At 65.9% G+C, this 56,940-nt stretch carries 53 protein-coding genes (1 of these 53 only partly in view); 26 read left to right on the plus strand and 27 right to left on the minus strand.

Annotation, left to right across the window (positions count from 1 at the left end):
• Positions 1-148: 148 nt before the first annotated feature.
• Positions 149-1,048: an alpha/beta fold hydrolase gene (locus VGQ44_11145; protein HEV8447373.1), complete on the plus strand. Its 900-nt coding sequence runs from the start codon at positions 149-151 to the stop codon at positions 1,046-1,048.
• 13 nt (positions 1,049-1,061) lie between these two features.
• Here the strand turns inward: VGQ44_11145 and VGQ44_11150 are convergent, their stop codons facing one another.
• Positions 1,062-1,454: a hypothetical protein gene (locus tag VGQ44_11150; protein HEV8447374.1), complete on the minus strand. Its 393-nt coding sequence runs from the start codon at positions 1,452-1,454 to the stop codon at positions 1,062-1,064.
• Positions 1,455-1,671: 217 nt separating this feature from the next.
• Here VGQ44_11150 and rpsF point away from each other — a divergent pair, with 217 nt between their 5' ends.
• The 12 genes from rpsF (at position 1,672) to lolA (ending at position 15,975) form a co-directional block, all read left to right on the plus strand.
• The gene (rpsF, locus tag VGQ44_11155; protein ID HEV8447375.1) at positions 1,672-2,040 is read left to right on the plus strand and encodes a 30S ribosomal protein S6; all 369 of its coding nucleotides are present in this window, start codon (positions 1,672-1,674) and stop codon (positions 2,038-2,040) included.
• Between the two features lie 3 nt (positions 2,041-2,043).
• Positions 2,044-2,265, plus strand: coding sequence for a 30S ribosomal protein S18 (gene rpsR, locus VGQ44_11160; protein HEV8447376.1), 222 nt, complete (start codon positions 2,044-2,046; stop codon positions 2,263-2,265).
• A gap of 3 nt (positions 2,266-2,268) precedes the next feature.
• Complete coding sequence (locus VGQ44_11165) at positions 2,269-3,378, plus strand: DUF2232 domain-containing protein (protein HEV8447377.1); 1,110 nt, start codon at positions 2,269-2,271, stop codon at positions 3,376-3,378.
• 39 nt (positions 3,379-3,417) lie between these two features.
• On the plus strand, positions 3,418-3,861 hold the full coding sequence (rplI, locus tag VGQ44_11170; protein ID HEV8447378.1) for a 50S ribosomal protein L9: 444 nt from the start codon (positions 3,418-3,420) through the stop codon (positions 3,859-3,861).
• A gap of 168 nt (positions 3,862-4,029) precedes the next feature.
• A complete protein-coding gene (gene rsfS, locus VGQ44_11175; protein ID HEV8447379.1) occupies positions 4,030-4,401 on the plus strand; it encodes a ribosome silencing factor in 372 nt (123 codons plus the stop codon).
• A 23-nt stretch (positions 4,402-4,424) separates the two neighbouring features.
• The gene (locus VGQ44_11180; protein HEV8447380.1) at positions 4,425-7,529 is read left to right on the plus strand and encodes a BamA/TamA family outer membrane protein; all 3,105 of its coding nucleotides are present in this window, start codon (positions 4,425-4,427) and stop codon (positions 7,527-7,529) included.
• 43 nt (positions 7,530-7,572) lie between these two features.
• A complete protein-coding gene (locus VGQ44_11185; protein ID HEV8447381.1) occupies positions 7,573-8,889 on the plus strand; it encodes an SPOR domain-containing protein in 1,317 nt (438 codons plus the stop codon).
• Positions 8,889-12,419: a chromosome segregation protein SMC gene (smc, locus tag VGQ44_11190; protein ID HEV8447382.1), complete on the plus strand. Its 3,531-nt coding sequence runs from the start codon at positions 8,889-8,891 to the stop codon at positions 12,417-12,419. Before VGQ44_11185 ends, smc begins: the two co-directional genes overlap by 1 nt.
• Before the next feature lie 27 nt (positions 12,420-12,446).
• Positions 12,447-13,481, plus strand: coding sequence for a hypothetical protein (locus tag VGQ44_11195; protein HEV8447383.1), 1,035 nt, complete (start codon positions 12,447-12,449; stop codon positions 13,479-13,481).
• Between the two features lies 1 nt (position 13,482).
• Entirely contained in the window at positions 13,483-14,250 is a 768-nt protein-coding gene (locus tag VGQ44_11200; GenBank protein HEV8447384.1) for a ribonuclease Z, read from the plus strand.
• The gene (gene aroF, locus VGQ44_11205) at positions 14,250-15,299 is read left to right on the plus strand and encodes a 3-deoxy-7-phosphoheptulonate synthase (GenBank protein HEV8447385.1); all 1,050 of its coding nucleotides are present in this window, start codon (positions 14,250-14,252) and stop codon (positions 15,297-15,299) included. The genes VGQ44_11200 and aroF overlap by 1 nt, the downstream gene beginning before the upstream one ends.
• Positions 15,300-15,306: 7 nt before the next feature.
• Positions 15,307-15,975, plus strand: a complete 669-nt coding sequence (lolA, locus tag VGQ44_11210; GenBank protein HEV8447386.1) for an outer membrane lipoprotein chaperone LolA — start codon at positions 15,307-15,309, stop codon at positions 15,973-15,975.
• Between the two features lie 27 nt (positions 15,976-16,002).
• On the opposite strand, the gene tmk is transcribed toward lolA, so the two are convergent.
• From tmk to rpmE, 5 genes are read right to left on the minus strand one after another with little or no spacing between them, the layout of a single operon-like run.
• Positions 16,003-16,665, minus strand: a complete 663-nt coding sequence (tmk, locus tag VGQ44_11215) for a dTMP kinase (GenBank protein ID HEV8447387.1) — start codon at positions 16,663-16,665, stop codon at positions 16,003-16,005.
• Between the two features lie 5 nt (positions 16,666-16,670).
• Positions 16,671-17,024 (minus strand): YlbF family regulator, encoded by a 354-nt coding sequence (locus VGQ44_11220; protein HEV8447388.1) that lies wholly within the window; start codon positions 17,022-17,024, stop codon positions 16,671-16,673.
• 21 nt (positions 17,025-17,045) lie between these two features.
• Positions 17,046-17,936, minus strand: coding sequence for a peptide chain release factor N(5)-glutamine methyltransferase (prmC, locus tag VGQ44_11225; GenBank protein ID HEV8447389.1), 891 nt, complete (start codon positions 17,934-17,936; stop codon positions 17,046-17,048).
• Positions 17,933-18,997, minus strand: coding sequence for a peptide chain release factor 1 (gene prfA, locus VGQ44_11230; protein HEV8447390.1), 1,065 nt, complete (start codon positions 18,995-18,997; stop codon positions 17,933-17,935). Before prfA ends, prmC begins: the two co-directional genes overlap by 4 nt.
• 30 nt (positions 18,998-19,027) lie before the next feature.
• Positions 19,028-19,234 carry a 50S ribosomal protein L31 gene (gene rpmE, locus VGQ44_11235; GenBank protein HEV8447391.1) on the minus strand — a complete coding sequence of 69 codons (207 nt, stop codon included), beginning with the start codon at positions 19,232-19,234 and terminating at the stop codon, positions 19,028-19,030.
• Between the two features lie 416 nt (positions 19,235-19,650).
• Between rpmE and VGQ44_11240 the strand changes: the two genes are divergently transcribed.
• From VGQ44_11240 to VGQ44_11260, 5 genes are read left to right on the plus strand one after another with little or no spacing between them, the layout of a single operon-like run.
• Positions 19,651-20,331, plus strand: a complete 681-nt coding sequence (locus VGQ44_11240) for a Crp/Fnr family transcriptional regulator (protein ID HEV8447392.1) — start codon at positions 19,651-19,653, stop codon at positions 20,329-20,331.
• A gap of 33 nt (positions 20,332-20,364) precedes the next feature.
• Positions 20,365-21,237: an MBL fold metallo-hydrolase gene (locus VGQ44_11245; GenBank protein ID HEV8447393.1), complete on the plus strand. Its 873-nt coding sequence runs from the start codon at positions 20,365-20,367 to the stop codon at positions 21,235-21,237.
• 1 nt (position 21,238) lies between these two features.
• A complete protein-coding gene (gene pxpB / locus VGQ44_11250; protein ID HEV8447394.1) occupies positions 21,239-21,931 on the plus strand; it encodes a 5-oxoprolinase subunit PxpB in 693 nt (230 codons plus the stop codon).
• Positions 21,928-22,944 (plus strand): biotin-dependent carboxyltransferase family protein, encoded by a 1,017-nt coding sequence (locus VGQ44_11255; protein ID HEV8447395.1) that lies wholly within the window; start codon positions 21,928-21,930, stop codon positions 22,942-22,944. Before pxpB ends, VGQ44_11255 begins: the two co-directional genes overlap by 4 nt.
• Positions 22,941-23,714, plus strand: a complete 774-nt coding sequence (locus VGQ44_11260; protein ID HEV8447396.1) for a 5-oxoprolinase subunit PxpA — start codon at positions 22,941-22,943, stop codon at positions 23,712-23,714. Before VGQ44_11255 ends, VGQ44_11260 begins: the two co-directional genes overlap by 4 nt.
• Here VGQ44_11260 and VGQ44_11265 read toward each other — a convergent pair.
• The 5 genes from VGQ44_11265 to rimO are packed head-to-tail and all read right to left on the minus strand — an operon-like array spanning position 23,711 to position 29,298.
• Positions 23,711-24,715, minus strand: a complete 1,005-nt coding sequence (locus VGQ44_11265) for a Gfo/Idh/MocA family oxidoreductase (protein HEV8447397.1) — start codon at positions 24,713-24,715, stop codon at positions 23,711-23,713. The two genes, VGQ44_11260 and VGQ44_11265, sit on opposite strands and share 4 nt — an antisense overlap.
• 18 nt (positions 24,716-24,733) lie before the next feature.
• The gene (locus VGQ44_11270; protein HEV8447398.1) at positions 24,734-25,360 is read right to left on the minus strand and encodes a hypothetical protein; all 627 of its coding nucleotides are present in this window, start codon (positions 25,358-25,360) and stop codon (positions 24,734-24,736) included.
• A 22-nt stretch (positions 25,361-25,382) separates the two neighbouring features.
• Entirely contained in the window at positions 25,383-26,630 is a 1,248-nt protein-coding gene (locus VGQ44_11275; protein ID HEV8447399.1) for a SpoIID/LytB domain-containing protein, read from the minus strand.
• Positions 26,627-27,877 (minus strand): glutamate-1-semialdehyde 2,1-aminomutase, encoded by a 1,251-nt coding sequence (gene hemL / locus VGQ44_11280; protein ID HEV8447400.1) that lies wholly within the window; start codon positions 27,875-27,877, stop codon positions 26,627-26,629. Before hemL ends, VGQ44_11275 begins: the two co-directional genes overlap by 4 nt.
• A 32-nt stretch (positions 27,878-27,909) precedes the next feature.
• Positions 27,910-29,298 carry a 30S ribosomal protein S12 methylthiotransferase RimO gene (gene rimO, locus VGQ44_11285; GenBank protein HEV8447401.1) on the minus strand — a complete coding sequence of 463 codons (1,389 nt, stop codon included), beginning with the start codon at positions 29,296-29,298 and terminating at the stop codon, positions 27,910-27,912.
• A 173-nt stretch (positions 29,299-29,471) separates the two neighbouring features.
• Here rimO and VGQ44_11290 point away from each other — a divergent pair, with 173 nt between their 5' ends.
• Entirely contained in the window at positions 29,472-31,106 is a 1,635-nt protein-coding gene (locus VGQ44_11290; protein HEV8447402.1) for a DUF4173 domain-containing protein, read from the plus strand.
• Here VGQ44_11290 and VGQ44_11295 read toward each other — a convergent pair.
• The 11 genes from VGQ44_11295 to VGQ44_11345 all read right to left on the minus strand — a co-directional run bounded on the left by VGQ44_11295 (position 31,103) and on the right by VGQ44_11345 (position 41,002).
• Positions 31,103-31,603, minus strand: coding sequence for a YajQ family cyclic di-GMP-binding protein (locus VGQ44_11295; GenBank protein HEV8447403.1), 501 nt, complete (start codon positions 31,601-31,603; stop codon positions 31,103-31,105). The genes VGQ44_11290 and VGQ44_11295 overlap by 4 nt on opposite strands.
• A 9-nt stretch (positions 31,604-31,612) precedes the next feature.
• A complete protein-coding gene (locus VGQ44_11300) occupies positions 31,613-33,037 on the minus strand; it encodes an Ig-like domain-containing protein (protein HEV8447404.1) in 1,425 nt (474 codons plus the stop codon).
• A gap of 16 nt (positions 33,038-33,053) precedes the next feature.
• Positions 33,054-33,911, minus strand: a complete 858-nt coding sequence (locus VGQ44_11305) for an RNA polymerase sigma factor RpoD/SigA (protein HEV8447405.1) — start codon at positions 33,909-33,911, stop codon at positions 33,054-33,056.
• A 16-nt stretch (positions 33,912-33,927) separates the two neighbouring features.
• On the minus strand, positions 33,928-34,767 hold the full coding sequence (gene lepB, locus VGQ44_11310) for a signal peptidase I (protein HEV8447406.1): 840 nt from the start codon (positions 34,765-34,767) through the stop codon (positions 33,928-33,930).
• A gap of 81 nt (positions 34,768-34,848) precedes the next feature.
• On the minus strand, positions 34,849-36,348 hold the full coding sequence (locus VGQ44_11315) for an aldehyde dehydrogenase family protein (GenBank protein ID HEV8447407.1): 1,500 nt from the start codon (positions 36,346-36,348) through the stop codon (positions 34,849-34,851).
• The gene (locus VGQ44_11320) at positions 36,345-36,920 is read right to left on the minus strand and encodes a hypothetical protein (protein ID HEV8447408.1); all 576 of its coding nucleotides are present in this window, start codon (positions 36,918-36,920) and stop codon (positions 36,345-36,347) included. The genes VGQ44_11315 and VGQ44_11320 overlap by 4 nt, the downstream gene beginning before the upstream one ends.
• Positions 36,920-38,296, minus strand: coding sequence for a sigma-54 dependent transcriptional regulator (locus VGQ44_11325; GenBank protein HEV8447409.1), 1,377 nt, complete (start codon positions 38,294-38,296; stop codon positions 36,920-36,922). The genes VGQ44_11320 and VGQ44_11325 overlap by 1 nt, the downstream gene beginning before the upstream one ends.
• On the minus strand, positions 38,293-38,946 hold the full coding sequence (locus VGQ44_11330; GenBank protein ID HEV8447410.1) for a hypothetical protein: 654 nt from the start codon (positions 38,944-38,946) through the stop codon (positions 38,293-38,295). The genes VGQ44_11325 and VGQ44_11330 overlap by 4 nt, the downstream gene beginning before the upstream one ends.
• A gap of 1 nt (position 38,947) precedes the next feature.
• Entirely contained in the window at positions 38,948-39,517 is a 570-nt protein-coding gene (gene thpR, locus VGQ44_11335) for an RNA 2',3'-cyclic phosphodiesterase (protein HEV8447411.1), read from the minus strand.
• On the minus strand, positions 39,495-40,364 hold the full coding sequence (gene larE, locus VGQ44_11340; GenBank protein HEV8447412.1) for an ATP-dependent sacrificial sulfur transferase LarE: 870 nt from the start codon (positions 40,362-40,364) through the stop codon (positions 39,495-39,497). The genes thpR and larE overlap by 23 nt, the downstream gene beginning before the upstream one ends.
• 104 nt (positions 40,365-40,468) lie before the next feature.
• A complete protein-coding gene (locus VGQ44_11345; GenBank protein ID HEV8447413.1) occupies positions 40,469-41,002 on the minus strand; it encodes a hypothetical protein in 534 nt (177 codons plus the stop codon).
• A 554-nt stretch (positions 41,003-41,556) separates the two neighbouring features.
• Between VGQ44_11345 and VGQ44_11350 the strand changes: the two genes are divergently transcribed.
• The 6 genes from VGQ44_11350 to VGQ44_11375 all read left to right on the plus strand — a co-directional run bounded on the left by VGQ44_11350 (position 41,557) and on the right by VGQ44_11375 (position 44,392).
• Positions 41,557-42,573 carry a fatty acid desaturase gene (locus tag VGQ44_11350; GenBank protein HEV8447414.1) on the plus strand — a complete coding sequence of 339 codons (1,017 nt, stop codon included), beginning with the start codon at positions 41,557-41,559 and terminating at the stop codon, positions 42,571-42,573.
• A complete protein-coding gene (gene infA, locus VGQ44_11355; GenBank protein ID HEV8447415.1) occupies positions 42,570-42,788 on the plus strand; it encodes a translation initiation factor IF-1 in 219 nt (72 codons plus the stop codon). Before VGQ44_11350 ends, infA begins: the two co-directional genes overlap by 4 nt.
• Before the next feature lie 8 nt (positions 42,789-42,796).
• Positions 42,797-43,039: a hypothetical protein gene (locus tag VGQ44_11360; protein HEV8447416.1), complete on the plus strand. Its 243-nt coding sequence runs from the start codon at positions 42,797-42,799 to the stop codon at positions 43,037-43,039.
• 26 nt (positions 43,040-43,065) lie between these two features.
• Positions 43,066-43,263, plus strand: a complete 198-nt coding sequence (locus VGQ44_11365; GenBank protein HEV8447417.1) for a hypothetical protein — start codon at positions 43,066-43,068, stop codon at positions 43,261-43,263.
• Positions 43,264-43,442: 179 nt separating this feature from the next.
• Positions 43,443-43,871, plus strand: coding sequence for a response regulator (locus tag VGQ44_11370; GenBank protein HEV8447418.1), 429 nt, complete (start codon positions 43,443-43,445; stop codon positions 43,869-43,871).
• Complete coding sequence (locus VGQ44_11375; protein HEV8447419.1) at positions 43,868-44,392, plus strand: hypothetical protein; 525 nt, start codon at positions 43,868-43,870, stop codon at positions 44,390-44,392. Before VGQ44_11370 ends, VGQ44_11375 begins: the two co-directional genes overlap by 4 nt.
• 19 nt (positions 44,393-44,411) lie before the next feature.
• Here the strand turns inward: VGQ44_11375 and VGQ44_11380 are convergent, their stop codons facing one another.
• The 3 genes from VGQ44_11380 to VGQ44_11390 form a co-directional block, all read right to left on the minus strand.
• The gene (locus VGQ44_11380; GenBank protein HEV8447420.1) at positions 44,412-44,933 is read right to left on the minus strand and encodes an ATP-binding protein; all 522 of its coding nucleotides are present in this window, start codon (positions 44,931-44,933) and stop codon (positions 44,412-44,414) included.
• A 1,086-nt stretch (positions 44,934-46,019) separates the two neighbouring features.
• Positions 46,020-47,807 (minus strand): hypothetical protein, encoded by a 1,788-nt coding sequence (locus tag VGQ44_11385; protein HEV8447421.1) that lies wholly within the window; start codon positions 47,805-47,807, stop codon positions 46,020-46,022.
• Positions 47,808-50,325: 2,518 nt separating this feature from the next.
• Positions 50,326-51,840, minus strand: coding sequence for a carboxypeptidase-like regulatory domain-containing protein (locus VGQ44_11390; protein HEV8447422.1), 1,515 nt, complete (start codon positions 51,838-51,840; stop codon positions 50,326-50,328).
• 1,529 nt (positions 51,841-53,369) lie between these two features.
• Here VGQ44_11390 and VGQ44_11395 point away from each other — a divergent pair.
• Positions 53,370-53,702: a hypothetical protein gene (locus VGQ44_11395; GenBank protein ID HEV8447423.1), complete on the plus strand. Its 333-nt coding sequence runs from the start codon at positions 53,370-53,372 to the stop codon at positions 53,700-53,702.
• Between the two features lie 1,005 nt (positions 53,703-54,707).
• Here the strand turns inward: VGQ44_11395 and VGQ44_11400 are convergent.
• Both VGQ44_11400 and VGQ44_11405 read right to left on the minus strand, forming a co-directional pair.
• Positions 54,708-55,181, minus strand: coding sequence for an ATP-binding protein (locus VGQ44_11400; GenBank protein ID HEV8447424.1), 474 nt, complete (start codon positions 55,179-55,181; stop codon positions 54,708-54,710).
• Positions 55,182-55,443: 262 nt separating this feature from the next.
• Positions 55,444-56,940: the 3' portion of a YifB family Mg chelatase-like AAA ATPase gene (locus tag VGQ44_11405; GenBank protein ID HEV8447425.1), read on the minus strand. Its footprint extends 12 nt past the window's final position; only the last 1,497 of its 1,509 coding nucleotides appear in the window; its start codon lies off the right edge, out of view; its stop codon occupies positions 55,444-55,446.

Genomic DNA, 56,940 nt, shown 5'->3' on the forward strand with positions numbered 1-56,940 from the left:
GCCGCAAGCGTAGTATCCCTTAGCGGCGATCTCGACCGCCGCCCTACCTCAGGGAATGCTCGTGATCCTTCCGGGTCTTGGTGTTGTTTGGCGCAGCGCCATGGTGGTCCTCGGCATCGCGGCCGTCGTGCCGGCCGGAGCTGGGGACATGCGCTCGCATCCCAGCCCGACGAAGGACTACGACGCAGCCGTCGAGCGCGCCAGGCAAATCATCGCCGCCGATTCGGCCGTCGCGGCACCGGGCGGAGAGTCGATCTTGCTCGTCCATGGGTCGAAGACGCCGCGGGCGGTCGTGCTTCTCCACGGGTTCACCGACTCGCCGCGTCAATTCGCGGCGCTCGCCGACTCGCTGTATGCGCGCGGCGACAACGTGTTCGTCCCGCGTCTGCCCCACCACGCTGAACGGGGCCGCGACGCGCGTCAGTTGTCGCGGCTCTCCGCGGCGGATTTATGCCGTACGGGAGACGCCGCCGTCGACATCGCCGCGGGGTTGGGCGACTCAGTGATCGTCGAGGGGCTGAGCGTCGGCGGTACGATCGCCGCGTGGGCCGCCGAACATCGTCCAGAGGTCCGGCGCGCGGTCGTGATCGCGCCGCCGTTCGAGGTGAGCCACGTCCCCTCGATGCTCGAAAAGCCGCTCGTGAACCTGAGCTCGCACGTCCCGAACGTCACTCGTCGGGCGGCGCCCGACACCGCGCGTCCGGATCGCGATCCGGGTTACACCACGCACGCGCTGGCGCAGGTGCTCAAGCTGGGCATGGCCGTTCGGCGGGACGCGCCGCGCGAGATTCCGGCGCGCGCCGAAGTGTTGTTCCTCGTGAACGCCGACGACGGTACGGTCAAGACGCCGGCCGTTCTGGATCTGGCGCGCGTATGGAACGACCGCGGTGTGGCGGTCTCGGTGTACGAGTTTCCTGATTCGCTCGGACTGCCGCACAACATTCTCGATCCGATGTCGCGGCGGTCGGACGCGACCGCGGTGTATCCCACGCTCGAAGCCCTCGCCCACGGACAGAGTCCGCCGGCGTGGCTCCGCGCGCGTCGCTAGCGCCGCCTAAGCGCTAGCGAATCACGGCCGTGCTGTTCTGCAACACTGCGCCGACCGTGAACACGATCGTTTGACCGGCCCCGACGGCGAGACTGCCGCTCGACGCGCGGCCTGAACCGCCGATCGGCACGGCAATCAGATGGAAATCGCGCGCTCCGATTGACGGGTCCAGCAGAAAGTGGCGGCTGGAATTGCCGGTCACCGTGCCCAACCGGGTCGACAGTCCGTCGACGATCGTAAAGACGTCGACGTCGAGGAAGTTCTGGTTCTTTACATCCAAACCAACCGCGCTGGCGGGCACGACTTCACCACCGGCCTCGTTCGTTCGGCCGCAAGCGGTCAACCCCGCCCCGGCCGCGATCGGCGCGATGGCGAGCACAACGGCGATGATGCGCAGGTTCTTCATGGCTCCTCCGTAAAACCATTGCCTAGGCCAAGCATATTGGCCCTTGGGGACGTTAGGGGCAGGTCGGGTGCCAAAGGACTCTTTGCCTTGAGATAATCCGTTGCCGCGGCTATGATTAGCGAGCTGTGCGCATGTCCGCGCACCGCGTACAACTTCCCCTCCTCTCGCTCCGGCAACCAGCGAGGGGCGGCCCAGACCAAAGGGAGATTGCCAGCGCATGACGCGCCAATACGAGGCGGTGTACGTCTTCGACTCGACCCTCGAAGACGCCGCGATCAACGAGAAGCTCGGTCGGCTGCATGGACTCCTCGGAAATCCGGGAGACCTGCAGGTGAATCACTGGGGTCGGCGACAGCTCGCCTACCCGATCGGCCGGCGCGAGTCCGGCTATTACGCCGTGGCGAAGTTCACGGCCGATGCGACCGCGCTTCCCGAGTACGAGCGCGCGATCAAGCTGGATGACGGCGTCGTCCGTCACTTGATCACGCTCTACGAGAACGAGCTCGGTGCCCCGCCGATGTCGGAAGAGGAGATCGCGGCCGCCAACCGTCGTCGTGACCAGGACGACGACGACGACGAGGAGTAGACCATGCGACGACCACAAAAAGCTTGTCCGTTCTGCGAGACGCGCGTTCGCTACGTCGACTACAAGGACGATCGCACGCTCGGCCGTTTCATCACGGATCACGGGAAGATTCTCCCGAGCCGGTTGAGCGGCACTTGCTCTCGGCACCAGCGTCAGCTGTCGACGGCCATCAAGCGCGCTCGATACTTGGCGATCATTCCGTACACGCGGGGCCTTCAGCCCTAGTTGATGACCGACCCAGCACCGAACCAGCTGGCTACCGATCCGCGCCCGGCCGGCGACGCATCCGCGCCGCCGCCGGCGCCGTCGGAGCGCGGTTGGGGAAAGCTCTTTCTCGCTCTCGCGGCGTTCGTGCTGCTCCCGATCACGCCGTACGTGCGCGCCCTCCTGCCGATGGAGCAGACGATGATGCTCTTCGTGCCGGCGGTCGCGGCGTGCGCGCTCGTGGGATGGTGGGCCGGCGGCCGGGCATTCTTCGCGATCGCGTGGGTGGCGATCGCGGTGGTGCTCACGGTGCAGCCGCCCGGAACGGTTGGGCCGTTCAGCAACCTGGCACGCGGTTGGAGTCTGCTGTTGGCCGGCGCGTTCGGCATCGTCTGCCTGTTGTCCACCGATCGTCCGTTCTTCACGCGGGCGATGGCCGCGCTGGTCATGACGTTGGGCCTCGCCACGGTGATGGCTTTCCTCGGCCCGGTTTCGGCGTCGCGCACGGCGACGATCATGTCGGACGAGTTCTCGCGGCGGAACGGCGAGACGATGGCCGCTGTCACGCAACTGGTCCAGTCGCACCCGAAGGAGTGGCAGCAGCTCGTCGACAAGATTCCCGCACTGTCGGACGCGCCGAATCAGACCGAGGATGGACTCGCGTCCATCTCGGGCTTCGCGCGAACGATTTTCCCTTCTCTACTCGCGCTCGAATCGCTCGCCGCGCTCGCGCTCGCCTGGGCCACGTACCACCGGCTCGGACGCACGCGACTCGGCGCGCCGCTCAAGCCGCTGCGCGAGTTTCGTTTCAACGACCAGTTGGTCTGGGGACTGATCGTCGGACTGACGACGGTTCTCGTTCCGACTCTTTCCACGCTGCGCGGCCTCGGACAGAACCTGTTGGTCTTTTTCGGAACGCTCTACGCGGTGCGCGGCCTCGGCGTTCTCTCGTGGTTCATGGCGCCCGGCAGTCTGGGCGTCGCGATCACCGTGGGCGTCGTGCTGCTGTTCGCTCCCGTGCTACAGGCATTCGCCCTCGCCGCGTTTCTTCTCCTCGCCGTGGCGGCGCTCGCGCTCGGCCTCGGCGACACCTGGGCTGACTGGCGCGGACGCGCCGCTCGCCCCGCGCCGTAACATCGTCATCTCAATCGGCACCTCGATCGGAGCTCAGTCATGGAAATCATTCTTCGCCAAGCTGTCGAGAATCTCGGCACGACGGGCGACGTCGTGAACGTGAAACCCGGCTACGCCCGCAACTACCTTCTGCCACACGGCCTCGCGTATGAGGCGACGCCCGGCAACCTCAAGCGCATCCAACAGGAGCGCGACCGACTCGACGCCGCCGAAAACGACCGCCGTGCGTCCGCGCAGGGCGTCGCGGAGAAGCTCGAGCAAGTGTCGCTGACCTTCTCGGCCCGAGTCGGCGAAGAGGGCAAGCTTTTCGGATCGGTCACCGCCACCGACATCGCGGCTCAACTCGAGGCCCAGGGCTATCACGTCGAGAAGCGCCAGATCGACCTGCACGAACCGATCAAGGCACTCGGCGTCTACCGAGTACCGGTTCGCCTGCACGCCGACGTCAAACCGGAAGTCCGCGTTTGGGTGATCAAGCAGTAGCCGTCACGCCGGGTAAAGGGACGAAATGACGCCGAACGGCGTGGCGTGTGCCACGCCGTTCGCGTTAAAGGCTTCGTCCCATTCTACCCTTCCTCGGAACCAACGTTATCCTACCAGTACTTGGTGGACACCCGTCCGCCTATCCATCGGAGCGTCGACCTGAACTTCATGCCGGTAACTTCGTCAACCCTGAGCGCGCTCGAAGCGGCTCAACGCGCGGCGCAGATCGCCATCGACAACAAAGCGCAGGATGTAGTTCTCTTGGATTTGCGGGGCATCACCGACATGACGGATTTCTTCCTGATCGCGAGCGGAACGTCGGATACGCACGTGCGCTCGGTCGGTGAGCACCTGATGGCGGCGATGAAGAAGGAGGGCTGGCCGGCCCATCACGTCGAGGGACTGGAGAAGGGTCGGTGGGTGCTGCTGGATTTCGTCGATATCGTGGCGCACGTGTTTCACCCGACGTTGCGAAACTTCTATCAACTCGAGCGCTTGTGGGCCGACGCCGAGCAGATTCCGCTGGAGACCGGCGCCTAGCGCGCGACGTCGCGAATCGAGCGATGGCGCGCCGATTCGTGGCGGGCCTGGCGCTCGCGCTGAGCGCCACGGCGGGGATCGGCCGCGCGGCGCGCGCGCAGAACTACTTCGGTCAAAACCAAGTCCAGTACGACAACTTCAAGTGGCAGATTCTGGATACCGAGCATTTCCAGATCTACTACTATCCCGAAGAAAAGGCCGCGACGTGGGACGCGGCCCGCATGGCCGAGCGCGCCTACGCCCGCCTCTCGCGCGTGCTGGACCATCAGTTCCGCGAGAAAAAGCCGATCATGCTGTTCTCGTCGCGCACCGACTTCGGACAGAACAACGTCACCGGTGACCTCGGCGAAGGAACGGGCGGCGTCACCGAAGCGACGCGCCATCGCATGTTGGTGAACTTCACCGGCGACTACCGCAGCTTCGAGCACGTGCTCACGCACGAGATGGTGCACGCGTTCCAGTACGACATCTTCGCCCGCGGCAAGGCCGGCAACGGACTCGAGTCGCTCGCGCAGGTATCGCCGCCGGCGTGGTTCATGGAGGGAATGGCCGAGTATCTGTCGCTGGGACCGAGCAGCACGATCACCAACGTCTGGATGCGCGACGCGTCGCTGTTCGGAAAGCTCCCCACGATCGAGCAGATGAGCGACGACCCGGACAAGTACTTCCCGTATCGCTACGGGCAGTCGGTGTGGGCCTTCGTGGGCCAGAACTGGGGCGACGAGACGATTGGGCAGATCATGAACTCGGTGCCCACCGTCGGCATCGAGCGCGCGTTCATCCGCGAGCTCGGCGTCACGCTCGACGAACTGGGCGACCAGTGGCGCGAGAACGTGCAAACGCGGTTGCTCCCGGCGATCGGCGTGATGGACCGGCCGCGGAAATTCGCCCAGGCGATGCTCAACAGGAAGCAGTCGGACGGCGACATCTTCCTCGCGCCGTCCCTGTCGCCCGACGGACACACGGTCGCTTTTCTCTCGAACGGGAAAGTGCGCCGCGGCGAAGTATTCATCGACCTCTGGCTCGGCGACGCCGAGACGGGCAAGCGAACCGCCCGGCTCATCCCGAGCCAGTACGATCCGAACTTCGAGGAGCTGCGCTTCCTCTACTCGCAGAGCGCATTCTCGCCCGACGGACAGCAGCTCGCGTTCACGGCGCAGCGGCGCGGCAAGGACGTCTTGTACATCGTCGACGTTCGCTCGCACAAAATCACGAAACAGTTCAACCTCACGCTGGAGTCGGTCACCAGCCCAACGTGGTCGCCCGACGGAACCAAGCTCGCGTTCAGCGGAGGGGCCGGGGGGATCACCGATCTCTTCGTCATCAACGTCGACGGCACCGGTTTCCGGCGTCTCACCGACGACAAGTTCGGCGACTTCCAGCCGCAGTGGGCGCCCGACGGGCGGACGATCGCGTTCGCGACCGACCGCGACTCCGCCAGCTTTGCTCTCCTGCAATTCAAGCCGTGGCGCATCGCGCTGCTCGATTTGGAGTCGGGCGCCATCAGCGTTCTTCCCGGACAGGCGGGGCTCAACCTGAATCCGCAGTGGGCTCCCGACGGAAGAACGATCGCGTACGTCTCCGACCGGACGGGCACGCCGAACGTCTTTCTCTACGATCTCGACGATCACCAGCACTACCAACTCACTCGCGTCGCCGGTGCGGTGCAAGCGGTCACGGAGCTGAGCCCGGCGATCACGTGGGCGCGCGCCGCCGATCGCCTGGCGTTCACGTACTTCGAGAACGGCGAGTACACGGTATGGTCGGTGAACAACCCGCGCTCGTTGCGAAAAAACCCGTTCCGCGACTTGCCCCAGATCGCGGATCTGACACAGGCCGGGTCACCGGCGCCGCAGACGCCGGAGGACAGCCTCACACGCACCGTGTCGCTGGTCGCCCTGCTCGATTCGGCGGAGCTCGGGCTGCCGGACACGAATCGTTTCCGAGTCTCGCCCTACCATGTCCGGCTCACGCCGGATTTCTCGGCGCGTCCGACGATCGCGTATTCGCCCGACGCCATCGGCGGGCGTACCGTGTTCGGCGGCACGACGCTGGTGATGAGCGACATGCTCGGCAACAACCACCTGTCGCTCTCGGGCGAGATCAACGGACGCATTCGCGAGGCGGCGGCGCTCATCGGGTACACGAACCTCGCGCATCGTTGGCAGTTCACGACGGCGCTGTCGCAGCAGCCGTACTACTTCCTCTCCGCCGACTCGATCGCCAACACGCTTGACCCCGACGTCGCGCACGAGAACCAGCAGATCACGACGTACGTGGCCCGGCAGGCGTTCGCGGTCACGGCGTATCCGCTGGACCGATTCACGAGAATCGAGTTTGGCGCGGGGTTCAACAACATCGACCGGACGCGCGACTTCATCACCCGTCAGGTGACCGACGGAACCGTCGCCGGCGGCTACTCGGTCGACAGCACGCACCGCGACCCGTCGCTCAATTACGTGGACGGTCAGGTCGCGCTGGTCTCCGACAACACCGTGTTCGGCTACACGGGGCCGGTGATGGGACGCCGCTTCCGCGTCCAGGTGAGCCCCGTGACGGGGACGTATCACTGGGTCGAATATCTCGCCGACTATCGCCGCTACGACCCGATCCTCTTCAACTACCTGACGCTGGCGACGCGCGCGTACACCGACCTTTCGATCGGCAAGGACGAGACCGCGTTCCAGAAGTACATCGCGCGCCCGGATTTCGTCAGAGGCTACGACCGTAACAGTACGTTCTATCTCTCTTGCCCGGTCGTCGGCGCGAATCCAACCAACTGCAGCGCCGTGCAGCTTCTCGGCAGCCGCGTGGCCGTCGCGAACGCCGAGCTGCGATTCCCGCTGATTCGCCGCCTCGAGTTGGGCTTCCTCCCTGGCGCGTTGCCGCCGCTCGACGGACTTTTCTTCTACGACGCGGGACTGGCCTGGTCGCACGGGCAATCAGTTTCGCTTTCGCGGCCGGCAGGCTACGATGTCACGAAGGACCGCATTCCTCTCCGCAGCTACGGTTTCGGTTTGCGCCTCAACCTGTTCAACTACGCCATCCTGCGGTGGGACTACGCCATTCCAGTAAACCAGGAAGGACACAAGGGACTCTGGACGTGGTCGTTGTGGCCCAGCTTCTAGCGACGACGCGACCGCGGCCGTCGTCTCCGCCTCGACGGCGGACATGACGACGCCCGCGACGGAGCGGGGATTCGACTGGGAAGCCGCCGGGCAGGGTCTCGGCGAATCGCTGAATCTCCACCACGCAATCGTGGTCGTCGGTCACAATCCCGAACAAACAGGCCAAGTCGCTCTCGGCATCGCGCGAGCCCAATCGGCGCATCGGCGCGTCACGCTCGGCGATCTGTTCGCCGATTCGCCGCCGATTCAGCACCTCGTGCACGATGACGACGCGCACGGTCTCGTCGAGGCGATCTCGTACGGCATCTCGCTCACGCGCGTGACCCGTCCGGTGAGCGGCTCGACGCGCCTGTTCGTGATCCCGAGCGGATCCGAACCGCCGGATTACGAGGAGCTGCTCTCGAATCCACGGTGGGCCAGCGTCGCCGCCGAGGCTCGCGCGACGACGTCGCTCTTGCTGCTCGCCGCGCCGGCCGGAGCGACAGGGATCGCGGCGCTCGTCGCGGCGACCGACGGTGTGGTCGTAGTCGGCGACGCGACGCCGGCGGGCATCGAAGCGTCGTCGGTGGTCGCGATGCTGAGAGAGTCGAGGCCGGCGGCCGCTCGGGAGCATCGGGCGTCGCGCGCCGTCGCCGTCAAGCGGCGGCAATTCAAGGTGACGTCGATGCCCGGGATCGCGCTTCTCTCGCTGATCGTGATCCTCGTCGGCTGGCTGGCGTACCGGCCACTCGCCGGCGGGCCGGCGCGACTGGGGCCGAAGCCGGACACGGTGACTCACCGCGTCATCCCCTCGCCGATCGCCGTGCAGCCGGCCAATCCGAGCGACCGCGTGGACACGGCCGCGATCGACGCGCCGTACATGGTCGCGAATCCCGGCGACTCCATTTCCACCGCCGCATTCGCCGTCGAATTGGTTGCCGCAAACACGTTGTCAGGCGCTATTTTGAAGCTGCAACAGGACGGCAACAACGTTCCGACGGAAACTTTCTCGCCGGCGCAGGTGCAGGGTGCGACGTGGTACAAGGTGGTCAGCGGCGCGTACACCACGCGAGCGCAAGCCGACTCGCTGCTTCGCGCGCTGAGGCAACACAAGCTCCTTGACCGCTCCAGCGGCACCGTGGTGCGATTGCCGTTCGCGTTCTTGATCGATTCAGGATTGCCACCATCGGCGGTTCCCGGAGTCGTTTCGATGTGGGGCTACCGGGGGCAGCCGGCGTACGCGCTCCAGCAAACCAACGGCTCGGCGTGGCTGCTCGTCGGTGCGTTCGAGTCGGTCGGTCAATCGGCGTTGGCAGTTCCCTCGCTCCGCGCGGCGGGTATCAAGCCGCAGCTCGTCTACCGTAAAGGGAGGTCCTTCTAGTGCGACTGACCAAGCTCGAGTTGCAGGGCTTCAAGTCGTTCGCCGACGCGACGCACTTGCAGTTCGATGCGGGCGTTACGGCGATCGTCGGCCCCAACGGGTGCGGCAAGTCGAACGTGTCGGATGCGGTGCGGTGGGTGCTTGGCGAGCAGCGCGCACGCCTGCTGCGCGGCGCGAAGATGGAAGAAGTCATCTTCCAGGGCTCCTCGGCGCGGCGCGCGGTCAATGTCGCGGAAGTCTCTCTTCACTTCTCGAATGAAGACGGCACCTTGCCCGTCGCGTTCCAGGAGGTCGTCATCACGCGACGGCTTTCTCGGTCGGGCGAGAGCGATTACTTCCTGAATCGCGCGCCCTGCCGTCTTCGCGACATCTCCGATCTGTTGCGCGGCACGGGCCTCGGCGCCGACACAGGCGTCGTCATCGAGAGCAAGATGATCGACGCGCTGCTGTCGGACCGGCCCGACGACCGGCGCGAGCTGTTTGAGGAAGCCGCCGGCGTCGGTCTCTATCGCGATCGCCGGCGAACCGCCGAGCGGCGCCTCGAGGAAACGACGGTCGACCTGCAGCGCCTCGACGACTTGATCAGCGAAGTCCAGAGCCAGGTCCGTTCGCTCGCGCGCCAGCGTCGCCGCGCCGAGAAGCACGCGGAGCTCAATGCCCGGCGGTTCACCGTCGAGCTCGCGCTCGCCAAGCGCGAGATGGAGGCGTGGCACGACGAGTTGGGACGATTGACCGAGCGCGTTCACGCGCTTCGCGAGGGCGCGCCCGGTGCCGACGCCGGCGTCGGCGCCGCCGAACAGGCGCGCGACACCGCGCACGGCAATCGCGCCGCGGCCGAGGCGCAACGCACCGAGCTGCTTCGCCTCGTCTCGAGCCAGCGCGAGCAGTCGCTCCAGATCCGCTCGGAGATGAAGGTGGCGGAGGAACGCCAACGCAATTCGTTGGCGCGCCGCCAGCGGGCCGAGATGGAAGCCACGGAAGGCGTGGCCTACGGCAGCCGCCTCACCTCGGACATTCAAACAGCGGTCGACGACCGCGCGCGGCACGAAGAGGTGTTGAACGCGGCGCGAGGGTCCCTCACCGAGCGCCAGCAGCGCGAGGACGAGGCCCGGCAGCTGGTCGCGCGCAGCCGGGCGACGGTCGACGACGTCGAACGCGCGCATCGCGAGCTTCAAGATCGCGCGCGTCGCGTCGACATCGAGCGGGAGCGGACGCGCCAGGAGAGCGACGAGCTCGTGCAGCGGCTCGAGCAGCTCGCCGACGAGCGCTCACAGCTCGCCGACGCGCTCTCCGGCGTGGCGCGCGAGATCGAGGACGCATCGGTCGTGATGGAAGACGTGCGCCGCCGCGTCGCCGAGTCGGTCACGACGCTCGAGGCGGCGCGCGCCACCGACCGCGAGGCCCGCGAGCGCGAGTCGCTCGCCCGCGCCGAATTGTTCCGCGCCGACGAGACTCACACCTCGCTCCAAGGCCGCGTCAACGCGCTCGATTCGCTCGAGCGCGAGCGAGTCGGGCTCGCCCCGGCGACCGCGCGACTGCTTCGCGAGCGCGAGCGATTCGGCGAAGGCGCGGTCCTCGGCCCGCTCAGCGATTTCATCAATGCCGACGAGCCTTCGGCGCTCCTCGTCGAACGTTTCCTCGGCGCGACCGTTCACGCCGTCGTCGTGCGCGACATGTCCGTCGCCGCCGACGTTCGCGCGTGGCACGCGACCGCGAACCCCGGGCCGCTGCTCCTTCTGCCGTTGGACGCGATCCCCGACGCGCTCGTCGCCGACGAACGTCCCGACGCTCTGTCGCATCGTGTCGACTCGTCGGGTCCGGTCCGCGCGTGGGTGCGCGGGCTGCTCGGTCACGCGAGCCCGGTGGACGAGGGCGCGGCCTTCATCGACATGCGCGGCGCGGTCTGGCTACCTGGCCTCATTGGTGGTCCGGGACCGCTGCGTCGTCGCGCGGAGTTGTTCGCGCTGCGCGCCGAGCTCACAGCCACGGAAAAGGTCCGTGCGTCGGCAATCGAAGCGGCCGATGCGGCTCGCGTCGCGGCGCAGGAATGCGAGCGCGCTGCGATCGAAGCCTCTGGGGCGCTCGAGACGGCTCAGGTCGAGGCACGTCGTGCCACCGAACGTCACGGTGAGCTCGACCGCCGGCGACAGCGCGTCGAACGCGAAGTCGGAGACGCCGATGCACTCGCCATTCGACTCACGCAGCGCCGCGACCAGCTGACCGATCAGGCGACGCGCCTCGACGCCGAGGCGCTCGCCGTTTCGCACACCGTGCTGGAGTCCGCGGAATCCGGGACCCGCGCGCGCGACGCGTTCGCCGTCGCGGAACACACGTACGAAGAGGCCCGCGAGGCTCGCACGGCCGCGCAGATCGAGGTCGCGCAGTGTCAGGCGCGCCTCCAGGTGGCACACGACCGCGAGCATCGCCTCACCGAAGAGCAGAAGTCCGCCGCGACCCGCCTCGAAGCGCTGCGCGCCGAGCTGTCCGACCTGGCGCTCGTCGACGCGCAGCTGGCCGATCAGATGGCCCTTTGGCAGCTCGACCTCGAGACTCGCGACGCCACGCTCGCCGACGGCGAGCGGCGGCTCATTCTCGCCGAAGAAGGCGTGCAGGGCGCGGATGCATCGCTGACGTCCGCCGAGCACGCGCTCGACGACGCGCGGCGGCGCGCCCAAGCGCACCACGAGGAGTTGCATCAAGCCGAGCTGCGCCACACGGAGCTCGGCGGCCGCCGCGCCGCGATCCGCGAACGGCTCGAGGCCGAGTGGCGCCGGCCACTCGACGAGATGCTGACCGAAGTGCAGCCGCTCGAGATGGACGACGCCACACTCCGCGCCGAAGCCGAATCGCTGCGCGACGAGATCGAGCGATTGGGGCCGGTCAACGTGCTCGCGATCGAGGAGCACGACGAGACGGTCAAGCGCCAAGACTTCCTCACCACCCAACGCGCCGACCTCGCGGACGCGAAGGCCACGCTGCAACAGGCCATCCGCGAGATCGACACGACGGCGCGCGAGCTCTTTCTCGCAACCTTCGCCGAGGTCCGCGACAACTTCAGGCAGATTTTCATGTCGTTGTTCGGCGGCGGCGAGTGCGACCTCCGGCTCGAGAACCCGGATGCGCCGCTCGACTGCGACATCGAGATCCACGCGTCGCCGCGCGGCAAACGCACGCAGCGGATCCACCTGCTGTCGAGTGGAGAGCGGGCGCTCGTCGCGCTGTCGCTCTTGTTCGGCATCTTCCTCACGAAGCCGAGTCCGTTCTGCCTGCTCGACGAGGTAGATGCGCCGCTCGATGACGCCAACGTCGGGCGCTTCGTGAAGATGCTCACACAATTCAAGTCGCGAACCCAGTTCATCGTCATCACGCACAACCCGCGCACGACGACGGAAGCCGCCGACGCGGTTTACGGCGTGACGATGCAGGAGCCGGGCGTGTCGTCGCTCGTCAGCGTCCGGATGCGCGGCGCGACGGCGGTGGACGAGGTGCTCGCCACGTCGAACGCCGACGGTGCCGTCGCGCACGTGTGAGTCATCGCCCGTGACGGACGCGGTATGATGGCACGGCGCCGCCACGCGGCGCTCGCGCTAGTCGTCGGTTTGATGGCGGGCGTGACGAGTCGAGGCCGCGCGCAAGCGGTGTCGGCCGTGTCGGTGTCGCTCGCGGTCGTCAACGACAGCATTTCGCCCGCCCCGCAGATCCTCGTGCAAGGCACGCCGGGCCCGCCCGCGCTCGGTCCGTACAGCGTCACCCTCGAGGCCGCGTTCGAACCGCTTTTTCGCACGCCGTTTCTCGTGCGAACGTCGCCGGACCTGACGGCGTCGTTCCACGCCGACTCGCTCTTTCCAGAGCGGACCATCGTGTGGTTCCGCGCCCGCATCTTCGACCGCCTCGGCAATTTTCAAGAGCAGATTCGCTTCTTCCCCGTGCGCAGCTGGCTGCGACTGATCAGTCCGACGCGCAGCGTGAACGACGTCTTGTTCACGCGTCAGCCGACATTTACGTGGAGCAGCCCGGCCGTCACGCTGCCGCCGGGGCCGTGGACGTACGAGATCACCATCACGAACACGGCGAACGGCCAGCTCCGGCAATTCACGGTCAACGACACGACCTTCGTGCCGCCGACGCCGCTCGATGCGTGTACCTCGTACCGCTGGACCCTGCACGCGGCCATGGTGAACGGCCCGCCGTCCGATCAGATCACCGCCGCCAGCCCCGGAACGTTCGTCATTCAGACGTCGGAGTGTCCGACGGCGACCCTCTTCTATCAGAATTTTCCTAATCCGTTCGGCGGCGGCATCCAGTCGAACACCTGCTTCTGGTTCGACCTGGCGCATCGCGCGAACGTGTCGCTCAACGTCTACGACCTGCGCGGCCGCCACGTGCGCACGATCGTTCCCGGATTGTTGCCGGCGCAACTCGACTCTGGCGCCTACGGACGGCAGAATGGCACCGAGGGCGGCTGCGACAGCAAACTTCAGTGGGACGGCAAAGACGCCGCCGGCCGGAACGCGCCGCCTGGCGTCTACATCGCGATCTTCATCGCGGACGGCCTGCGGTCGACGGTGAAGATGCTGTACCGGGGGCCGTGACGTGCGATTCACCACGCTGGGCACCGGAACCATCTCGCTGTCGCCGGCGCGCAGTTGCTCCGGCTATCTCCTCGAGACGGCCGACGTCCGCCTTCTCGTCGACTGCGGCAGCGGCATCACGCGCCGGCTCGCCGAGCTCGGCCCGTCGTGGCAGACCATTACGCACGTCGCGATTTCGCATTTTCACATCGACCACCACGGCGATCTTCCATCCTTGATCTTCGCGTGGAAGTACGGCTTCCTGCCGACGCGATCGACGCCGGTGGACATCATTGGGCCGGTGGGAACCGCCGATCTGGTCACGCGTCTCGCGGCGGCATACGGCGAGTGGGTCACGGCCCCGGGATTTCCACTCATGATTCGCGAGATCGGGCCGTCGGACACGTTCGCGCTCCCGGGCGGCCTGCGCCTCACGTGCCATCCCGTTCCCCACACGCCCGAGAGCGTGGCATATTCCATGGAGCGCAAGGGGCGACGGATCGTCTACACGGGCGACACCGGGCCGTCCGAGGCGCTTGCCGCCTGGGCCCGCGGGTGCGACCTGCTGGTTTGCGAGTGTTCGCTGCCGACCGGCATGCACATTCCCGAACACCTGACGCCGGAGCAGTGCGGCGAGCTCGCCGCGGGCGCGGCGCCGAAGCACTTGGCGCTGACGCATTTTTACCCGCCGGTCGAGCGGGTCGACGTCCGCGCGCTCGTCGGCGCGCGCTTCGCGGGACCCGTCACGCTGGCGCGCGACGGATGGTACTTCGACTTCGAGGACGAGTAATGCTGGTCGTGATGCAGAACCACGCGACGCAGGAGCAGATCGACCGCGTCGTGAAGACCATCGAGGAGATGGGCTACTCGGCCCGGCCGATGCCGGGCGAGACGCGCATCGCCATCGGTCTCGTCGGCAACGACGGCCGCGTCGACAGCTCGCGAGTCGAGGCGCTGCCGGGCGTCGCCGAGATCATTCACGTCAGCAAACCGTACAAGCAGGTCTCGCGAGAATGGCGCGAGGAGAACACGCTCGTCACGATCGCGCCCGGCGTCACGTTCGGCGGCAACGACGTGCAGATCATCGCCGGCCCATGTTCGGTGGAGTCCGAGGACCAGATCATCGCCGCGGCTCACGCCGTGCGCGCCGCGGGAGCGACCGCGCTGCGCGGCGGCGCGTTCAAGCCGCGCAGCTCCCCCTATGCCTTTCAAGGACTCGGCAAGAAGGGACTCGAGCTGCTGGCGCTCGCGCGGCGCGAAACCGGGTTGCCAGTGGTGACCGAGGCGCTCGACGAAGAGGGCGCCCACCTCGTGGCCGAGTACGGAGATTGCATTCAGATCGGCGCGCGCAACATGCAAAACTATTCCCTGCTCCGCGCCGTCGGTCGACTCAACAAGCCGGTGCTCCTCAAGCGCGGCATCGCCGCGACGATCACCGAGCTGTTGATGAGCGCCGAATACATCCTGGCCGAAGGCAACGGACAGGTGATCCTCTGCGAGCGCGGAATTCGCAGCTTCGATACGATGACGCGCAACCTGTTCGACCTCACGGCGATTCCGCTCGTGCAGCGGTTGTCGCATTTGCCGATGATCGCCGACCCGAGCCACGGCACCGGATTGCGCGACAAGGTGACTCCGATGGCGCGCGCCGCGATCGCGGCCGGGGCCGACGGCGTCATCGTCGAGGTGCATCCGACCCCGGACCGCGCGCTGTCCGACGGGGCACAGTCCCTCTATCCGGAACAGTTTGCGAGGTTGGTCACAGAGCTCCGTGCCATTGGGGCCGCAATTGGGCGCTCGGTGGCTGCGGCTGGAACGCCCGCGACGGCCGGCGTGTAGGACACTCATGCGATTCCCACTCGTCGCGGCAACTCTCGCTCTGGTCGGCGCCGCACCGGCGCTGCGCGCCCAACCGGTGGACGCCACGATCGATCGTGCCGTTCAGGCTTGGGCGAAGATCAAGACCGTGCGCGGCACCTTCGAGCAGACAGTGACGAACCAGCTCACGAGCTCCACCGCCACTGCTCGCGGTGAGTACGCGCAGGAGCGGCCGAACCTGCTGTCGATTCGATTCACGCAGCCCGCGTCGGACGCGATCGTGTCCGACGGCAAGGCGGTCTGGGTGTATTTGCCAAGCTCGGCCCCAGGTCAGGTCATCAAGCGTTCGGCCACCGATCGCAGCTCGACGCCGATCGATTTGACGGGCGCCTTTCTCGATTCGCCGCGCACGAAGTACGACATCACCGCCGCCCCGGGAAAAACCGTGGACGGCCACGCCGCGCGCGGGCTCTTTCTTGTGCCCAAGGCGGGCGTGAGCGCGCCGTTCACCAAAGCAACCGTGTGGGTCGACGACGACGACGCGTTGATTCGAGAATTCGACATCACCGAGTCGACCGGGATCTCGCGCCACGTGCACCTCACGACGCTCGAGCCGAACGCGCAAGTGTCCCGCTCGCTGTTCGCCTTCTCCATGCCAGCCGGTACGAAGATCGTCGATCAAACGAAGCCCGAGTAGCGCTTCGTTCGACACGCGACGATCGCCTCAGACGGTCGTCGCGAACTCCTCCGGCCAACGCTCTACGAGCACGGTCAGGATGCGCGCGAACACCTCGCGCTCTGTCCCGCGCGCGTCGACCCGGACGATCGGTCCGCACTCGGCGTGCGCCGACTGCCAGGTGGGCGTCGCGAAATCGGCAAAGGCGTGGGCCACCCGATCGTGGAACTCCAGGTCCGCGCCTTCCATGCGGTCGTGACCGCCGCGCTCCATCGCTCGCGTGAGCCCGTCTTCTGTCGGCAGCGAAAGCAGGAGGGTCAAATCGGGGACGAGTAATCCCGTCGCCATCCCGTTGGCCGCCCGGATCGCGGTCTCGGGGATGCCACGTCCTCTCCCCTGATAGGCGTACGTCGACAAGAAAAAGCGGTCGAGGAGCACGACGGCACCGCGTTCCAATGCCGGCCGGATCTCTCGGTCGACGAGTTGCGCGCGCGACGCCATGAAGAGCAGTGCCTCGGCCCGCGGCGCGACGTCCGATGCAGGATCGAGCAGCACGCGCCGGATCTCGTCTCCCAAAGCCGTTCCGCCGGGCTCGCGCACCGCGACGACGTCGCGGCCACGCGCGACGATCCAGTCGCACAGCCGCTTGAGCTGTGTGGTCTTGCCCGCGCCCTCAGTTCCCTCGAAAACGATGAGCAGGCCGCGAGACATCGTTCTCAGCTGAGCGTGATGATTGGGCTCGCTGCGCCCTTCTCGAGGCCTTCGAGAATCCAGTCGTTCACGCGCGCCATCGTCTTGTCGAAGTTCTCCTGCGCGACGAGCAGTCGCTGGTAGGTCGCGCGGCCTTGAATCTGGCCGAGGAGGACGTCGAGCTCCTTTTCCATCGCGTCGGTGGGACGTTCGCCGCGCGCGAGCAACCGCTGCGCGTCGATGCGAAGCTGCTCCATCTTCTGGAGCAGCACGACCGTGTCCTGGTCGTCGTTCAACGAGTCGCCGGCCCGTTTGACTTCCTTGTACTCGTTGCTCTGCCCGATCAACCGACCCAGATCCTTGGCTTTGTCTTCGATCATCGCTCCCTCGGAAGGGGAGAGTTAGTCGAGTCGCCGGGCGAGCACGAAGCGCTCGCGGCCCGCGAGATCGAGTTCAACCCGCACATCGTGAAACCGTCGCTCGCCGGCCACCAGCTCCGCGGCCAACGACGCGCGACGCGCGTCCACCTCGATGGCGAACAAGCCGTCGGGCTCGAGCACCGAAGCCGCTTGGCGCACAAGCCGGGCCGTAGCCGCGAGTCCGTCTCGTCCACTGTACAGCGCCGCCGCAGGTTCCCAATTCCGAACGCTCGCCGGCAACAGGTCGGCCTCGCTGAGCGCGATGTAGGGCGGATTCGACACGACGACCCGGCACCGAACGTCGAGCAGCGGACCAAGCAGCGACCCGTGAACCAGATGGACCGGCGCGCGCAGCGACCGCCGTGCCGACGCGACGTTCGTGTGTGCGACGGCGAGCGCGTCCAGAGAGATGTCGGTGCCGTAGACGCGGGCGAAGCGCCCCTCGGTCGCCAGCGCGAGCGCGATGCATCCCGACCCCGTTCCAACGTCGATCGCGACGCCGCCGCGCTCCTGCTCCCCCTCCATCTCCTCCAACACCAGATCGACGAGATGCTCGGTCTCGACCCGCGGGATCAAAACGCGCTCGTCGACCTCGAGCGTCAGGTGGCGGAAGTTTGCCCGCCCGACGGCGTAAGCGAACGGCGCCCCTCTCGCACGTCGCTCGACGGCGAGCCCGGCCCGCGCGCGTACGTGATCATCGACCTCGACATGACCGTTCGTCAGCGACCAGAACCGCGGCACGTCGAACAACGCGGAGACGATCTCCCGCGACTCGGATACCGGCTCGGCGACACCGCACGCGTCGAGCGCTCGGGCGAGCTCCTCGGCCAACCGTGCGACCGTGCGCGCTTTGGTCGGTCCGTCAGCCGTCATGCGCTCGTTCCGTCGCCGTTGCCACCGAGTTGCTCCTCGACGTCCGCAAGCTTCAGCGCTTCGACGACCGGCGCGATCTCGCCGTCCATGAACCCCTGAAGGTCGTGCGTCGTCCAGCCGATGCGGTGGTCGGTCACACGGCTCTGCGGAAAGTTGTACGTGCGGATCTTCGCCGACCGGTCGCCGGTGCCGACCTGCGTGCGCCGCATACGCGCGCGCTCGGCCTCCTGCTGCGCTACGCGCAGGTCGAGCAGCCGCGCGCGCAACACTTCCATCGCTTTCAGCTTGTTCTGAAGCTGCGACTTCTGGTCTTGTTGGCTCACTACGAGCCCGCTCGGCAGATGCGTGATGCGGACAGCCGAATCGGTCGTGTTCACGCTCTGGCCGCCGGGACCCGATGCCCGGAAGACGTCGATGCGAAGGTCCTTGTCTTCGATCTTGACGTCGACTTCCTCGGCTTCGGGAAGCACGGCGACGGTCGCCGCCGACGTGTGAATGCGGCCTTGGCTCTCGGTCGCCGGAACGCGCTGCACGCGATGGACGCCGGATTCGCGGCGCAGCTCGCCGTAGGGGCCCTCACCCGAAACCTTGAATACGACTTCCTTCGCCCCGCCGAGCGCGCCGTCGGAGAGCGACATGGTCTCGAGCTTCCAACCGCGCCGCTCGCAGAAGCGAACGTACATGCGGTACAGGTCGGCGGCGAAGAGCGCGGCTTCGTCGCCGCCCGTGCCGGCCCGAATTTCGACGATCGCATTGCGTTCGTCGAGCGGGTCTCGCGGCAGCAGCGCGCGCGTGAGCGATGCCTCGAGCTCGGCGATGCGTGGTTCGACTCGATCGACTTCGGCGCGCGCTTCGGCCGCGAGGTCAGGGTCGTCAGTCGAGACGAGCTCGCGCGCTTGCGCGAGCTCGTCCTGGGCGCGGTCGAACTGCGCGCCCATTTCGACGATCGGCATTAGCCGTCGATGTTCACGCCCCAGCTCGGCAAATTGCCCGGGGTTTAGCGCGCCGGGATTGGCGAGCGCGCTCTCGACCTCCTTCGCGCGAGCGAGGGCGGCCGCCAATCGATCGCGGAGCGCCAGACGAACCGAGCCTCAGCTCGACTGCTTCGCGAACTTCTGTCGGAAGCGCTCGACGCGGCCGGCGGTGTCGACCAGACGCTGCTTACCCGTGAAGAACGGGTGGCACTGCGAGCAGACGTCGGTGTGAATCTCGGCCTGGGTCGACCGCGTGAGGAACGTATTGCCGCAGGCGCACTTGACGGTCGCCGTGGCGTATTCGGGATGGATATCGGCTTTCATTTACGACTCTCGCTCAGTGGAACCTCGATGGGCCGAAGCGCGAGACACGGACGTGCCCGGCAGCCTTCAGTCACGAACGGATCCGGTCAGTTGTAGCCTGATAAATATAGAGGGTTAAGGCAGGTAATGCGAGCGGGTTAACTGCGGACTACGCAGCTGACGACCGGCGCAGGTGACGGAGGCGCACCTGCCGAGGGCGCGACTGCCGAGCGGCGCGAAGCGCGCACCTGCCAAGCGGCGCGTTTCGCGCCGGCCCGCCATAAGGTGTTTCGTCATTCGGCAACCGCGCAGTTCGGGAGATGCGACCGTCGGCAGTCGCGCCCTCGTCAGCCGCGCAGTCGGCAGTTCCCCACTGTTTGGAACTCCGCCCCGAAGGTACTAACTTCGCCAAGTTCCTCAGCCCACATGCCCAGACCGTGACCACGACGACCGTAGACTTTCTCGCGACGGTGCAGTTGTTCAATGGGCTCGATCGAACCGAGCTCCAACGGTTTGCCGACCTGACGCGCGAGCGGTTCTATCCGCGCGGCAGCGTCATTCTATTCGAAAACGACCCCGGCGACTCGCTGTTCGTCGTGCGCCAGGGACGCGTCAAGGTCGTCCTCATCGGTGAGGACGGGCGAGAGGTCATTCTTGGCGTGCTCGGTGTTGGCGAGCATTTTGGCGAGCTGTCCCTCATCGACGACCGGCCGCGCTCGGCGCACGTCATCGCGATGGACGACGCCCATCTGCTCGTGCTCCGGCGCGAGGACTTTCGGAAACGTGTCGAGTCGTCGCCGGCGGTTGCGTGGGCGCTGCTCACCGAGCTGTCGCGGCGTCTCCGTCGCGCGGACGAGAAGATCGGCGGGCTCGTGCTCTTGGACGTTCCCGGCCGCATCGCACGATTGCTGCTCGATCTCGCCGAAGAGATGGGGAGCGACACGATCGACAAGCCGCTGACGCATCAGACGATCGCGCAGATGATCGGCGCGAGCCGCGAGACGGTGTCGCGCGCGATGAAGGACTTCCAGGACGCGAACTGGGTGACCGTCGAACGCCGGCGCATCACGCTGGCGGATCGTCCGGCGCTCGAGGCTCGCGCACAAGCCAAGCTCTAGCCGCGTCGCACCGGCCCGGACCACCGTACGGTCATGACGTTGCACCTGCGTTTCTGGGGGACGCGCGGCTCCGTGCCGACGCCGGGCCCACACACGGTGCGCTACGGCGGCAATACATCGTGCGTCGAGGTCCGAACCGGCACCGGAGCGCTGGTGATCATCGACGCGGGAACGGGAATGCGCGAGCTCGGACAGTCGCTCGTCGACGGCGCCAACGGTTCGCCGATCACGGCCGATATTTTCCTCACGCACGCGCACTGGGATCACATCCAGGGCATTCCCTTCTTCGCGCCGATCTTCGAGCGCGGCAACCAATTCACGATCTGGGGCGCGACGTCGCTGCGCGCAAACGTCGGCCGCGTCCTCCGCGACCAGATGTCCCCCGTCGTCTTCCCCGTGACGTTCGACTCGCTGCCGGCGCGCGTGGAGTTCGCCGAACTGGCCGATGACCCGCACGTTGGCGACGGATACTCGATCGCCGCGTTCGCGCTCCATCATCCGGGCGGCGCGATCGCGTATCGCGTGACCGACACCGCCCCGGGCGGCCGGACCTTCGTCCACGTCTCGGACAACGAGCTCGCTCCCCACGCGAGCTACGGCGACGACCCCGGCTGGCGGGACCGCCTCGTCGACTTCGTGCGCGGCGCCTCGGTCCTCATTCATGACGCGACGTACACGCCCGAGGAGTACGAGCGCCACCGCGGGTGGGGACATTCGACGTACGACGACGCGCTCGAGCTCGCGCTCGACAGCGGTGTGCACGAGCTGGTGCTCTTTCACCACAAGCCAGAGCGCCACGACGACGACCTCGACGAGCGCCTCGCGTCGTGCCGCGCGACGGTCGCGCAGCGCGGGGTGTCACTGCGCGTGACCGCGTCGGCCGAAGGAATGACGCTTTCGGTGTAACGTGCGCTTCACCCCGCTGGGCGACCGCGCCGTCATGATCACACTCGGCGCGACGATCGATGAAACGACGCGCCGCCTCGTGCGCAGCGCGTCCGTGCGCATCGACCAGCGTCCGCCGGCGGGATTCGTCGACCAAGTGCCGGCGTTCACGAGCATCGCGGTTCATTACGATCCGGTCGTCGCGGCTCGAGGTACGTCGAAGACACCCTACGCGCGCGTCGTCGACGAGCTGACGACCGCGCTCGACGGGCTGACGGCGGAGAAGCCTCCGCCGGCACGCGTGGTCGACATTCCCGTGCACTACGGCGGATCGCTCGGCCCCGACCTCGACGACGTCGCACGAGGCCACGAGATGAGCGCCGAGGAGGTCGTGCGCATCCACACGAGTGGCGACTACCTCGTGTACATGATCGGCTTCATGCCCGGCTTCGCGTACTTGGGCGGCCTGTCGCCGAAGCTCGCGACGCCGCGGCGGACAACCCCGCGCACCGTCGTACCGGCCGGAACGGTGGGCATCGGCGGAAGTCAGACGGGCGTATACCCGCTCGATTCACCCGGCGGTTGGAACCTCATCGGCAGGACGCCGCTCGCAATCTTCGACATCGCGCGCGAAGAGCCCGCGCTCTTGGCGACAGGCGATCGCGTTCGCTTCCGCGCCATCACGGAGACCGAATTCCGGAACTGGCCGACGTGAGCGCGCGAGTCGTGAGCGGCGGGCTTCAGACGACTGTACAGGACCTCGGCCGCGCGCGCGCGCAGCGCCACGCAGTGCCGGTCGGCGGCGCGATGGACACGATGGCTCTCCGCCTCGCGAACCTGCTCGTCGGCAACGAGGAGGGCGCCGCGGGACTGGAGGCGACGCTCATCGGCCCGGCGATCGAGTTCGATGCGCCGACGCTGATCGCGGTCGGCGGCGCGGATCTGACCGCGACGATCGACTCGACGCCGATCGGCCGTTGGCGACCGGTGCTCGCGCCCGCGCGCAGCACGCTGCGCTTCGGCCGCCCCGAAAACGGATGCCGCGCCTACATCGCCTTCGCGGGAGGCGTGGACGTGCCGCCGGTCTTCGAGAGCCGCTCCACCTACTTGCGCGGCGCGTTCGGCGGCATGGACGGCCGAGCGTTGCGCGACGGCGACGAGATTCGCGTTGGCGAGTCATCCAAGCTCGCCCGCCGAATCGCCGGATCGTTACACGACGGCGAGGGTGGGCTGGGGCTCGCGCGATGGTATGCCGGAGTCACGCTGCGACCTCCCTACTCGGCGGAGCCGATCGTGCGACTCGTTCCGGGCGCTCACACGGAAGCGCTCGACGCGGAGTCGCGTACCGCGCTGTTCGGCGCCCGGTTTCGCGTGTCGGCAAGCTCGGATCGCATGGGCTATCGCCTCGAGGGTCCGCAACTCCGACTGCGCGAGCGCGTCGAGATGTTGTCGGAAGCGGTCACCTTCGGCACGGTGCAACTTCCGCCGGGCGGGGCGCCGATCGTGCTCATGGCCGACGGACAAACCACGGGCGGTTATCCGCGCATCGGTGAAGTCGCGTCGGTGGATCTTCCGCTCATGGGCCAGCTCAAGCCCGGAGACCACGTGCAATTCGTTGCCGTCTCGCTCGACGAAGCCCAGGGGCTGTACCTTGAGCGCGAGCACGAGCTGGCACAGATGAAGGTCGGTCTCGCGTTTCGTTTCTCCAAGGGCGGCGACACGACATGAGCCTGCAGGTAGATCTCAACTGCGACATGGGCGAGAGCTTCGGCGCGTACACGATCGGCGCCGACGACGCGGTCTTTCCCTTCATCACCTCGGCGAACGTCGCGTGCGGGTATCACGGCGGCGATCCCGCGGTGATGCGATCCACGATCGCACGCGCGAAGGAGCGCGGCGTGGCGGTCGGCGCGCACCCCGGGTTTCAAGACCTCATCGGCTTCGGCCGCCGGCCGATGGACGTCACGCCGGGCGAGGCGTACGACCTCGTCGTCTACCAGGTCGGCGCGCTGATGGGGTTCGCGCGCGCCGCCAGGGTCGAGCTTCAACACGTCAAGGCTCACGGCGCGCTCTACAACATGGCGGCGGTGAATCGCGAGCTCGCGTCGGCCATCGCGCGCGCGATCGCCGACGTCGACCGCGGACTGGTCATGTTCGGCCTGCCCGGCAGCCATCTCGTGACCGAAGGCGAGAAGGCGGGACTTCGCGTGGCGTGCGAAGCGTTCGCCGATCGCAACTACATGCCCGACGGATCTCTCGTGTCGCGCAAACGCCCCGACGCGCACGTCCACGACGCCGACGACGCCGTACGCCGCGCCATTCGGATGGTGAAGGAAGGTCGCGTGCGCGCCGTGGACGGGAGCGAGGTCTCACTTCGCGCCGACACGATCTGCATCCACGGCGACGGGCCGCACGCCGCCGAATTCGCGCAGCGACTCCGGTCGGCGTTCGAGTCCGAGCACATCGCCGTGCGCGCGCCCGGGCGCGCGGCGCCCTAGAAGCGGTACTCCTTCCCTTCGTCGGCTGCTTTGTAGATCGCTTCGACGATCTTGTGCAGTACGACCTGGTCGGTCGGCGGGTCGAACGCGGTCTCGCCGTTGACGACCGCGACGAAGTGCGCCAACTCCGCGCGATAGGATTGGATGAATGCGCTGTCGCGACTGGCGGCGCCGCTGGGCGACACATCCGTCGCCCGCCCGTTCAGTTCTTTGACTACGCGCAGCGGAGCGAGACGCGCGCTGCCGCGGGTGCCGAGGACCTCGAACCACCAACGCTCTTCTTCGCCGACGTACGCCGACGACACATCGAAGAGAAACGCGATTCCGGCGGCGCACTCGAGCTGCGCCAGAAGTGCGTCCTCCACGGCGCCGGCGCCGCGTCCGCGCTCCATGTGCGCGGTGACTCGAACGGGCTCCGGGTTCTCGGCCAGCCAGAGCGCGAGGTCGAGCAGCGGAACCCCGTGCTCGAGAAACGCGCCCCCACCGGCCTCGGCCCGCCGAAATCGCCAGCCATCGGGGGGACGCTTCCCGCGAAAGGCTCCGGCGCGAACGCCTACGATCCGGCCGAGCTCACCGCCGTTGATGAACCGCGCGAGCGTTTGGACGTCGGTGCGATAGCGGTGGTTGTTCGCCACGGCGACGACCCGGTCGGCGCGCGTCGCCGCGGCGAGAATTCGGTCCACGCCGCGCGAGTGCAGCGCCAGCGGGCGTTCGCAGAGCACGTGCTTGCCCGACGCGAGCGCGCTCAAGGCGTGCGGCTCGTGGAGATGGTTGGGCGTCGCGATGACGACCGCGTCGAGGGCGTCCTGCTCCAGCAGATCCTCGATGTCGGTGTACACGTCGGGCACGCCGAAGCGGTCGGCGAGCGCGCGCGCTTTGGGACGGTCGTTGTCGCACAGGGCGACGAGCTGCGTCCCCCGCATCTTCGCCAGGACCGGCAGATGCGCGAGCTGCGCGATTGCGCCCGCGCCGACCACTCCGATTCGAACGGGTTCCTTCATCGGTCGCTCTGAGGCCTCTTACATGCCACGGATGCGACCAAAGTAATACGTGCCGCCGGCGCGAGCCTGCACCGAGCGCAGCCCACCCACGAGGTCGGCGCGCACGTTGGCTTCGACGCCGATCGAGCGCGAGATGCGGATGCCGAGCCCCGTGGTGGCATACACGCCGAAGCCGATGTCGTCGAGGTTCCGCTCGACGAACGTTCCCTTGATCAACTTCCCCTCGACGTTGATCACGTGCGCCGCAACGCCGAAGCCCGCGAATGGCTTGAGAACGTTGCTCGAGACCGGCGTGTACCGCATGTCGCCGCCGAACGTCACGTCGAACACGTCGATGCGCGACGGTTGAACCCGCGCCGACGTGTCCGTGAGGTTCTTGTCGATCGCGTCCACGAACTCCCGTACCACCGCGTCCCGATAACGGGACTCCCAGTAGCTCACCGAAAAGTTGAGATGCCAATGCTGGCCGATCGGGCCGTATTCGGCCTGCGTGGCGTAGACGGTCGCCGGTTCCACCTGCGACGGCAGCACCCGGCCGATCGACGCGCCGAGCGAAATGATCTGGAGTCGGTCGAGGTTAATGAGCGAACCACCCCCGGCGCCCTGAGATCGCGCGATGCAGGGGTTCGCGCCGACCGCGAGCACCGAGAACGCAGCCGCGGCGGCGCTACGGCGCAGGCCCGATCGTCGTGCCTGGATAGTAGGCCTGGAGAATCTCGCGAAAATCCTGGCCGGCGCGCGCGCGCCCGATCGCGCCCCACTGACACATGCCGACACCATGCCCATAGCCCATCCCGTGGAGCGTGAGACGCGCGAGCGAGCCGTCGGGCGCCGGCGCCGTTGCGACGGAAAAATAGGTGCTCTCCAGAATCTCGCCACCGGGTTTGCGGAGTACGAACCGAATGTCGTTGCCGCGCAGCACGAAGTTCCCCCGCTCCGTCGACACCGTGAGCGTCCCGACCCGCCCCGACGGCGTGTGTGAAGCGATCGAAATGTCTCGCACGGCCCCCGGCTTCCTGCCCGGCACGCTCGCGTAGGTCGCGAGGTACTGGGCGACCGCCGCGTTCAGTGTCGTGGCGTCGAAGGCACGGGTCCACGCGAATCGCGGCGCACCGTCGCAATAGAAGCGGTTCGTTCCAGGAATACGGTCGCTCACCGCCCGAAGATACGGTTCGTCGTTCGTTCGCCAGATCTCCGACGCCGCGGCCGTAGATCCGCCGCACGCCGAGTGGTACGGCGCGTTCACCACTCTGCCGGCGTACATCACGACGATCCAGCGCGTCGACTCCACCGCCTGCGATCCGACCGCCGTCTCGGCGGCGACGCCGCCGTACACCTGATCCAGGACGCCGCTCGTGACGTCGTACGCGCGCGACGGCGCGAGATGGATGTACGCGTAGCTCCGCGCCGTGACGGCCTGCGCTTGCACCGCCGCCGAGTCGCCTGGCGGGCGCTCGCCCATCTCCTGCGGAACGACCCCGAGCAAATAATCCTCGATCGACAGCGCGTTGATCTCGGCGAGCCCGCTGTCCGATCCGGTGAACACCAGATCCCCGCGGTACGGTGACCCGTCGAGCGCCATCAGGCCCGACCCGACCGGCTGCGCTCGGATCGATCCTTCGGCCCACACGGTTGGAACGCCGTCCGGACGCACGGCGCGAACGCGGCGCCCGTCGCGTTCGATCCGCCAGGCGGCGCCCGCGTTGCCCCGAGCCATCAGGCTGCCGCCGCTGCCGAGCAGATTGAACCCCGAAGGGGACGACACGCGCGCCGAGGCCGCGCGGCCCCCCCCCGATAGCAGAACGCGAATGAGCGTCTCGGACTTTTGAGGCGGCGGAGGCCCCGCTTCACCTGAATGGCCCGGCGACGCGATTGCGCAGAGCGTGGCAGCGGCGAGCGCCGTCCAGATGGTCATGCCACCGTTGCCATCGCGGCGTCGAGGCGATCGAGCGTTTGGTCGACTACCTCATCCGTGTGGGCGGACGACATGAACGCGGCCTCGAAGGCCGAGGGCGCGAGGTAGACGCCCCGTTCGAGCGCGGCGTGAAAGAAACGTCCGAATCGCTCGACGTCGCTCGTCTTGGCGTCGGCGAACGAACGCACCGGCTCGTCGCGAAAGAAGAATCCCCACATTGTCCCGGCGCTGTCGGCGGTGAACGGAACCCTCCGGCGCGCGGCGATTCCGCGCAGACCGAGCACGAGGCGATCGGTCTGCCTGACGATGGCGTCGTGGAGGTTTTCGGTGAGCGCGTCGAGCGTCGCGATTCCCGCCGCCATCGCCACGGGGTTCCCGGACAACGTTCCCGCCTGGTAGACCGGACCATCGGGCGCGATCTGGCGCATCAGATCGCGTCGCCCTCCGTACGCCGCGACAGGGAATCCTCCGCCGATGACCTTGCCGAGCGTCGTGAGGTCGGCGGTGATGCCGAAGCGTTCTCGCGCGCCGCCAAACGCCACGCGGAATCCCGTCATCACTTCGTCGAACACGAGCAACGCGCCGTGGACGTCGGCCAGCTTGCGCAGTCCGGCGAGAAAGGCGGGATCGGGCGCGATGAACCCTGCGTTGCCGACGACCGGCTCCACGATGATCGCCGCGACCGAATTTCGGGCGAGCAGCGCTTCGACGGCGGTGAGGTCGTTGAACGGCGCGACGACTGTGAGAGCCGCGAGCGACTCCGGCACACCGGGTGAGTTGGGCAGTCCCAGCGTCGCGACGCCCGACCCGGCGCGGACGAGAAATGAGTCGCCATGACCGTGGTAGCACCCGTCGAACTTGAGGATGACCTCGCGGCCCGTCGCGGCGCGCGCGAGACGGATCGCGCTCATCGTGGCTTCGGTGCCGCTCGAGACGAACCGGAGCATCTCGACGTGCGGCATCCGCTCGGTCACCAGTTCGGCCAGCTCGACCTCGGCTTCGGTCGGAATTCCGAAACTCGTGCCGCGACGCATCGCCTCGCTCACCGCCTCTAAAACGACCGGCGGCGCGTGGCCCAATACGAGCGGACCCCACGACAGGACGTAGTCGATGTACTCCTTGCCATCGGCGTCCCAGATGCGCGCGCCCTCCCCGCGCTCGACGACGAACGGATCGCCGCCCACGCCGCGGAACGCGCGCACCGGCGAGTTCACTCCGCCGGGAAACAGCTCGCGCGCCCGGCGCATGATTCCCGCCCCTTTCCCGCGTGAGCCGCCGCTCACCGACCGTAGCTTCCGACCGAACCGAGCATCGGCAGCGCGCGCACGCGGCGCGCCTTCGCCGGCGGCGCCGACACGACGCTCACGAGCCTCGCCGAAAAATCGACGTCGTCGACTACTCCATCGAGCTCGACGTCGACGAATGACCCCGGGGCGACCTTGTTCGCTCCCGCGAGCCTGGTGACGCCGTCGATGTCATCGGCCTGCCAGAGCACGCGGGCCTGCACGCCGTCGTCATCCACTCGATCGACGATCGCGCGCACCGTACATCCGAGGCGCTGCTCGTACCGCTCCGACGTGATCAGTCGCTGCGTTTCGTTCAACCGTTCGAGACGCTCGAGCTTGACCGCTTCGGGGACGTCGTCTTCCATTTCCGCGGCGCGCGTGCCTTCTTGGGCGGAGTAGGCGAACGCGCCGACGCGGTCGAACTGCAGCTCTTCGAGGAACTCGAGCAGCGTTGCGTACTCTTCCTCGGTCTCGCCGGGAAAGCCGACGATGCACGTCGTGCGAATGGCGACGTCGGGAACGGTGGCGCGCACCGCGTCGACGCGAGCGCGCACCGTACGCTGTCGCTCGGGCCGGCGCATGCGCGCCAGGACGCCGTCCGCTCCGTGCTGGATCGGCATGTCGAGGTACGGCACGATCCGCGACTCGGTCGCCATCAGCTCGAGAACGGCCGGAGTGAGCCCCGCCGAATAGATGTAGAGCATCCGGATCCACGGGATCGACGTCTCTCGAACGAGCGCGGTGAGCACGTCGGCGAGACCAACTTTTCTGTCGCGGACGTCGCGACCGTAGTGCGCCAGATCCTGGGCAACGAGGTTCACCTCTCGCGCCCCCTGCGCCTCGAGCAGCTGCGCTTCGCGGACGATGTCGTCGAGCGCGAACGAGCGGTGTTTGCCTCGCATCAGCGGAATCGCGCAGAACGCGCACCCGTGGTCGCACCCTTCGCTGACCTTGAGGTAGCGCACGTGCGGCAACCCGGCTACGAACTGCCGGACACCGGGATGCGGAACCGGAACGTCGTCCGCGGCCAGCAAACCCCGCTCGGTGAGCTCCGGAACCAGGCGGTCCATTTCGGACGAGCCGAGGAACAGATCGATTTCCGGCAGGGCCGAGAGCAGCTCGTCCTTGTGGCGCTCGACCATGCAGCCGACCCCGACCACCGCCTTGCACGACCCGCGATCCTTGAGCCGCCCCGCCTCGACCATCGCGTCGATCGATTCCTTTTTCGCCGCGTCGATGAACCCGCACGTGTTGACGAGCACGACGTCGGCGTCGTCGAGGTCGCTCGTGTAGGTCGCGCCGTGGTCGGCGAGCTGCGCGACGTAACGCTCGCTGTCCACGGTGTTCTTGTCGCAACCGAGAGTGATGACCGAAACCTTCATCGAGCGTGGCGCGGGGAGGGGGAAACGGGAATGACGGATGGTCGCCCACCGAAGCTGGAGATCCCGCGGGCGCCCGGAAATCTACAGTCGGGGCGGCGTGGCTTTAATCGGTCGCTGGGGAGGCAAAGAACTGAGTCTTGCGGGACCGTACTTTGCAACATAAAGTACTTGCCATGACATCACCTCTTTATGGCGCGGCGAGCGGGGTATCGGCCGCGCGGACACCCGCCCCCGCCCTCTCGCCGTCCGTCGCGCGCACGACCCTGACCACCGCGGTTCTCCTCGGCGCGTCGGCCGACGCCCTGATGCACGACGGGCCGGGCGGCGTCGGACTCGCCATGTGGATCACGTTCCTGGCCGTCAATGCCGCCGTGCTCTTCGCTCGCGCCCGGCATGCTCCGTCGCGCCAAGCGTTCCTCTGGCTCTCGGCCGCGGTGATGTTCTCCCTCGGGCTCGCCTGGCGGAATTCGGGAACGCTGCAGGCGTTCGACTTCCTCGCCATGCTCTTCTCGCTGGGAATGGCCGCGATCTCCGTCCGCGATCCTGGAGCCGCTCTCTTCGCGCGGCGCCTGCGAGATACGCTGCTCACCGGGATCGACGCGGCAGCGAACGTCGCGTTCGGCGTCCTTCCGCTCACGTTCCGCGAGGCGCTCACCAGCGAATCGGGCGGGAAAGCTCTCTCGCACTTTCGCGCCTTCGTGCGGCCGGCGCTCATCGCCGGCGCCGCGCTGCTCATCTTCGGGGCGCTTCTGAGAGACGCCGACCCCATCTTCGCGAGCTGGATAAACATTCCGTTCGACTTCGCCACCATTGCGTCGCACGTCGTCGTCACCGGCTTCTTCGCGTGGGTCGTCGCCGGTTGGGCGCGCGGGAGCCTGGCCGAGAACGTGACACCGCGCCGCTCCACGGCGTCGCTCCCGATTCAACTCGGCGCCGCCGACATCACCGCCGCCCTCGGCACGCTGTCCGTCCTCTTTGCCGCGTTCGTCGCGTCGCAGATCGGCTGGCTGTTCGGCGGCGAGAAGTTCCTCCAGGCGAGAACCGGTCTCACCGCCGCGAGCTACGCGCGTCAGGGATTCTTCCAGATGGTCTGGGTCGTGACGCTCGTCGTCCCGATTCTCGTCGGCACCCGCGCCGCGCTCGCGCCGGCGGGGGGACGCACCCTCGCGCGGCGGCACACGCTGCTGTCACTGCCGGTCGTCGCGCTGCTCGGGGCCATCATCGTCTCGGCGATGCTGCGCATGAAGATGTACGTGCACTACTACGGACTCACGACCGAGCGCTTCTACCCGGCCGTGTTCATGCTCTGGCTCGCGACCGTCATCGTGTGGCTGGCGATCACGGTGCTCCGCGATTGGGGACGGCCGTTCGCCGGCGGCGCGGTTCTCTCGGCGCTGACCTTCCTCGCCGCGCTGAACGTCGTCGACCCCGACGCAATCGTCGCCGGCGTGAACGTGTCGCGTGCGACGCGTGTGGCGCCCGGAACCGAACCCGCGCTCGACCTCGAGCATCTGGCCACGCTTGGCGGGGGCGGCATGCCCGCCGCGGTCGACGCGGTGGTCAACGCCAACGTCGCGAACCCCACGGGAGCGACGCCGAATCCGGCGATCGTGCACCGATGCTTGGCCGCAAGGATCCTCGTCGGCCGCTGGGGCCCGCAGTCAGGGCCGCGCCGGCATGCGGAGCGGACAGGCGGTTGGCGGTACTGGAATGCCGACGACGCGGTCGCGTTTCGCGCGTTCGACGCGCACAGCGCCGAGTTGCAGAACTTCGCGAACGACGGGTGCGCGCCCGCCGATCCGCACTAGCGGTAGTTGCCGAACTTGAGCTCGACCCCGAAATCTTTCGAGCGCAGCAATGCGATCGCCGTCTGCAGCTCGTCCTTGGACGGCGAGGTGACGCGCACCTGATCGCCCTGAATGGCCGCCTGCACCTTCTTGAGCTTCGCGTCCTTGATCGCCGCGGCCACTTTCTTGGCGGTGTCGGAGTCGAGCGACGTCTTGAGCTTGATCTCGCGCCGCACCGTGTCGCCGCCCGCTTGCTTGATCTCGCCGACGTCGAGATTCTTCACCGACACGCCGCGCTTGATGAGCTTCGATTGCACGATCTCCAATAGCGCGCGCATCTGGAAGTCGCTGTCGGCCACGAGGCCGAGGAGCGCTTCGGCGCGTTTGAACTCGATCGCCGCGCTCGAGCCTTTGAAGTCGTAGCGCTGGGCGATCTCTTTTTGCGCCTGATTCACGGCGTTGTCGACTTCCTGGAGGTCGACGCCGGTCGTGACGTCGAACGAGGCTGGTTGGGGCATGCGGGAACGCTACGGCGCGCCGTCCGCGGAGACCAGCCGCCCGCCGAAAAAGACCTGCTTCGGCGCGGCCGACGCGATCGGAATCACGCCCGGGATTCCCGTCCGCGCGGCGACGATGCCCGTTTCGCGAAGTTGTTCCCCGCGCAGCGCGTCACCGAGCGTGGTCGTCGGTCCGGCCGAGAGGATCGTTCGTCGGGTCTGATAGCCGAGGGAAAACGCGGCCGCGTCCGACTTCGTCACCGACTGCGCGGATCCGCAGCCGTAGCCGCCCATCACGGTCGTCCACGCGCACGTGTGGTGGAACCCCAGCGCGTGCAGCAGCTCGTGCTTCATCAGACTGCGGCTCGCCAGCGCGGCGTTGGTCGTCACGCGCGTCTTGGCGGAGAGCATGTTGAGGCTGCCGTCCCAAATCCAATTCGTGTAACCGGCGAAGCCGGTGAGCGTGTTGTCCACCCACACCAGCACGGCCTTGCGCGAGTAGCCGTTCACGTCCTGCGCCGGCAGCGACGACAGCGTCGCGGGAACGAACAGCTGGCGTCCCAGCTCGTTCTGCATCTCGGCGATGATGCTCCACAGGTTGATCGAGTCGGTCGCGGTGATCGGCGACGTCGTGAGCTGCGTGTTGAACGCGAGCGGGACGGGGAGGTCGGCGTCGCTCCACAGAACGACCGCGGCCTTCCAGAGCTGTGGGAAGAAGCTGTTGCAGTTCGCGTTCGTGTCGTCGGTGCACACGCGCTGAAACGCCTGCGCGAGACTCACGTCCACCGCCGACGACGGGTACGCCGGCGTCGAAAAGACGGACGTCTTGGGAACGAGCATCGGGCGCAGCGCGGCGGTCGAAGCCTTACTCGTCGAGACGAGCGCCAACGTCGGGTGATAGCGCCGTGCTCCACTCGCTACGTCCACGAGAACGCTCATCGAGTCGGTCGCCCCGAACGTGAGTGGCGCCGCGATCTGAAACGATCCCGTTGCGTCGAGCGACCCGGTGAAATCCTGGACGTTCGCGCCGGCGCCGCTCTCGACGCCGGCCACGAGACCAGCGACCGAGCCGCCGTCGATCGCGACCACACGTCCGCTGATCGAGGTCGGCGTGACGACGGTCGCCCTCGTGCTGCCCGTCACGCCGCCGTACGACGCCGTGATCGTCGCGGCCCCGGCGTGGAGCCCGGTCACGACACCATTCGCGTTCACGCTCGCGATCGACTGGTCGGACGATTGAAACGTCGGCGTCGCGCCCGAAACCGGCTTGTTCGACGCGTCCAGCACGTGGGCTTGTGTCTGCGCCGACCCGCCGACCCCGACGAGTATTGGCGTCGGATTCACGACGATGCTCGCGGCCGATCCTGATGGAGGCGAGGGATGCGTGTCCGTCGTGGCGGACGAACCGCAGGCTGACAGGTAGCCGCAGACCACTACGCCGAGCGCCGCGCTCATCGCGCGGCGCCCAAGGTCAGCCGAGGTAGGACTCCAACGCACGCGCGCGGCTCACGTGGCGCAGCCGGGAGAGCGCCTTTTCCTTGATCTGGCGGACGCGCTCGCGCGTGATGCCGAGCAGCGCGCCGATCTCCTCGAGCGTCATCGGCTCGCTGCCGTCGAGTCCGAAGTAGAGCCGGAGGATCTTCGACTCGCGCTCCTTGAGGTGCGACAGCGCTTCCTCGATCGACTCGGTGAGGGCCTTTTCGAAGGTCTGCTCGTCGGGCGTCGGATTGAGCGTGTCGGGGAGGTAGTCGAGAAGCTTGTTGTCTTCACCCGGAGTGAGCGGCGCATCGAGCGAGAGATGCGTCTGCGAGATCGCCATGGTCTTGGCGACCTCTTCCTCCGTGATGTCCATGCCGTGCGCGATCTCTTCGTGCGTCGGGTCGCGGCCCAGCTCCTGGAGCAGCGCGTTGGCCCGCTTGCCGATGCGGTGGAGCGTCCCCGCCCTGTTGAGCGGCACGCGCACGATGCGCGACTGCTCGGCGAGCGCCTGCAGGATCGCCTGCCGGATCCACCAGACCGCATACGAGATGAACTTGATGCCTTTCGTCTCGTCGAATTTGTGCGCGGCGCGGATGAGGCCGAGGTTGCCCTCGTTGATCAGATCGGAGAGCGAGACGCCCTGGTTCTGATACTTCTTCGCGACCGACACGACGAACCGGAGGTTGGAGCGCACGAGCTTGTCGAGCGACTCCTGGCTGCCGTCGCGAATGGATTGCGCGAGGCGGACCTCCTCATCGCGCGAGATCAGCGGGTACACGCTGATGTCGCGGAGGTATTGGTCGAGCGATCCCTCTTCGTACGACGATTTCTTGTTGCCGGTAGCAGCCATGCGTTGTCGAGGCAATCTATCGGATCCGCTCACCGAGCCGCGACCAGCGGATGCGCGTGAGCCAAGCCAAGCTGTGTTCCGAGGAGTCGGGCGCATAACTGTAGTAGATCACGAACGGCTGACCCTTGATCAACGAATCGGCGACCCAGCCCCAATATCGGCTGTCGTATGAGTTGTCCCGGTTGTCGCCGAGCGCCAGGTAGTTCCCTTCTGGGACGACCAACGGACCCCAATTGTTTCGCGACGGGCGGTATGCCACACCCGCCGCCGCGGCGGTTTTGACAAGATAATCGCGCTGCCACCGAAATTCGTCCTGCTGAGGATCGATATCCGGCTCGGTATGCTCGACGTACCGCTCGCTCACGACGTGGCTGTTGCGGATCAGTGTCCCGTCTCTCATCTCGACTGTGTCGCCGGGCACACCCTCCAGGCGCTTGACGAAATACTTCGTCACATCGCCGGGGTAATTGAACACTATCACGTCGCCGCGCTCCGGATCCCGAAGTCGAGGCAGCCGTTTGTGCGTAAACGGCACGTCGGCGCCGTAGACCAGCTTGTTGACGAGAAGAAAATCGCCGATCTGCAGCGTGTTCTCCATGCTTCCGCTCGGAATCTTGAACGCCTCGACGAGAAACGTGCGGATCACGACGAACAACAGCACGGAGACGAGAAAGATCTTGGCCCACTCGCCGAGGAAGTCCAATCCGGAGCGCTTCCGGTTCAGATCGCGGAGCGCATCCGACTTCTGCTGTTCGGAGATCGAGCGCGACGTGGCGGACGCGGCCGTGGTGCCCGCCGCTTCCACGGCGGGGGATTCCTGTTTCGGTGACGGCGACGCCTGCTCGTTGAGACTCATCCAATGCTCACTGCGCTCTCTGCCGGAGATGCGGGTGTGAAATAACGCCCAGCATCGGACTCGGCTAGGGCATCCACGAGATCAATCCGGGGTTCCAAGGTAGTTGTCGATCTGCGCCCGCTGCAGCGCACCCGAGAAATCCAGATAACCAACCTTTGTTTCCGAGAAGAACTCATACACTTCCCACCCGCCTTCCCGGTGGCCGTTCCCCGTCTGTTTTACGCCGCCGAACGGAAGATGTGCCTCGGCCCCGATCGTCGGCGCGTTGATGTACGTAATTCCGGTGTCGAGCTCGTTCATCGCGCGCATCGCGACGTTCACGTCGCGAGTATAGACGGAAGACGACAGGCCATACCGAACGTCATTGTTGACGACGAACGCCTCGTCCGGCGTGCGGACGCGAATCACCGACAACACCGGTCCGAAGATTTCTTCCTGCTCCAAACGCATGCCAGCGCGCACGCGCGCGAAGATCGTCGGCTCGAAGAAGTAGCCGTGATCGAGCGCGGACCCGTCGGGACGGCGGCCACCACACAACAGGTCGGCGCCCTCCTTTTGTCCGATGTCGATGTAACGCTCGACCTTGGCGACCGAGTCCTGATTGATGAGCGGCCCGACGTCGGTGCCCGGCTTTCGTCCATCGCCGAGCTTCATCGCGCGAGCGCGTTGGACGAGTCGGCTCACGAATTCGTCGTGCACGCCATCCTGCACGATGAGGCGGCTCGTCGCCGTGCAGCGCTGTCCGGTCGTGCCGAAGGCGCCCCAGAGCACGCCTTCGAGCGCCAGATCCAAATCGGCGTCGTCGAGCACGATCATGGCATTCTTGCCGCCCATCTCGAGCGAAAGGCGCTTGTGCATGCGGCCGCAGACCTCGCCGACCACGCGTCCCGTGTCCGTCGATCCCGTAAATGAGATGACGGGAATGGACGGATGGTTCACGATCGCCGCGCCGGCCGCCTCCCCCACGCCGTGCACGAGCTGGATCACTTCGGGCGGCAGTCCGGCCTCGAGCAGAACCTCGACGAGTACGTGGCCGGTGTGCGGCACATCTTCGGCCGGCTTGAAGACGCAGGCGTTTCCGCAGACGAGCGCGGGGAACATCTTCCACGTCGGAATGGCGAGCGGGAAGTTGAACGGCGTCACGATCCCCGCGATGCCGATCGGACGGCGAAAGCTCATCGCCCACTTGTTGCGCAACTCGCTCGGCACGGTGTGCCCGAACAGCCGCCGTCCTTCGCTCGACGCGTAGTACGCGGTGTCGATTCCTTCTTGCACGTCACCCCGCGTCTCGGCGAGGGGCTTGCCCATCTCGCGCGTCATCAGATCGGCGATGTCTTCCTTGCGCGCCGACAAGATGTCGCCGACGCGACGCAGCACGTCGCCGCGCGCGGGCGCGGGTGTATGCCGCCACTCCTCGAATCCGCGCTTCGCGGACTCGACGGCCAGGTCGACGTCGGCCGAGCCGGACATGGGAAATCGGCCGATCGTGTCGCGCGCGTCGGCCGGATTCTGGTTCGCGAAATATTCACCGCTCACCGGCGGCACCCACTTGCCGCCGATGAAGTTGTCGAACGTTTTCATGGTTTCGTAGTTGGGGCCGGAGGCTTCGCTGTCGTCGGAGAGGGCGCGGGTGATGTTGGCGCGGGCTGCACCGGCGCCGGCTGTGGTTTGGTTGGAACGGCTGAACATGACCAGCCCGCGGGATGCTTGTCGGTGGGATACGCATAGCCGATACGAGGCAAAATCTCCAGGGAGCCGAGGAGCACGCCCCATACCGTGATGGCGAGCGACACGAGGTGAGCGCGGCTCGCGCGATGACGCCACGTCCAGATCGATGCCCACACACCACCGGCCGTCATCACGCCGACGGCGCCGAGATACCCGATGAGTCCCACCCCGCATCGCGACGGATACGGCCAAAAGGCCATGGCGATTCCGACCGCGAGCGCGAGCGTGAGCCGGGCGAATACACCGAACGACGTCGTCGATTTTGATTCCGCGGGCGCCGAAGCCGCCGGCCGTCCGCCGCGCGCCGGGACCGCCGCCCCTTTCGCTTGCTTGTCCGGCGCGGCCGGCATGAGCGCTTCATCAGGCAGCGACGCCAACTGCTTGTCGATCTTGGCGAGCTCTTTCTCCCAGTCACGATCAGGCATCAGGTGACGCTCTCTCTGGTGAGGCCGTAGCGCTCGATCTTCTTGTACAGGTTCGAGCGCGGCATGTCGAGCCCGCGGGCCGTCTCGGACACGTTCCAATCGTATTCACGTAATTTGGCGAGCAGAAACGCCCGCTCCGCGGCGTGCTTGAACTCCTCGAACGTCTTGCAGTCGAGCAGCGAGCCAAGGCCCGTTTGATCGGCGTCGTGCCCGCCGCCGAGCCGCCCGACGTCGTCGGCGGTGACGCGCGGTCCGGCCGCGAGAATGAGCAGCCGCTCGATCGTGTTGCGGAGCTCACGCACGTTGCCGGGCCAATCCAGTTTCGCGAGGCGCTCCACCGCGTCGGGCGAAACGGTCCGCGCCGCGACCCCTTCGCGCTTCGTCAGTACGTTGACGAAGTGCGCGACGAGCAGCGGAATATCCTCTCTCCGCTCGCGCAGAGGAGGAACGTGGATCGGAACCACGTTCAAACGATAGAACAGGTCTTCGCGAAAACGCTGTTCGGCGATTTCCGCCTCGAGGTTCTTGTTCGTCGCCGCGAGGACGCGGACGTCAACCTCGGTCGGCTTGGCGCCGCCGATTCGCGTCACGACGCCGTCTTGCAGGACACGAAGCACTTTCGCCTGCGCGGCCAGGCTCATGTCGCCGACTTCGTCGAGGAAGAGCGTGCCGGTGTGGGCTTGCTCGAACTTGCCGGCGCGATCGGCAACGGCGCCGGTGAACGAGCCCTTCATGTGACCGAACAACTCGCTCTCGATCAACTCGCTCGGGATCGCCGCGCAGTTGACCTCGACGAACGGCCCGTCGGCCCGCGTCGATTGCGCGTGGATCGCGCGCGCGACGAGCTCCTTGCCGGTGCCGTTCTCGCCCGTGACCAGCACGCGGGCCGGCGTCTTCGCCACACGGTCGATCTTGTCGATCACGAGGCGGATGCCGTACGACCGGCCGACGATCTCGTAGCGAGACTGGATCGTTTCGCGGAGCCGCGCGTTTTCCTCGTGGAGATCCAGGTGCTGGAGCGCGTTCCGCAGCGTGACGAGAATGCGATCCGTGTCCAGCGGCTTCTCGAGGATGTCGTAGGCGCCGAGCTGCGTCGCTTCGACCGCCGTCTGGATCGTCGCATGGCCGCTGATCATCACGACGATGGCGCTCGGATCGTGCTCCTTGATCTTCTTGAGGGCCTCGACCCCGTCGATGCCCGCCATCTTCACGTCGAGGAAGACGAGATCGGGGCGCTGCTTCTGGTACTCCGTGATCCCGTCGACGGCGTTGGCGACGGCGCGCACCTCGTAGCCCTCGAACTCGAGCAACTGGCCGAGTGTCGCGCGAATCCCCTGCTCGTCGTCGACAATCAGGATGCGCCGCGCAATGCTCATTGCACCGTCTTGTACAAGGTGATCTTGCTGCTCGCCACTCGAATGTCACCTATGTAGCGGGGGATCGGCAACGGGAGCGCGTTCGGCGACACCCCCGGCTGGCGCACCGGTTGGATCCGATCGATGAGCGTGGCGATCATGCCCTTGGGAATCGGCAGGCCGTGGATCCTCGCGTCGGAGACGTCGAATACGGCGGTGCCGGGCTTCAAGACGCTCAGCGTTCCGGTAAGCTCAACCCTCTCTCGATCGTGCACGATGCCGACGGCGTCGCCGATCGCGCCCCCCAGATCCGAGACCGAGACAACGGCGCGCAACGAGAGCTTGTCTCCGTTCGCCATCGCTTCGACGCTGTCCGCGACGGTCGGCATTCGCTTCGCGACCTGCTGGTACACGTACGACGCCAGCGCAGCCGGCGACACGGACTCGAAGACTTGACCTCGAGGTTCGCCGAGCCGCTTGAGCGCGCCCCGCGTCGTGTCGGCGGCGGCGTCGGACAACGGCTCCCAGCGTTCGGTCGCGACGGCCGCCGCGCGGGGCGCGTGACTGGCGCGCTGCTCGAGCCGAGTCAGCCACCGATCGCGCGTGAGCCAAGCGCCGATCGCCACGATGAGGAGCACGAACAGACAGCCGAGTCTCGTGATGCATCCCATGTCAGTCGCTCCGAAGCGGTGCCGATGCGACGGTCGAATACTTGGAGCCGCTCGGCCCTCCCCCCAACTCGCTCTGCATGAGGTCGAGGGACTGCACCGCGACGTCGACTCCGTAGTCCACGCCGCGCGCCGCATCGGTCAAGGCGCGCGCGCGTTCTTCCGGCAACGGGTGCTTCACGCGCGCTAGCGTGAGGTGCGGGCGAAAGGGACGCCCCTCGACCGCGAAGCCGAGCGCCTCGCACGCCACCTCGATGTCGTTGTGCAGCAACTCGAGCCGGGGATCCTGTTCCACTCCCATCCATACGACTCGCAACCGCCGAAAGTTCGGGAACGCCCCGATGCCCCCCAGGTGCATCATCAACTCGCGGTGCCGCGTGGCCACCCGCGAGGTGGCGTCTCGCACCGCCGCCGCGGTCTCCGGCGGCTGATCGTCGAGGAATTTGAGCGTGAGGTGCAGTCTCGTTTCGTCGACCCATCCGAGCTCGGGGGCACAGTCGCGCATCGGCCCCGTCGCCGCCACGATCTCGCGGCGGACGTCGATCGGCAGATTAATCGCCAGAAACAGGCGCACTCGCGGCGTCCGAGTTGTGCGTTCGCCCCCCCCCGATCGACGCGAGCTCGTTGAGCGCGCCCGAGCGGAAACCGCGAGGGTCGATCTCCACGCGTTCGTACCCGGCCTCGATCAGCGCGCGCTCGAGAAGACCGCGGCGTTCGTCGTTGCTCCATCGCTCACGTTCTGCGGCTGTCAGCTCGACGCGGGCGAGCTCTCCGAAATGACGGACTCGAAGGTCCCCCGCGACTCCGAGATCTCGCAACGAGGCCTCCGCCCGTTCCACACGCCGGAGTCTTCCGACCGTGACCGGCGTACCGTAGGGAATGCGGGACGAGAGGCAGGGTGACGACGGCTGTTCCGACGTCGGCAGCCCCAGGATGCGCGAGCGCTCGCGTATCTCCGCCTTCGTCAGCCCGAACATGGCGAGCGGCGACACGACCCCATATTCGCGCGCCGCGCGCGCGCCGGGGCGATGATCGCTCAGGTCGTCGGCGTTCGTGCCGTCGGCAACGACGTCGATGCCCCGAGAACGGGCCGCCGGCACGACGTGCGACCAAAGCTCCGACTTGCAGAAGTAGCAGCGATTGGTCGGATTCGCCGCGTAGCGAGGATCGTCCACCTCGGCGGTGTCGAGCTCGAGAACGTCGAGGCCGATGGCGCGGGCCGTTTCGCGAGCCGCGATCCACTGGCTCTCGGGGTACGACGCGCTCCGCCCCGTGACGGCGAGAACGTTTTCGGCGCCCAGCGCCGCGACAGCGACCGCGGCGAGGTACGCCGAGTCGACACCGCCGCTGTAGCCGATCGCGATCCGGCGCTGTTCGCGGAGCCAGCCGGAAAGCTCAGCTTCCTTGAGTGGGGCCGCCATGCGCGAAACGTAATCGCCTTGGTTCCACGCCCGAGCGAGGTTCGCCGGACGAAGAATCCCGGTCGAGCGAAGCTCGGCCGGGATTCCTGGAATCGTTCAGCGTGTCAGTACCGGCGAATCGACAGCCGATTGCTGGACGGATTGAACCGACACGTGATGGCCACGCCCTCGCGTCCGCGCAGGCGAGTGGTAAGCGATACGTCCCACAGGTTGCCACGACGCGTCGCCGGGCCGACCGCGGTGACATGGTAGCCGGGCGCCGAGTTCACGAAATCCTCACAGCGGCGCTGTGCGCGCATGGACTGCGATTCGAAAATGCGGCCCGCGGCGGTTCCCGATCGCTCGAAGCCGGGAAGATCGACGAGCCCGCGCGCGCCGTCGAACCGGCAAGTCACGTCGAACTCGTTTGATCCGCGGCGAACGCGCATCGGAAAGGCGTACATGCTTCCATTCAGCGACTCGCGGTCGCGGCGGAGGACTACGTAGCCGGCTCGGGACACGGCGGCGTTGCACGCGTCGCGCGCGCGCCCCCACATGCCCGGTTGCTGGGCCTCGGCGCCCGTACTCAGGAGCGCCGCGGCCGCCAATGAAAGGATGCCGAGGTGGACCAGCGGCATCCGTCGGATTCGGTCATTCATGGCAGCTATACCTCAGTTGATTAAGCCGTCAATTAACGTCGCGCGATGCGAGTTGCCCGCGCGGTCATAGGCCCTTAGGGCACGATTCGCGCCGTGTGCCGCGTGACGCGCGTCGCAGTCGTCGCGAAAAAGACCGGACCACTTCGGCGACGTGCGGCTCACCCCCGACCCCGCTGTCGGCGACGCCGGCGATCGTGGGCGCCACACGCGGTGGCGCGGGCGATCCTTGTCCGGCCAACTCGAGTACGTTATACTTTTGAAAAGCGAGACATGCGCGCAGCGCATGGACAAGTTCCGAATTCACTTGGGGCCTGCCGAATTGCGAGCAGGCCCTTTTTGCGCTCAGTCGCTTCGGGACGGCAGCCTCGGCCGCCGCGGGCCGAGCATTACGCAGGCAAGCCGCGTCGGTTTCTACGGTTTCGCGGCGCTCGGAACACAGGAAACAACATCAGGGGAAAAAAGAACGTGCCTACGCTGAACGGGACCGCATTGAATGCGACGTCGTCCAGGGGACGAAACGCGCTTGCGTTTGAAGACGTGACCAGGTTGGGTCGATGAGCCGAGTGGCCCCGCCCAAGGCGGGAGTTCATTGGCGCCAGGCGGTCGAGCCCTTCACCGGCCCCAGTGCGCCGCGCGCCGCGCTTCAGTTGGCCACAACGCTCGTTCCGCTGGCCTTGACGATGTGGGCGACTCGGGTCGCCATGCCGGTGTCGCCGCTCCTCGCGGCGTTGTTCGTCTTTCCGGCCGCCGGTCTGCTCATTCGCACTTTCATCTTGATGCACGATTGTGCGCACGGATCGTTCTTCGCAACCCGCCGCGTCAACGATGCAGTCGGATTCGTGACTGGTGTGTTGACCCTTACGCCGTTTACGCAATGGCGGCGCGATCACGCGCTGCATCACGCATCATCGGGCGACCTGGATCGTCGTGGACATGGCGACGTCAAAACGCTCACCGTGCGAGAGTACGTTGCGAAGCCTCCTCTCGGCCGACTCGCGTACCGAGTCGTCCGACATCCCCTGCTGCTCCTCATCGGCGGGCCGTTCTACCTGGCGCTCAGCAATCGGATCTCTGGCCAGGGCGCATCGAGCGGCCCGCGTCAGATCGCGAACGTGTGGCTCACGAACGCAGTCATCGGCATCCTGCTGACCGTCGCCTTCCTCACTCTCGGCTGGGCGACGGTGGTACTCGCGTACCTGCTGCCGTTCTACCTCGCGGCCATGGCCGGCGTGTGGCTGTTCTACGTCCAGCACCAATTCACGGATGCGTACTGGTCACGGCACGAGGACTGGGACTACGTCGAGGCGGCGCTGCGAGGCAGTTCGCATCTGCGACTGCCGCCCGTGCTCCAATGGTTCACCGGCAGCATCGGCCTGCATCACGTGCACCACGTGGCTCCGAAGATTCCCAACTACCGCCTGCAGCCCTGTCACGACGCGAATGAGATGTTTCACGGTTCGCCGGTAGTCACGCTCCGCTCCGGCACGGCCGGGCTGCGCCTTGCGCTGTGGGATGAGGAACGCAAACGCCTCGTGCGATTTCGTGACGTTGCTCCGGCGAGGCACGGATGAAAGAAGAGGCGATCGAAATCGAAGGAACCGTTGCCGAAGTCTTGCCGAGCGCGATGTTTCGCGTCGACTTGGACAACGGCCACCGCCTTCTGGCCACCACCGCGGGCAAGATGCGGCGCTTTCGCATACGCATCATCGCCGGCGATCGGGTGACGGTCGCCGTGTCGCCGTACGATTTGGGCCGTGGGCGGATCACCTTCCGACACAAGAGCTGAGAATGGTCATGATGATTCCGCCACGAGTCGACGCGCGATGGATCTCTACGCTCGGCGACACGGACCTGCTCGTCGCCGAACGAGCCCTCCACGACGATTTTCGCCTGCGAGAGCAAAAAGAGAAGGCACTTCGCGGCGGACGGTACGTGCTCCTCAACGGCCCATCGACGCTCGTCGACGCGTGGCAACGCTGGCTGCTTGTGAGCAACGCAGCGAGAGCTCGCGGACTCTCGGTGCGTCATCACGGCTGACGGTCACATTTCTCACGGATCGGACGATGTCGCGCAGTCAGTTCTCGGAGTACAAGGACACGGCCCTCTGGTCGGCCGTTGCGGATGCAATGGCGGAACTGGTTGCGACGGGTGAAGTCGCCGTCAACACGGCATCGGACTACGTGATTTGGCACTTGTGCCGAGAGCTCGCCGCGAAACAAGTGGTTTCCGCGCCCGCGCTGCGCCATCAGTGGCCCCGCTGACCGCGACTCACGCGACAGGCGTCGCGATTCTCCGCCGCCCGAGCACGGATACGCGCACTACGGTATATTGAGAGTCGCTGGTGTGTGGCCGACGTGCCACCTCCCCCAAGTCCGCCGCGCGCCGCGCGACGAACTCGAGAGCCTCCAGGTCCAGCTTCCTCTAAGCCAGAGAGAGACCTATGGGCTCGAACGCCGCCCGCACCGTTCTCATCGTTGAACCCGACGGCGATACACGATCGGCGCTTCGCAATTCATTCGAGAGCGACGGGTACACGGTGATCGCCACCGGCGGCGCGGCCGACGCGCTGTCGTTGTTGGCCGCTCCGGAGATCAAGCTGGTCGTGACCGAGCTGTATTTGGAAAACGGCCAGGACACGTGCCTCGTCCACACGATCCGTACGGCTCCCGCCTACGAGGCAAAGCGAGTGCTCGCCTACACGCAACACGGGCGAGCGAAAGACCGCGAGTGGGCGATCGCCGAGGGCGCCGACGGCTACGTGCTCAAGAAGAACGGCGAAAAAAGGCTGCTCGAGGTCGCCGGCCGACTCACGCGCCGCAAGCGTTCGAACAAAAGGCGCCCGGGAAGAACGACGCGGGAACCTCAATGACGTACCGCGATGGCCCGGCGCCCTTTCTGACGCAGTCCCGGGCACACTCTTCGTTGCGCCGAGAGCTCGACGCCATCCGGGCAGAGCTCGCGCTCCATCTCCACTCGCTCTCGGATCCGATCGACGAGGGCACGGTCGACCCTCGTGAGGCGCGCCGTCAGCAGCGCGTATCCGCGGCCGATCCGTCGATCGGGCTGACCGTGCTCCCGAACCGCGTCATCGCGCGGCTGGGTGCTGTCGGCGTCAGTTTTTCCTGGGTGCCCGGACGCACGGACGTGGTCGAGGACGGGCGGCTTCTCGTGATCGAGTGGCGCGGCGTGCTCGGCGCACAGCGGGGCAACGGTGCGTTCAGGTCGGGTACGCCTGGCCGGGAGCGGATATATCGCGCCGAGGCAACCGACGCGGCGGATTGGCGCTGGCGAGACGAGCGGGTCAACGGGCTTGCCTGCACGACAGCGATGCTTGTCGAAGAGTGTATTTCGAATGCGCGCACCGAGGACGGCGGACCCGAACGCGAATAGTCCCAAACGCGAATAGTCCCTAACGCTGTCGATATCGCAGCGCCTCGCCAACGTGTTCGCTCGTGACGACATCACTCGCATCGAGGTCGGCGATCGTTCGTGCGACGCGCAAGACGCGATGATACGCCCGCGCCGACAGGTGAAGCGACTCCGAACCCTCGACGAGACGCCGCCGAGCATCCGCGGCGAGTTGGCCTCGCGTGAGAAGCCATCGACCGGAGGCATGTGCGTTGCACGTGATGCCTCTGGTTGCGGCATAACGGCGACGTTGCAGCGAGCGCGCCGCTTCCACTCGGCTTCGAATCGCTATTGAACTCTCCGCCGTGGTGTTCGCATCCAGGGTGACCAGCGGCACCGGCGTGAGTGTCACCTGCATGTCGATGCGATCGGCCAACGGCCCGGACAGCCGCGAGCGATACTTAGTGATCTCTGATTCGGCGCACACACACGCCCTGGTCGGGTGGCCGAGGTACGAGCAGGGACAGGGTTTCGTTGCCCTTCTACCGGTGGTGCCTGGCCGCCCGAGTCCCGGTTCCGGGATATCCGGCCACCCTCGACCACATCGGACACCATATCCTCAAGCGCCGGCTCGACCTTGGGCTCAAGCAAAAGGAGGCCGCCCGGCGACTGGGCGTTCATCCGGGAGGCCTCGAAAACTGGGAATACGGACGGACGGTCCCCGCCGACCGCTTCATGCCGGCTGTGATCCATTTCCTAGCCTACAATCCATCGCCCGCACCGAGGACGACGGGACAACGGGTGGCATATGAGCGCGTTGCCCGCGGCTGGTCCCGGAAACGCCTGGCTGCAGAAGCCGGAGTAGATGAGGCTACGGTTCGACGAATGGAGGCGGAAACGCCCCGACCTGCTTATCGCTCCGTTCTGGCCTTGCTGACGGCACTGGGAATTGAGTGAACGCGGGGGCGCCCGGATAGCTGCACCGGATCAACGGCGATGCCCATTGCGGTGACGCTACGCCGCCACCCCGCCCGGCGTTCGTGCGGCAACGGAGCCGAGCGCCATTCGGAACCCGATCCCTTGCCCTCCGTTCTCGCAGAAACGCGATGGTCTAGGTCGTCACGACCTGCGAGGCTAAAGAGTTTGAGGACCGGACACGTGTCGGCATTTCCCGAACCTTGGAATTGCTAGGGCAGCCGAAGGTCGGCGCGGACACTGTCCTCGTCGCCGGGCAATCGATCGAAATCGAAGTGGACCATCGCGCTGATCAATGCGCTGTCTCGCACGCCATTTAACAGGCGAACAGCTGTCGCAGTCACGCAGGCCGGATTTGCACCGCCGCCAGACGTCAGTCGGATACGATAGTGTCCGCTTACGTCTGTCGTTGCATCGTTGCTGGCGTTGGCGAGTCCGCGGCACGTGTCGAAGAATGAAGTCGCCCTGACCGTCACGCCTGCGAGCGGGGTTCCCGATGCGTCTGACACTAAACCAACGACGGCCGCGAATACCGGCTTTGTCTCGGTCGACGACCCGCACGCAGCCAGGCCGACGATAAGCGTCGCAAGACAGAATAGTTGGCGACAAGGCGCATGAACAGATCTCGTCATCGTGCAACCTCCTCCAGAGGTGTTTGCGGGGCGACGCATAGCCGCCCCGCAAATGAAGCGGTTCATTCGTTGAAGAGATAGTGATGCCACACGCTTCGAATGGTGGAGAGATTCCACGATGCGGGCGGGCTTGGCCACGATACTGTACTCGGGGGCGAGTTGTATGCCGAGAAATGGTTTGTAGCATCTGTGCTTATCGACTCTTCGGCACAGTAGACCAAGTAGTCCGCTCCCGTGATGTGAGAGCCGGACAGCCGGCAATCTCGTACCATTTGCGCTATGTAGGTGTCGCCGAGGTTGGAAGAACCTCGAGCCAGATTGTACAGTGTGCGTGCCACTTCGCCCTCAATGTCACGCCCATTAGAGACATCCGAATGTGTTCCAGTAATGCCGGATGTCAAAAGTGCGGTCTTGCTCGACAGAATTGCGGCCGCATGATAGTCAGCGAAGCCCTCTTCCCACGCACACCCCATGTTGTACGCTGTCCACATAGTGTGGGTCGAGCCGCAATCGCCGTTATGATAAATTCCGCCAAGCGACCGCGCGTGTAGGGCGTGGCCAAACTCGTGCGCCACAGCGAACCAGCCGTAGTCATTGAAAACGGAGCGGTTCGGTCCGCTTTGCATTACGTACATGCTATTGTTGACTCCAGATCCAACTCCGACCTTGTCCCAGAAGGCCGCGTTCAATTGGTAGAACGTGGTGTTGCCGCAGTCCCCGTTGAAAGTGCCGAGACAACCCGGGTCGGTGATGATCACGTTGAACCCGCCGGGCGAGAATCCCGTGAAATGAGCGGCCGAAGAGTCTACGATCATTAAGAGATGCTCATACACCGCAGTTGGGGCACTTGCTAGCTCCGCGTCGCCACCCTCGGAAAGGCAGCTACCAAGGTCCTCGTAGGTGCCTCCGCCAGTCGGATTGGAGTACATCGTAAATCCGCCCTCGTCATACCGAAATTCCCCAGAGATGTAATAGTCCCATGAGTCGGGGCACCTCGCGACGTATTGGCCGTTGGCATCCGTGCCATCGTACCAGTCCGCGAAACACTGGCCATCAACGTATTGGCACTCCTGCGTATGGACGGTGACCCCTGCCGCCGGACTATACGTCGGAGTCGATCCAAGCGAATCGAGAAAGACCAAACGCCGATCGCCTGCGGACATCAGCGTCGATTCTCGCTGACGCGGGGCACGACTCAGATTCGCAATGGTCGACGATAGGCCTGATTGGGAATTCCGCACGGCGCGCGACCGCGCCGGACCTGGGCGCTTCAAGAGGCTATCCGGAACAACGCTGGGGTCGAAGGTCGGGGTGATCTTGCCATTCGTGCTGTCGGCGAACACCCAGAGCTCTTTGTAGAGACTGGGTTGAATCACGTGCCCGTCGGGCGCCACGTCGCCTTCGCCTGACAACTTTCTAACGACGGCCAACACGCGATAATAGCCGGCGACGGGAACCTGGAAAACCGCGTTGGCCGTGAGCGCTGCGCCCGTGAGAGCTGATGCTGAGACTGTCGCCGCTGCGCCGATTCGTTGGCCCGGCAGTGTCACCAGGCGTTGCCAGCCCCCACGCTCCGCGGCGTCGGCCTCAGGAAAGTAAATGGCAACTTCCGCATTCGACGTATTCAACAGTCCATGCGCAACAGCATGAACTTGGAGCGGCGCGTTGGGGCGCGGATCACCGGAGATCGTCAGGTCCAGACCGAAGCGTTCCTCGCCGCTGATGTGGATATTCGGCGCCGCTGCAACGACCGCGGCTGGCGATGGCTTGGAGGATGTGATCGTGTCGTCCGCGCAAGCCGACAAAAGCGCGGATACAGCGAAGACCGGGAGGAGATACTGGCGCAGCATTCGTCACCTCATTCTCTGAGTGGGGATCGACTGATCTCCGTACGGCAGTTGCGGGCCAGATAGTCGACGCGACGGACGGCCGTTCGCGCCGACCCGCGGAGTCGTCGCAACAGGCTACTAGTCGCCGCGACAGATAGCCGCGACAGCCAACAGGAGTTGGACCGTTTCGCCCGACGTATTGCCCAGCGCGCCGCGAGGCGCGTCTGGACGCTGGCTGAGACTGGGAGGGGTGGGTGAACGCCGTGCGCGCGGCAGCGCGAGCGATGATTCGGCGTAAGCCCGCAGTCGGCGCGGGCGAAAGGTGACAATACAATTGTGTCGTGAGGGATGCAAGAGTTTTGTCGCCTTCCCGCACGTAACGAGATTGTGAAAATGCATTATTAGAGCGCCCTAATCTTAGAAGGCTCCGGCGTGCCTGGCTTTGTCCACTGTGCGCCGAGCGCCTATACGCAACGCCAAACGTGCTGCGCATCACTTCGGGCGGGAGCGGATTCGCGACCCTCTACCAGTCCGTCGGCGCGGCACCAAACGCAACGCCTGCTTAAGGGTGCAATGGGTTGATGCTCAGCCCGCGACGCTGCGCCAGGGGAGGCACGCTTACCGGCCATCCGCCGCGTCAGCGCGGTCGAAACCGTAGGGCCTCGGCAACGTGGGACGGAGCCACGGTGTCACTAACGTCGAGATCGGCGATCGTCCTCGCCACGCGAAGCACACGATGGTATCCGCGCGCCGAAAGATTCAACGACTCGACGGCCGCACTGACCGTCGCTCGTGCCTCTGGCTCAATGTTGCCGCGGCTAAAGAGCCATCGGCCCGAAGCTTGGGCGTTGCACGCGACCGCGGTCCCAGCGAATCGCGCACGCTGAACCCTTCGACTCCGCTCGACACGCGCGCGAATGCTCGACGAGGGCTCGCCGTCGGCCGGTCTCTCGAGCGACTCCGGTCTGAGAGGCGCGAGCGTGACATGCATGTCGATGCGGTCCGCCAACGCTCCGGAGAGGCGCGATCGATACTTGATGATCTCCGCCTCGCTGCACGTGCACGGTCTCGTCGGATGACCCAAGTAACAGCAGTTGCAGGGTTTCGTTGCCATTCTACCGGTGGTCGTTGGCCGTCCCGCGCCGCATTCCGGGCTATCCAGCGGCGCTCGAACACATTGGCCACCACATTTTGAGGCGCCGGTTGGATCTCGGACTGGAGCAAAAAGAAGCCGCCCGTCAGCTCGGCGTTCATCCCGGGGGGCTCGAGAACTGGGAATACGGCCGGACGACGCCCGCCGACCGATTCATGGCTCGCGTGATTCGCTTTTTGGGTTACAATCCGGCGCCTGAACCAACAACGCTGGGAGCGAGCGTCGCCTACGAGCGCATCGCGCGTGGCTGGTCCCGAAAACAGCTCGCCGCGCACGCGGGAGTCGACGAGTCGACGGTCGGACGAATCGAGGAAGACGCTCCTAGGTTGGCTCGTCGGCCGCGCCTAGCTGTGTCAACAGCCTTCAAATCGAATCCTTCGCCGCGCCACGATGGGACCGCTCGGCTCGCAGAACCGCAACGAGCCACACATCGCACCCGCGAAGGCGGCTAGTTCTCGCGCCGACGGCGCCACCTCGCCGTCAACTCAGAGTCCGGCGGTGGCAGCGAAAGCCGCTGATAGCGTCTCCATTTCCGAATCGAGCGTGACACGCTCGCCAGTGCGGAGAGCGGCCGCCACGGTGCCCCCAAGCAGTTTCAAGTCTCGGACGACAGCGGGCCTCCCGAGCGTTGCCGCCAACGAACGCGCTACGTACGCCCGGGCGCCCACGATGGCGGCCCTAATCGAGCTGTCCAGCCAGAGGACCTGCCACAGGCTGCCCAGTGTCTCGGTAGCGAGGATTCGGCCTTCGATCGGTGCCAGCGCGAGCGCGAGTGGATCTCTGGCGGCGAGCGGCCGGCCAGAAAAGGGCAGATGCGGACAACCGTCGCGCAGGTGGATTGCGCGCCAGTCGCCCGGAGCGAACGCACTCCACCTGATGTCTCTATTGCTCGCCAGAACAACGTCGCGCGCAACGCGCGACGACGCGCAGACGGTGACCCTCGATACTCGCGCTATCTCGCTCAAAAGTCGAGTCGCCGCATACTTCACGGTCCTCCCACTGGAGGCGGCATCGTCAATGATTCCGGCCAGGCCCAACTCGGCTCCGTAGCCGGGCGGCTCGCTCGGCATCCCGAACCGGAGATCAACGTCTCGGGAAATTCGGAGCGGACGAAGGCTAGGATCAAGGTGCGGCGTAGGAAAAAGCGGATCCAGTACAAACCACGTTTCTTGACCTTGGAGTCGGACTCCGTTCGCCCAGGTCACATACGCTGAATGTTGTACGGTGTCCCACCCTCGGCGCGCGAAGTACCCGAGGACAGCCGCACGAATGCGTTCGGCAGCCGGAGCAAGAATAGACCGCCCCAAGTCGGTCGTCAGCGCTAGCGCCGAGTCGACGTCATCAATCACGAGACATCCGGGATCCGACACTCGCGTTTCGTCCTCGTCAGGACCTTGGGGTCAGAGTCAACTTCAAATCCCGCGTCGAATCGGGAAGAAGCTGCAGTCGAAATCCGACGGTTTGGTATCCTGGGTGACTAACGGTGAGTCCCACGACCTTCGCGGGGAGTGTCCGAATCGCGAAATGCCCCGAATCGTCACTAACCGACACCCGCACAGGATTCGCGACCGCGATGAGCGCGCGGCCGAGCGGACGGCCAGCCGGGTCAGTGATGAGTCCAGAGAGCCCGGCCGGGAACCTGCCGGCCTGCCTTTCGTCGACCCGCTGCATGACAGATTCCACAGCGCTGTCTCGGTAGACCCCAACGCCATTGCGCGTAACCGCCGCGATCATGCCCTCATTCAAGCTGAGGCGAGGTACAGGAACCTGCACATGCTCGCACGCCGGGCCGCGATCGCAATCAACGACTCGCCCGTGCTCGACTTGAACCTTGAACGGCGTCTGATGCAATTCGTAGGACTCGGCCGGCGTGCGGATATGCCACTGGCTGACGAGCCATTCTCCCGTACGCGTATAGGAATAAACCAGCGTACCGCCTAGTCCAGCGTCATTCGGCGGCGCGAAGCACACCCTGCCCTGCTGGTTGCATATCCTTGTCGGCGCATATTGAAGATTTATATAGCTAAAATCGAGCCGTCTTAACGTACCCGTCGCCCGATCAAGCCAAAGCGTGCCAGCGACGTCTGTAATCGTGTCGGAGGCCGTAGGAAAAAACTTTATGCCGATCCAGTCCCCATGGTCGGATGGAGAAGCCTCAACACCGAAGCAGTGCCTCTCCAGGAAGGAATCCGAGAGCAACATGTCGGCACTCGGCGCATCGAAGATGACACCGCCATCCGGTCGAAGTCGAACGTAGCCTCCGGAAGCGAGGATCTTGATCGGGGTCGTCGCGAAGAGGTGAGACGCGAGGAACTCTCGTGCTCCACTCGAGTCCAACTGCCAATGCCGATTGCGCGGATCAAGTTCCTTACCGCGCACAATCACGCCAGGCTGATCCTCGGTGCCCTGTATGTTTAGACCATGGATGTCCAGGTCAATGCTGTCATCCGGAAGCCGGGCGGCCGCGAGCGCACCGCGGGCGCGTTCCCAAGCGATCAGGAACTCGTCTGCCTCAGCGCCGCGAAGCTGGCAATCATCCCGGCCGGTGATGGCGAAGGTTGGCAACTCGGCGATCTGTGAGGCGAGCACAAGTTCGACCGTGAGAGTATCACCGATCTGGACGTAAGGCGTTGCGACCCGCGTAGGTCGAAACCCGATTCGCAGGACTCGAAGTTCAAACGTTCCGGCCCGCGGCGATTGGATGGCGTAGCGACCGTCCTTACCTGAAAGCGTTCTTGCGACGGTGACTCCGTTCTCATCGAGTAGAGACACCGCGACGCCGGCGAAAGTCGTGACGCTGTCCGGCAGCAGGACCCTGCCGCGAATCGTTTGCGCACGGACTCCGGTCGGCATCCAGATCGACAGAACGAGCGAGGCGGCGGAAAACAGCAGACTTTGCATCGCACTATTACTGCTTTCTGTCTGGTGCTCGCGCCTCACGTGGTCACGAGTGCCTAGGCGCCCGAACGCTGAAGCCACGAAACGCACGACGGCCAGCACGCTATCGGGCGGGCGCCCGCATCGCGGAACGCGGGAAGCCTTTGTAAGGAGCCCGCCCGTCCAATAGGTCACCGATAGCCCTCACGATCTCTGTATCCGATGGAGTCCCAGCGTAACGCCAACCGTTTACAAAGACAGTTGGTGTGCCGCGGATCCCCATCCTAGAACCGACCGCCAGACCCGCCTTAACTAATGGCGGCGTAGTGGTGTCCGCAACACAACTAGCAAAGCGATCGTCGGCGCCGAGGCCGAGGGGCCGCGCGAGCCAGCGCCAGTCAGCGTTCGATAACGAGTCCTGCTGAGCGAATATTACATCCAAGGCTTCCGGAAGCTTACCGGCATGATCAGCGCATTCCGCGGCACGCGCAGCGGCCAGGGAGTGCGCGTGCTGGGCAAGCGGGTAGTGTATTAGTGAATAACTAACTTCGGTTGGATATCGGTCGCGGATCTTCAGAAGTGATGAATGAAAGCGCCTACAAAAAGGACATTCCAGATCTGTGAATTCGACAATAGCTACTGGCGCGCTGCGATCGCCGAGCAGGTGGCTCGCCGAAAGAGCCTGGCCCCAGTCCGCTTCGAATCGAGATCGCTCGCCGGTTGGTGGCTGCTGGAAGAATTCTCGATGGACCAATACGCTGGCGAGGGCGACGGCCGCAATGGCGAGAATCGCTGACAAGGCCCTGTCCCAAAGAGTTTGCATCGTGGGGACCTTCCTCCGATTGTTGTATTGCAGCTGCCCCGGATCGGCCGAGCCAATCCGGGGCAGCCGTTCGTTGAGCGCGAGAATTAGTTACCCGTCAACGTCGGCCCGCAACGACCCCTGTAAGCATGTCGCAGGATTGGCTACTTAGCTGTCTGCGCCGCAATAACCCACGTACGGCGCAAATTGCGGGCAATCCCACGTGTTAACCGCGCACTGCGGAAACAGCGGCGGATTGCACGTCTGGTCGAAAAGCGCTTCGCTGCACGAGCTGTAACAGATCGCTGGCGTGCGAGCCTCGGCCGTGCGGGCCGTCAGTTGCACGGCCGCTCCCAAGATGAGTATAGTCAGAATCTGAATTCCCAGTCGGCGTCTGGAGCTCATTGAAACCTCCAAGGATGACAAGGTTGGCATGAGGCGCTCAACGATAGCCAGCAAACTGTAACGTTTGGCGATCTACGCACGGCGGAGTTGTCCACGCAATTGCTTAGAAGTCCCTCAAAGCGCTCCATAGTTCTCGGAACCGGCTTCATGCCTGTCGGATATCGGTCTTCGTTCCTTCGGCATTCGACGCGGGTAAGGAGGATCGGCGTAGGCGATCCGCAAACTGATCAAGGAGAGTCGCAAATGATCTCCGGGCCCGCAGCGCCTTCGGCCGATGTCCGACATTCCGCCACACGAACTCGCTCAACGATGCTTCCGGGCGTGCCGATTTGCCGTAGCCCGCGAGATGAGCAGCTTCTTGCGGGGTAAGGCCCAATACTTCGAGCCGCCAGACGGAGTGAAGGACGACCACCGCGTGCAGAAGCTGCCTTGGCGCTGGGGCCGCATGCCGGCGAAGGTGGGCCCGCAGTGTGCTGTTTGCCATGCGGCACGCCTGCGACAGAAGTGCTACGTTGATCCGCCCCCGGGCGAGCAAGACGACCGCCGTCACTGGGACTGCTATGTCTCGATCGATACGTGGGGCTACTTCGCTCAGAATTGCGGCATGGGCGTCGGGCAGGGGCGCCCACGCAAGGGCGGCGCGCAGGTCCGTGGCAAGGTCGTCGAACCCGATCAATGATACGCGCCATTTCAAGTCGTACGCTCGCGCCAAATGGGCGAGCGCCAGCACATCTCGCGCCGCGCCATCGCTGAGATCGCAACGGACTATGAGAGGTAAGTGAGCAACGAGTGGCAGTGTCCTTTCATGCCAGTCCGAAACACGCTGCATTCCGGCGGAAGCCTCGATTACAACGACGCCAGCCTCGAAGTTCGTGCCGGCGGCGCGATCTTGATCAAAAAGGCCGGCGCGACTGCGCACCAGAACAAGTTGGCTCCCGGTTTGACTCGCAAGCGTTCGCAGCTCGACCGCCGTTCCGCCAGAAACCAACGCGATGACGGCTGGCTCCCGCCTTGCAGGGCCGCGCCTCGCGAATCGAAGAGGCGAGTCTTTCCCCCGACGATGTCCATTTCCCTTCGTCTCACCTCCCCGATGTCCCATGAGCGACTACATGTAGCGCCGCGATGCCGACCACAGAGCGACCGAGAATGCCTCGCCGTCAGACCTCCACATTGCCGCGGCGGGACAGAGGCCGAGCCGACAAACGCATCTGTTGCGCGGCAGTTTGGCTACTCGCCCGCCAGAACAGGATCGTGCGGCGCCATGATTGCTGTAGTGTCGGACTCGGTCGCGTGCGAGGCCGCGGGGCCGCGCAATGAACCATCTCCGCTCCAACGACATCGCGGGAGCTCCAGAAAGTCGGAGAGGGCGCGAAAGCCCATTCGGTGCGCGCAGAATAAGAGACCCTCGCGCAATCCGCAAGAGGGCGTTCTTGATTGTAAATATTATAGGGCTCTAATGTTGCCTGGTGCGGCCGCGATGCGCACCACTGCCGCGAACCTCCAAGGACTCACGCGCGAGCAAGGCTGAGCAAGATCACGAGAACGAGCCTGGTCAGGCCCCTCTCACAACTCTGGTGTCAAACGCGAAGGCTTCATTAACGCATTCTCATCGTCCCCACCAAGACGGCTTGTGCTGATCAGCCCGCGAGGCAATCCGCAAAAACGCGCCCGCAGCGGTCAAACCTCATCTCGGCCGAAATCGTAGCGCCTCGGCGACATGCGGCTCGCACACTTTCTCGCAGTCGGCGAGATCGGCGATCGTCCGCGCCACCCGAATGACGTGGTGGTATCCGCCCCCCGAGAGGCTGAGTGATTCCATGGCGGCTCGGATCATCGCTCGCGCCTCGCGGCCTATGTTCCCGTTCGCAATCAGCTGCCGGCCTGACGCCTGCGAATCGCACGTGACGGCTGTTCCGGTGAACCGCACCCGCTGCATCGCTCGACTCAGCTCTACTCGCGCGCGGATGCTCGACGAGGATTCACCGTCGCCAGCGCTCTCGAGCGACTCCGGATGCACCGGCGCAAGCGTGACGTGCATCTCAATTCGGTCCGCCAACGCACCCGAGAGTCGGGACCGATAATTCAGAATCTCTGCCTCACTGCACGTGCACGCCCTCGTCGGATGGCCTAAGTAACAGCAGTTACAGGGGTTTGCCATTCTACCGGTGGTGCCTGACCGCGGTAAAGCCAATTCTCGGTTACCCTCGAGAATTGAGGCACCTAGGGGACCACCTGGTTAAGCGCCGTTTGGACCTCGGGCTGCGGCAGAAAGAGGCGGCCAGGCGACTCGGCGCGGCTAGAGCCTCCGGAACTGGGAGACCAATAGGCGCCGGCTTCATCTCCGGTTTTGTCCGGCCGTGATCGCGTTCCTCGGCTATAACCCTCTGGCCGCAGGTAGGACCGGCGGCGCGGTCGTGTCGCTAGTGTTGCCGATAGCGCAACGCCTCGCCGACGTGCTCGCTCGTGACAGCTTCACTCTCACTGAGGTCAGCAATCGTTCGCGCTACTCGCAGGACGCGGTGATAGGCCCGTGCCGACAAGTGGAGCGACTCCGAGCCCTCGACGAGAAGCCGACGGGCATCCGCGGCAAGGTGGCCTCGCATGAGCAGCCACCGACCGGACGCGTGCGCGTTGCACGTGACCCCTCTGGTCGCGGTATAGCGTAGACGCTGCAGCGCGCGCGCCGCGTCCACGCGGCTCCGAATCACCCTTGAACTCTCTGCCGAGGCGTTCGAATCCAGGTTGACGAGCGGCACTGGCGTCAGCGTGACCTGCATGTCGATGCGATCGGCCAACGGACCGGATAGACGAGATCGGTATTTAGTGATCTCTGATTCCGCGCACATGCACGGTCTTGTCGGGTGACCGAGGTACGAGCAGGGACACGGGTTCATTGCCGCGATGAGCGAGAATCGCGCGGGAAACGCGACGCTCAACGCCGCGCGAGCGATCACGACGCGCCCGTCCTCGAGCGGTTGACGCAGCGCCTCGAGCGCCGCGCGAGGAAACTCGAGCAGCTCGTCGAGAAACAGGACGCCGTGGTGGGCCAGGCTCACCTCGCCGGGGCGTGGGACGCCGCCGCCGCCGACCAGCCCAGCCGACGAGATGGAATGATGCGGCGCGCGGAACGGTCGCGCGGATACGAGACCGCCGGACGGCGGAAGCATGCCGACGACCGAATGGATCGCCGTGACCTCGAGCGACTCCTCCTCCGTGAGTGACGGAAGAATCGATGGCAGCCGTCGCGCGAGCATCGTCTTCCCCGCCCCGGGCGGCCCGACGAGGAGGCACGCGTGCCCGCCGGCCGCCGCGATCTCCAGCGCGCGCTTCGCGCTCGCCTGCCCCGAGACGTCGGCGAAATCAACGGACTCGTCGCACGCGGCCGCCTCGATCGCTCCCATGGCACGCGACAACGATCCCGCCCGCAACGATTCGACGAGCGACACGAGCGAGTCGGCGGTGAACGTGCACAGCGATCGCACGAGCGACGCTTCGGCCACGTTGGGCGGCGGGATCACGAGTCCGCGCAACGCCGCCGCGCCCGCGAGATGTCGCGCGACCGACAGCACGCCGCGCACCGGTCGAATCACACCGTCGAGCCCCAGCTCGCCGAGGAACGCGAGTCCGTTCGTGCACTCCGCCGGGAGCGCACCGAGTGCCACGAGCAAGCCGATGGCGATTGGGAGGTCGAACCCGGTTCCTGCTTTCCGTTGATCGCCGGGTGACAAGCTCACCGTGACGCGGCGAGCGGGGACGGCGAAGCCGGAGTTGGCGAGCGCCGCCGTGACGCGCTCCCGGCTCTCTTTCACTTCGCCGGACGGAAGACCGACGATCGTCCAGTGCGGGAGCCCTTGGGCGACGTCCACTTCGACGCAGACGTCGTAGGCGTCGATTCCCAGCACAGCGGCGGATCGGAT

This window comes from Gemmatimonadaceae bacterium (assembly GCA_036003045.1).
Lineage (GTDB): Bacteria > Gemmatimonadota > Gemmatimonadetes > Gemmatimonadales > Gemmatimonadaceae > JAQBQB01.

Excerpts from the sequence above, each read along its gene's own strand:
- VGQ44_11145 (HEV8447373.1), top strand. The coding sequence starts at position 149 with ATGCGCTCGCATCCCAGCCCGACGAAGGACTACGACGCAGCCGTCGAG.
- VGQ44_11150 (HEV8447374.1), bottom strand. The coding sequence starts at position 1,454 with ATGAAGAACCTGCGCATCATCGCCGTTGTGCTCGCCATCGCGCCGATC.
- rpsF (HEV8447375.1), top strand. The coding sequence starts at position 1,672 with ATGACGCGCCAATACGAGGCGGTGTACGTCTTCGACTCGACCCTCGAA.
- rpsR (HEV8447376.1), top strand. The coding sequence starts at position 2,044 with ATGCGACGACCACAAAAAGCTTGTCCGTTCTGCGAGACGCGCGTTCGC.
- VGQ44_11165 (HEV8447377.1), top strand. The coding sequence starts at position 2,269 with ATGACCGACCCAGCACCGAACCAGCTGGCTACCGATCCGCGCCCGGCC.
- rplI (HEV8447378.1), top strand. The coding sequence starts at position 3,418 with ATGGAAATCATTCTTCGCCAAGCTGTCGAGAATCTCGGCACGACGGGC.
- rsfS (HEV8447379.1), top strand. The coding sequence starts at position 4,030 with ATGCCGGTAACTTCGTCAACCCTGAGCGCGCTCGAAGCGGCTCAACGC.
- VGQ44_11180 (HEV8447380.1), top strand. The coding sequence starts at position 4,425 with ATGGCGCGCCGATTCGTGGCGGGCCTGGCGCTCGCGCTGAGCGCCACG.
- VGQ44_11185 (HEV8447381.1), top strand. The coding sequence starts at position 7,573 with ATGACGACGCCCGCGACGGAGCGGGGATTCGACTGGGAAGCCGCCGGG.
- VGQ44_11195 (HEV8447383.1), top strand. The coding sequence starts at position 12,447 with ATGGCACGGCGCCGCCACGCGGCGCTCGCGCTAGTCGTCGGTTTGATG.
- aroF (HEV8447385.1), top strand. The coding sequence starts at position 14,250 with ATGCTGGTCGTGATGCAGAACCACGCGACGCAGGAGCAGATCGACCGC.
- lolA (HEV8447386.1), top strand. The coding sequence starts at position 15,307 with ATGCGATTCCCACTCGTCGCGGCAACTCTCGCTCTGGTCGGCGCCGCA.
- tmk (HEV8447387.1), bottom strand. The coding sequence starts at position 16,665 with ATGTCTCGCGGCCTGCTCATCGTTTTCGAGGGAACTGAGGGCGCGGGC.
- VGQ44_11220 (HEV8447388.1), bottom strand. The coding sequence starts at position 17,024 with ATGATCGAAGACAAAGCCAAGGATCTGGGTCGGTTGATCGGGCAGAGC.
- prmC (HEV8447389.1), bottom strand. The coding sequence starts at position 17,936 with ATGACGGCTGACGGACCGACCAAAGCGCGCACGGTCGCACGGTTGGCC.
- rpmE (HEV8447391.1), bottom strand. The coding sequence starts at position 19,234 with ATGAAAGCCGATATCCATCCCGAATACGCCACGGCGACCGTCAAGTGC.
- VGQ44_11245 (HEV8447393.1), top strand. The coding sequence starts at position 20,365 with ATGACGTTGCACCTGCGTTTCTGGGGGACGCGCGGCTCCGTGCCGACG.
- VGQ44_11260 (HEV8447396.1), top strand. The coding sequence starts at position 22,941 with ATGAGCCTGCAGGTAGATCTCAACTGCGACATGGGCGAGAGCTTCGGC.
- VGQ44_11265 (HEV8447397.1), bottom strand. The coding sequence starts at position 24,715 with ATGAAGGAACCCGTTCGAATCGGAGTGGTCGGCGCGGGCGCAATCGCG.
- VGQ44_11275 (HEV8447399.1), bottom strand. The coding sequence starts at position 26,630 with ATGACCATCTGGACGGCGCTCGCCGCTGCCACGCTCTGCGCAATCGCG.
- hemL (HEV8447400.1), bottom strand. The coding sequence starts at position 27,877 with ATGCGCCGGGCGCGCGAGCTGTTTCCCGGCGGAGTGAACTCGCCGGTG.
- rimO (HEV8447401.1), bottom strand. The coding sequence starts at position 29,298 with ATGAAGGTTTCGGTCATCACTCTCGGTTGCGACAAGAACACCGTGGAC.
- VGQ44_11290 (HEV8447402.1), top strand. The coding sequence starts at position 29,472 with ATGACATCACCTCTTTATGGCGCGGCGAGCGGGGTATCGGCCGCGCGG.
- VGQ44_11295 (HEV8447403.1), bottom strand. The coding sequence starts at position 31,603 with ATGCCCCAACCAGCCTCGTTCGACGTCACGACCGGCGTCGACCTCCAG.
- VGQ44_11300 (HEV8447404.1), bottom strand. The coding sequence starts at position 33,037 with ATGAGCGCGGCGCTCGGCGTAGTGGTCTGCGGCTACCTGTCAGCCTGC.
- VGQ44_11305 (HEV8447405.1), bottom strand. The coding sequence starts at position 33,911 with ATGGCTGCTACCGGCAACAAGAAATCGTCGTACGAAGAGGGATCGCTC.
- lepB (HEV8447406.1), bottom strand. The coding sequence starts at position 34,767 with ATGAGTCTCAACGAGCAGGCGTCGCCGTCACCGAAACAGGAATCCCCC.
- VGQ44_11315 (HEV8447407.1), bottom strand. The coding sequence starts at position 36,348 with ATGAAAACGTTCGACAACTTCATCGGCGGCAAGTGGGTGCCGCCGGTG.
- VGQ44_11320 (HEV8447408.1), bottom strand. The coding sequence starts at position 36,920 with ATGCCTGATCGTGACTGGGAGAAAGAGCTCGCCAAGATCGACAAGCAG.
- VGQ44_11325 (HEV8447409.1), bottom strand. The coding sequence starts at position 38,296 with ATGAGCATTGCGCGGCGCATCCTGATTGTCGACGACGAGCAGGGGATT.
- VGQ44_11330 (HEV8447410.1), bottom strand. The coding sequence starts at position 38,946 with ATGGGATGCATCACGAGACTCGGCTGTCTGTTCGTGCTCCTCATCGTG.
- larE (HEV8447412.1), bottom strand. The coding sequence starts at position 40,364 with ATGGCGGCCCCACTCAAGGAAGCTGAGCTTTCCGGCTGGCTCCGCGAA.
- VGQ44_11345 (HEV8447413.1), bottom strand. The coding sequence starts at position 41,002 with ATGAATGACCGAATCCGACGGATGCCGCTGGTCCACCTCGGCATCCTT.
- VGQ44_11350 (HEV8447414.1), top strand. The coding sequence starts at position 41,557 with ATGAGCCGAGTGGCCCCGCCCAAGGCGGGAGTTCATTGGCGCCAGGCG.
- infA (HEV8447415.1), top strand. The coding sequence starts at position 42,570 with ATGAAAGAAGAGGCGATCGAAATCGAAGGAACCGTTGCCGAAGTCTTG.
- VGQ44_11360 (HEV8447416.1), top strand. The coding sequence starts at position 42,797 with ATGATGATTCCGCCACGAGTCGACGCGCGATGGATCTCTACGCTCGGC.
- VGQ44_11365 (HEV8447417.1), top strand. The coding sequence starts at position 43,066 with ATGTCGCGCAGTCAGTTCTCGGAGTACAAGGACACGGCCCTCTGGTCG.
- VGQ44_11370 (HEV8447418.1), top strand. The coding sequence starts at position 43,443 with ATGGGCTCGAACGCCGCCCGCACCGTTCTCATCGTTGAACCCGACGGC.
- VGQ44_11375 (HEV8447419.1), top strand. The coding sequence starts at position 43,868 with ATGACGTACCGCGATGGCCCGGCGCCCTTTCTGACGCAGTCCCGGGCA.
- VGQ44_11385 (HEV8447421.1), bottom strand. The coding sequence starts at position 47,807 with ATGCTGCGCCAGTATCTCCTCCCGGTCTTCGCTGTATCCGCGCTTTTG.
- VGQ44_11390 (HEV8447422.1), bottom strand. The coding sequence starts at position 51,840 with ATGCAAAGTCTGCTGTTTTCCGCCGCCTCGCTCGTTCTGTCGATCTGG.
- VGQ44_11395 (HEV8447423.1), top strand. The coding sequence starts at position 53,370 with ATGAGCAGCTTCTTGCGGGGTAAGGCCCAATACTTCGAGCCGCCAGAC.
- VGQ44_11400 (HEV8447424.1), bottom strand. The coding sequence starts at position 55,181 with ATGGCAAACCCCTGTAACTGCTGTTACTTAGGCCATCCGACGAGGGCG.